The 56,458-nt window shown below is 72.0% G+C and carries 51 protein-coding genes and 2 pseudogenes (2 of these 53 cut by a window edge); 25 read left to right on the top strand and 28 right to left on the bottom strand.

All coding sequences use genetic code 11. The features are described from left to right. Together ACWBNA_RS11450 and ACWBNA_RS11445 are read right to left on the bottom strand one after the other, a co-directional pair. Window positions 1–1,132: the 5' portion of a glycoside hydrolase family 35 protein gene (locus tag ACWBNA_RS11450; RefSeq protein ID WP_482704173.1), read on the bottom strand. It extends 629 nt beyond the left edge of the window; 1,132 of the gene's 1,761 nt are visible here — the first part of the coding sequence; it begins with the start codon at window positions 1,130–1,132; its stop codon lies off the left edge, out of view. A gap of 62 nt (window positions 1,133–1,194) precedes the next feature. After that, window positions 1,195–2,313, bottom strand: a complete 1,119-nt coding sequence (locus ACWBNA_RS11445; RefSeq protein WP_482704191.1) for an MFS transporter — start codon at window positions 2,311–2,313, stop codon at window positions 1,195–1,197. A gap of 232 nt (window positions 2,314–2,545) precedes the next feature. Between ACWBNA_RS11445 and ACWBNA_RS11440 the strand changes: the two genes are divergently transcribed. The 3 genes from ACWBNA_RS11440 (at window position 2,546) to ACWBNA_RS11430 (ending at window position 4,778) form a co-directional block, all read left to right on the top strand. Further along, complete coding sequence (locus ACWBNA_RS11440) at window positions 2,546–3,259, top strand: helix-turn-helix transcriptional regulator (RefSeq protein ID WP_482704172.1); 714 nt, start codon at window positions 2,546–2,548, stop codon at window positions 3,257–3,259. Further along, window positions 3,256–4,233, top strand: a complete 978-nt coding sequence (locus ACWBNA_RS11435) for a threo-3-hydroxy-L-aspartate ammonia-lyase (protein ID WP_482704171.1) — start codon at window positions 3,256–3,258, stop codon at window positions 4,231–4,233. Before ACWBNA_RS11440 ends, ACWBNA_RS11435 begins: the two co-directional genes overlap by 4 nt. A 185-nt stretch (window positions 4,234–4,418) precedes the next feature. Then, window positions 4,419–4,778, top strand: a complete 360-nt coding sequence (locus ACWBNA_RS11430) for a cupin domain-containing protein (protein ID WP_482704170.1) — start codon at window positions 4,419–4,421, stop codon at window positions 4,776–4,778. 21 nt (window positions 4,779–4,799) lie between these two features. Here ACWBNA_RS11430 and ACWBNA_RS11425 read toward each other — a convergent pair whose 3' ends face one another. The 5 genes from ACWBNA_RS11425 to ACWBNA_RS11405 form a co-directional block, all read right to left on the bottom strand. Then, a complete protein-coding gene (locus ACWBNA_RS11425) occupies window positions 4,800–5,774 on the bottom strand; it encodes an NAD(P)-dependent alcohol dehydrogenase (protein ID WP_482704169.1) in 975 nt (324 codons plus the stop codon). 131 nt (window positions 5,775–5,905) lie between these two features. After that, window positions 5,906–7,267, bottom strand: a complete 1,362-nt coding sequence (locus ACWBNA_RS11420; RefSeq protein WP_482704168.1) for a vWA domain-containing protein — start codon at window positions 7,265–7,267, stop codon at window positions 5,906–5,908. Then, window positions 7,264–8,121 carry an AAA family ATPase gene (locus tag ACWBNA_RS11415; protein ID WP_482704167.1) on the bottom strand — a complete coding sequence of 286 codons (858 nt, stop codon included), beginning with the start codon at window positions 8,119–8,121 and terminating at the stop codon, window positions 7,264–7,266. Before ACWBNA_RS11415 ends, ACWBNA_RS11420 begins: the two co-directional genes overlap by 4 nt. A gap of 175 nt (window positions 8,122–8,296) precedes the next feature. Continuing rightward, window positions 8,297–9,607, bottom strand: a complete 1,311-nt coding sequence (locus tag ACWBNA_RS11410) for an FtsX-like permease family protein (protein ID WP_482704166.1) — start codon at window positions 9,605–9,607, stop codon at window positions 8,297–8,299. A 3-nt stretch (window positions 9,608–9,610) separates the two neighbouring features. Next, window positions 9,611–10,396: an ABC transporter ATP-binding protein gene (locus tag ACWBNA_RS11405; protein WP_482704190.1), complete on the bottom strand. Its 786-nt coding sequence runs from the start codon at window positions 10,394–10,396 to the stop codon at window positions 9,611–9,613. Between the two features lie 141 nt (window positions 10,397–10,537). Between ACWBNA_RS11405 and ACWBNA_RS11400 the strand changes: the two genes are divergently transcribed. Beyond that, window positions 10,538–11,173 carry a hypothetical protein gene (locus ACWBNA_RS11400; protein WP_482704165.1) on the top strand — a complete coding sequence of 212 codons (636 nt, stop codon included), beginning with the start codon at window positions 10,538–10,540 and terminating at the stop codon, window positions 11,171–11,173. Between the two features lie 79 nt (window positions 11,174–11,252). On the opposite strand, the gene ACWBNA_RS11395 is transcribed toward ACWBNA_RS11400, so the two are convergent. The 6 genes from ACWBNA_RS11395 to rhaI all read right to left on the bottom strand — a co-directional run bounded on the left by ACWBNA_RS11395 (window position 11,253) and on the right by rhaI (window position 19,012). Further along, complete coding sequence (locus ACWBNA_RS11395; RefSeq protein WP_482704164.1) at window positions 11,253–11,897, bottom strand: LutC/YkgG family protein; 645 nt, start codon at window positions 11,895–11,897, stop codon at window positions 11,253–11,255. Then, entirely contained in the window at window positions 11,894–13,381 is a 1,488-nt protein-coding gene (locus ACWBNA_RS11390) for a LutB/LldF family L-lactate oxidation iron-sulfur protein (RefSeq protein WP_482704163.1), read from the bottom strand. Before ACWBNA_RS11390 ends, ACWBNA_RS11395 begins: the two co-directional genes overlap by 4 nt. Then, on the bottom strand, window positions 13,378–14,133 hold the full coding sequence (locus tag ACWBNA_RS11385) for a (Fe-S)-binding protein (RefSeq protein WP_482704162.1): 756 nt from the start codon (window positions 14,131–14,133) through the stop codon (window positions 13,378–13,380). Before ACWBNA_RS11385 ends, ACWBNA_RS11390 begins: the two co-directional genes overlap by 4 nt. Window positions 14,134–14,206: 73 nt before the next feature. Beyond that, window positions 14,207–15,655 (bottom strand): rhamnulokinase, encoded by a 1,449-nt coding sequence (locus ACWBNA_RS11380; RefSeq protein ID WP_482704161.1) that lies wholly within the window; start codon window positions 15,653–15,655, stop codon window positions 14,207–14,209. Beyond that, window positions 15,652–17,691 (bottom strand): bifunctional aldolase/short-chain dehydrogenase, encoded by a 2,040-nt coding sequence (locus tag ACWBNA_RS11375; RefSeq protein WP_482704160.1) that lies wholly within the window; start codon window positions 17,689–17,691, stop codon window positions 15,652–15,654. Before ACWBNA_RS11375 ends, ACWBNA_RS11380 begins: the two co-directional genes overlap by 4 nt. A 151-nt stretch (window positions 17,692–17,842) precedes the next feature. After that, window positions 17,843–19,012: an L-rhamnose isomerase gene (gene rhaI / locus ACWBNA_RS11370; protein WP_482704159.1), complete on the bottom strand. Its 1,170-nt coding sequence runs from the start codon at window positions 19,010–19,012 to the stop codon at window positions 17,843–17,845. 249 nt (window positions 19,013–19,261) lie between these two features. Between rhaI and ACWBNA_RS11365 the strand changes: the two genes are divergently transcribed. The 10 genes from ACWBNA_RS11365 (at window position 19,262) to sigJ (ending at window position 30,015) form a co-directional block, all read left to right on the top strand. Then, on the top strand, window positions 19,262–20,779 hold the full coding sequence (locus tag ACWBNA_RS11365; protein ID WP_482704158.1) for a sugar ABC transporter ATP-binding protein: 1,518 nt from the start codon (window positions 19,262–19,264) through the stop codon (window positions 20,777–20,779). A 40-nt stretch (window positions 20,780–20,819) separates the two neighbouring features. Next, the gene (locus ACWBNA_RS11360) at window positions 20,820–21,902 is read left to right on the top strand and encodes an ABC transporter permease (RefSeq protein WP_482704157.1); all 1,083 of its coding nucleotides are present in this window, start codon (window positions 20,820–20,822) and stop codon (window positions 21,900–21,902) included. Beyond that, window positions 21,895–22,902 (top strand): ABC transporter permease, encoded by a 1,008-nt coding sequence (locus ACWBNA_RS11355; RefSeq protein ID WP_482704156.1) that lies wholly within the window; start codon window positions 21,895–21,897, stop codon window positions 22,900–22,902. Before ACWBNA_RS11360 ends, ACWBNA_RS11355 begins: the two co-directional genes overlap by 8 nt. 13 nt (window positions 22,903–22,915) lie before the next feature. After that, on the top strand, window positions 22,916–24,001 hold the full coding sequence (rhaS, locus tag ACWBNA_RS11350; protein WP_482704155.1) for a rhamnose ABC transporter substrate-binding protein: 1,086 nt from the start codon (window positions 22,916–22,918) through the stop codon (window positions 23,999–24,001). A 17-nt stretch (window positions 24,002–24,018) separates the two neighbouring features. After that, entirely contained in the window at window positions 24,019–24,339 is a 321-nt protein-coding gene (locus ACWBNA_RS11345) for an L-rhamnose mutarotase (RefSeq protein WP_482704154.1), read from the top strand. Window positions 24,340–24,400: 61 nt separating this feature from the next. Continuing rightward, window positions 24,401–25,825 carry a BNR repeat-containing protein gene (locus ACWBNA_RS11340; RefSeq protein ID WP_482704153.1) on the top strand — a complete coding sequence of 475 codons (1,425 nt, stop codon included), beginning with the start codon at window positions 24,401–24,403 and terminating at the stop codon, window positions 25,823–25,825. Between the two features lie 87 nt (window positions 25,826–25,912). Beyond that, window positions 25,913–26,938 (top strand): LacI family DNA-binding transcriptional regulator, encoded by a 1,026-nt coding sequence (locus tag ACWBNA_RS11335; protein ID WP_482704152.1) that lies wholly within the window; start codon window positions 25,913–25,915, stop codon window positions 26,936–26,938. Window positions 26,939–27,039: 101 nt separating this feature from the next. After that, entirely contained in the window at window positions 27,040–28,341 is a 1,302-nt protein-coding gene (locus ACWBNA_RS11330; protein ID WP_482704151.1) for an alpha/beta fold hydrolase, read from the top strand. Between the two features lie 80 nt (window positions 28,342–28,421). Beyond that, complete coding sequence (locus ACWBNA_RS11325) at window positions 28,422–29,039, top strand: FxLYD domain-containing protein (RefSeq protein ID WP_482704150.1); 618 nt, start codon at window positions 28,422–28,424, stop codon at window positions 29,037–29,039. Window positions 29,040–29,121: 82 nt separating this feature from the next. Beyond that, entirely contained in the window at window positions 29,122–30,015 is an 894-nt protein-coding gene (gene sigJ, locus ACWBNA_RS11320; protein WP_482704149.1) for an RNA polymerase sigma factor SigJ, read from the top strand. A gap of 1 nt (window position 30,016) precedes the next feature. Here sigJ and ACWBNA_RS11315 read toward each other — a convergent pair whose 3' ends face one another. Beyond that, window positions 30,017–30,217: a DUF5999 family protein gene (locus ACWBNA_RS11315; protein WP_482704148.1), complete on the bottom strand. Its 201-nt coding sequence runs from the start codon at window positions 30,215–30,217 to the stop codon at window positions 30,017–30,019. Window positions 30,218–30,417: 200 nt separating this feature from the next. Here ACWBNA_RS11315 and ACWBNA_RS11310 point away from each other — a divergent pair, with 200 nt between their 5' ends. Then, window positions 30,418–31,248: a pentapeptide repeat-containing protein gene (locus tag ACWBNA_RS11310; RefSeq protein WP_482704147.1), complete on the top strand. Its 831-nt coding sequence runs from the start codon at window positions 30,418–30,420 to the stop codon at window positions 31,246–31,248. Here the strand turns inward: ACWBNA_RS11310 and ACWBNA_RS11305 are convergent. Next, complete coding sequence (locus ACWBNA_RS11305; protein ID WP_482704146.1) at window positions 31,210–32,730, bottom strand: cytochrome P450; 1,521 nt, start codon at window positions 32,728–32,730, stop codon at window positions 31,210–31,212. The two genes, ACWBNA_RS11310 and ACWBNA_RS11305, sit on opposite strands and share 39 nt — an antisense overlap. Window positions 32,731–32,838: 108 nt before the next feature. On the opposite strand from ACWBNA_RS11305, the gene ACWBNA_RS11300 reads away from it, so the two are divergent. Further along, window positions 32,839–33,441, top strand: a complete 603-nt coding sequence (locus tag ACWBNA_RS11300; protein ID WP_482704145.1) for a TetR/AcrR family transcriptional regulator — start codon at window positions 32,839–32,841, stop codon at window positions 33,439–33,441. 112 nt (window positions 33,442–33,553) lie between these two features. Beyond that, window positions 33,554–34,279, top strand: a complete 726-nt coding sequence (locus tag ACWBNA_RS11295) for a DUF2470 domain-containing protein (protein ID WP_482704144.1) — start codon at window positions 33,554–33,556, stop codon at window positions 34,277–34,279. Here ACWBNA_RS11295 and ACWBNA_RS11290 read toward each other — a convergent pair. The 4 genes from ACWBNA_RS11290 to ACWBNA_RS11275 all read right to left on the bottom strand — a co-directional run bounded on the left by ACWBNA_RS11290 (window position 34,247) and on the right by ACWBNA_RS11275 (window position 38,624). After that, window positions 34,247–35,455, bottom strand: coding sequence for a lactonase family protein (locus tag ACWBNA_RS11290; RefSeq protein WP_482704143.1), 1,209 nt, complete (start codon window positions 35,453–35,455; stop codon window positions 34,247–34,249). The two genes, ACWBNA_RS11295 and ACWBNA_RS11290, sit on opposite strands and share 33 nt — an antisense overlap. 180 nt (window positions 35,456–35,635) lie before the next feature. After that, entirely contained in the window at window positions 35,636–36,676 is a 1,041-nt protein-coding gene (locus tag ACWBNA_RS11285; protein ID WP_482704142.1) for a hypothetical protein, read from the bottom strand. Window positions 36,677–36,730: 54 nt separating this feature from the next. Next, the gene (locus tag ACWBNA_RS11280) at window positions 36,731–37,993 is read right to left on the bottom strand and encodes an FUSC family protein (protein WP_482704141.1); all 1,263 of its coding nucleotides are present in this window, start codon (window positions 37,991–37,993) and stop codon (window positions 36,731–36,733) included. A gap of 136 nt (window positions 37,994–38,129) precedes the next feature. Then, entirely contained in the window at window positions 38,130–38,624 is a 495-nt protein-coding gene (locus tag ACWBNA_RS11275) for an FBP domain-containing protein (RefSeq protein WP_482704140.1), read from the bottom strand. 136 nt (window positions 38,625–38,760) lie between these two features. Between ACWBNA_RS11275 and ACWBNA_RS11270 the strand changes: the two genes are divergently transcribed. Beyond that, window positions 38,761–39,690: a DUF3626 domain-containing protein gene (locus tag ACWBNA_RS11270; RefSeq protein WP_482704189.1), complete on the top strand. Its 930-nt coding sequence runs from the start codon at window positions 38,761–38,763 to the stop codon at window positions 39,688–39,690. Here the strand turns inward: ACWBNA_RS11270 and ACWBNA_RS11265 are convergent. Continuing rightward, complete coding sequence (locus ACWBNA_RS11265) at window positions 39,606–40,274, bottom strand: PAS domain S-box protein (protein WP_482704139.1); 669 nt, start codon at window positions 40,272–40,274, stop codon at window positions 39,606–39,608. The two genes, ACWBNA_RS11270 and ACWBNA_RS11265, sit on opposite strands and share 85 nt — an antisense overlap. A 150-nt stretch (window positions 40,275–40,424) precedes the next feature. On the opposite strand from ACWBNA_RS11265, the pseudogene ACWBNA_RS11260 reads away from it, so the two are divergent. From ACWBNA_RS11260 to ACWBNA_RS11245, 4 genes and pseudogenes are all read left to right on the top strand, one after another. Beyond that, window positions 40,425–43,616, top strand: a pseudogene (locus ACWBNA_RS11260) (cytochrome P450). A 35-nt stretch (window positions 43,617–43,651) separates the two neighbouring features. Next, complete coding sequence (locus tag ACWBNA_RS11255; protein ID WP_482704138.1) at window positions 43,652–44,632, top strand: phosphotransferase family protein; 981 nt, start codon at window positions 43,652–43,654, stop codon at window positions 44,630–44,632. Window positions 44,633–44,735: 103 nt separating this feature from the next. Then, entirely contained in the window at window positions 44,736–46,025 is a 1,290-nt protein-coding gene (locus ACWBNA_RS11250; protein ID WP_482704137.1) for an ROK family protein, read from the top strand. A 62-nt stretch (window positions 46,026–46,087) separates the two neighbouring features. Then, window positions 46,088–46,384, top strand: coding sequence for a hypothetical protein (locus tag ACWBNA_RS11245; RefSeq protein ID WP_482704136.1), 297 nt, complete (start codon window positions 46,088–46,090; stop codon window positions 46,382–46,384). Between the two features lie 121 nt (window positions 46,385–46,505). Here the strand turns inward: ACWBNA_RS11245 and ACWBNA_RS11240 are convergent, their stop codons facing one another. Further along, window positions 46,506–47,534 carry an SDR family oxidoreductase gene (locus tag ACWBNA_RS11240; protein WP_482704135.1) on the bottom strand — a complete coding sequence of 343 codons (1,029 nt, stop codon included), beginning with the start codon at window positions 47,532–47,534 and terminating at the stop codon, window positions 46,506–46,508. A gap of 106 nt (window positions 47,535–47,640) precedes the next feature. On the opposite strand from ACWBNA_RS11240, the pseudogene ACWBNA_RS11235 reads away from it, so the two are divergent. Next, window positions 47,641–47,790 (top strand): annotated as a pseudogene (locus tag ACWBNA_RS11235) (M15 family metallopeptidase); the annotation flags it as partial. Window positions 47,791–47,980: 190 nt separating this feature from the next. On the opposite strand, the gene ACWBNA_RS11230 reads toward ACWBNA_RS11235, so the two are convergent. From ACWBNA_RS11230 to ACWBNA_RS11220, 3 genes are read right to left on the bottom strand one after another with little or no spacing between them, the layout of a single operon-like run. Continuing rightward, window positions 47,981–49,204, bottom strand: a complete 1,224-nt coding sequence (locus tag ACWBNA_RS11230; protein WP_482704134.1) for an FUSC family protein — start codon at window positions 49,202–49,204, stop codon at window positions 47,981–47,983. 57 nt (window positions 49,205–49,261) lie between these two features. Continuing rightward, on the bottom strand, window positions 49,262–49,918 hold the full coding sequence (locus tag ACWBNA_RS11225) for an HAD family hydrolase (RefSeq protein WP_482704133.1): 657 nt from the start codon (window positions 49,916–49,918) through the stop codon (window positions 49,262–49,264). A gap of 43 nt (window positions 49,919–49,961) precedes the next feature. Beyond that, window positions 49,962–50,999, bottom strand: coding sequence for a PHP domain-containing protein (locus ACWBNA_RS11220; protein WP_482704132.1), 1,038 nt, complete (start codon window positions 50,997–50,999; stop codon window positions 49,962–49,964). A 147-nt stretch (window positions 51,000–51,146) separates the two neighbouring features. On the opposite strand from ACWBNA_RS11220, the gene ACWBNA_RS11215 reads away from it, so the two are divergent. Together ACWBNA_RS11215 and ACWBNA_RS11210 are read left to right on the top strand one after the other, a co-directional pair. Then, a complete protein-coding gene (locus ACWBNA_RS11215) occupies window positions 51,147–51,956 on the top strand; it encodes an SDR family oxidoreductase (RefSeq protein ID WP_482704131.1) in 810 nt (269 codons plus the stop codon). Between the two features lie 137 nt (window positions 51,957–52,093). After that, window positions 52,094–52,330, top strand: a complete 237-nt coding sequence (locus tag ACWBNA_RS11210) for a hypothetical protein (protein WP_482704130.1) — start codon at window positions 52,094–52,096, stop codon at window positions 52,328–52,330. Between the two features lie 9 nt (window positions 52,331–52,339). Here the strand turns inward: ACWBNA_RS11210 and ACWBNA_RS11205 are convergent, their stop codons facing one another. The 4 genes from ACWBNA_RS11205 to otr(A) all read right to left on the bottom strand — a co-directional run. Beyond that, on the bottom strand, window positions 52,340–53,578 hold the full coding sequence (locus ACWBNA_RS11205) for a ricin-type beta-trefoil lectin domain protein (RefSeq protein WP_482704129.1): 1,239 nt from the start codon (window positions 53,576–53,578) through the stop codon (window positions 52,340–52,342). Window positions 53,579–53,775: 197 nt separating this feature from the next. Next, window positions 53,776–54,408, bottom strand: a complete 633-nt coding sequence (locus tag ACWBNA_RS11200) for a VanZ family protein (protein WP_482704128.1) — start codon at window positions 54,406–54,408, stop codon at window positions 53,776–53,778. Window positions 54,409–54,740: 332 nt separating this feature from the next. Beyond that, complete coding sequence (locus ACWBNA_RS11195) at window positions 54,741–55,403, bottom strand: DUF4230 domain-containing protein (protein WP_482704127.1); 663 nt, start codon at window positions 55,401–55,403, stop codon at window positions 54,741–54,743. A gap of 221 nt (window positions 55,404–55,624) precedes the next feature. After that, on the bottom strand, window positions 55,625–56,458 hold the end of the coding sequence (gene otr(A), locus ACWBNA_RS11190; protein WP_482704126.1) for a tetracycline resistance ribosomal protection protein Otr(A). 1,029 nt of this gene lie beyond the right edge of the window; 834 of the gene's 1,863 nt are visible here — the last part of the coding sequence; its start codon lies beyond the right edge, outside the window — the gene reads right to left on this strand; it ends in the stop codon at window positions 55,625–55,627.

Genomic DNA, 56,458 nt, shown 5'->3' with positions numbered 1-56,458 from the left:
CCACCCCGAGGTCGTTCGCCGTCACCGGGTCCTCGCCGCGCACGACGCCGTCCAGTGTGCGCAGATACGGCAGCAGCGGGGCCCGGCGGTGCAACTCGACGGTCGTCGCCGGGAGTTTGGGGCCCGGTGCGGGGACCGGCTCGTCGGGGACGGCCGCGTGCCGGGCGATGACCTCGCGGAAGGCGTGGTACTTGGGGCCCGGGTCACCGCTCTCGGTGAGCGGGGCGTCGTAGTCGTACGACGTGACGGTGGGCTCGTAGGCGTGCTTGTGGTTGGCGCCGTTGGTGAAGCCGAAGTTGGTGCCGCCGTGGAACATGTAGATGTTGACGGAGGCGCCGGCGGACAGCAGCCGGTCCAGGTCCGCCGCCGCGTCGGCCGCCGGCCGGGTGTGGTGCGGCCCGCCCCAGTGGTCGAACCAGCCGATCCAGAACTCGGCGCACATCAGGGGGCCTTCGGGCTGGTGGGTGCGCAATGCGCCCAGATTCTCCTCGACCCGGCTGCCAAAGGTCGCCGTGGCGAGCAGGCCGGGCAGGCTCCCGGCGGCCAGGTGCTCGGCGCCCGCCTGGTCGCAGGTGAACAGCAGCTCGTCGACGCCCCGGGACCGCAGGGCCTGCTCGACGTGCTTGAGGTAGGCGGTGTCGTCGCCGTACGCCCCGTACTCGTTCTCCACCTGTACGGCGATCACCGGGCCGCCGTTCGCGGCGAGGTGCGGCAGCAGTGGGGGCAGCAGCTGGTCGAGGTAGCGGTCGAAGGCGGCCGTGAAGCGGGGGTCGCTGGTGCGCAGCCGGATGTCGGGGTCCGATATCAGCCAGGCGGGCAGCCCGCCGTCGTCCCACTCGGCGCAGATGTACGGCCCGGGGCGCAGCAGCACGTGCAGGCCCTCCGCCTGCGCGAGCCGCAGGAACCGGGGCAGGTCGAGCAGGCCGTCGAGGACGAGGGTGCCGGGTGCGGGCTCGTGGAGGTTCCACGGCAGGTACGTCTCGACGGTGTTGAGGCCCATCAGACGTGCCTTGCGCAGCCGGTCGGTCCACTGGTCGGGATGGACGCGGAAGTAGTGCAGCGCCCCGGAGATGATCCGGAACGGTTCGTCGTGCAGGAGGAAACCGTCGGTCGAGGTCGTCAGAGCAGGCATGCGGGAGCTTCCCTTCGGTTCGCTTCGGTCCGAACTCGGCAGCATCGGTGCCGGTGCCGGGTTCACTGGGCTCGGGTGCTGCGGACAAGCCAGAGCGTGGCGGCCAGGCACAGCGCCGAGACACCGCCGAGCAGGAGCGGCACCGCCCGGACGCTGGACGCCTCGATCGCCTTGCCGAGTGCCGGTCCCGCCGCGACCCCGCCGGCCATGGAGGCGGCGATGACCAGGGCGCCGGCCCGCCGGGCCCGGGGCGCGGCCCGGTGCAGCCAGGGCAGGCCGGTGGGGAAGATCGGGGCGATGAACAGGCCGACACCGGCGTAGGCGTACGGCGCGAGCGCCGGGACCGACGCCAGCAGCAGACAGGCCGTCATGCCCGCGCAGGAGACGGTGATGATGGTCTGGGCGGAGAAGCGCAGTGCGATCGGCGCGACCAGGAACCGGCCGACGGTCATCATCAGCCAGTACACCGAGGTCGCGGTCGCGGCGGCCCCGGCGCCGTATCCCACGGTCTCCAGGTGGGTCGGCTCCCAGCCGCCGACGCCCGCCTCGATGCCCACGTGCAGCACGTAGAGCGCGACGAACACGGCGAGTACCGAGCCGAGACTCCGGCCGAGGGCCCGTCCGTCGTCGGCCTCGGCGCTGTCGGCCGGCCCGGGCGCCTGGTCGCGTACGCCCTTCAGGCACAGCAGCAACGGCAGGTTGGCGAGCGCGAAACCGAGGAAGACCGCCGGGTAGTGCGCGGAGCCGATGACGCCGACGAGCGCCGGGCCGAGGATCGCGCCGATCCCGAAGTGCGCGTTGAGGATGTTCAGCATCGTGGTGGAACGGCGACCGAATCCGACCGCGAACAGCTGGTTGAGGCCGTAGTCGATGCCGCCGAAGCCGAGCCCCGCCAGCAGCGCCGCGGCCAGTGCGGTCGGCCAGTTCGGCGCCAGTGCGAAGCCCGCCGCGCCGACCGCCATGAGCAGGTACGAGGCGCCGAGGATGTGCCGGTTGCCGAGCCGTCCGTAGAGCCGGTCGAACAGCAGCACCCCGGCCACCCCGCCGACGAAATGGGCGCTCAGCCCCAGGCCCGCGGCGGAGGGGGACAGCCTGAACTCCTCGCGGAACGCCGGAATGGCCGGTCCGTACAGCGCCTGGAGCACGCCGATGAGGACGAAGCCCCCGCACGAGGCGACCACGGCGGCGGGGCTGAAGACCGGGGTGTCCGGTCGTCCGTGGGCGGGTGGCCGCGTGCTGCTGTCGACTGCTTGTTCTTCCCCCGGCACAGCGCACCTCTCGTTCGCTCCGACCGCAGTGATGTTACCGGTAACATCACGGCCGTCAAGATTCCGGACACAGATGGGTGCGGAGGGGCGGAGGGATGCATTGGACTGTTGGTCCAATCACTGGACGTGTAGTCTAGGAGTCCTGGTGGCGAAAGGACGTGTGCCGGTGGGCGGGGCCAGTGTGGAAGCGGAGCGGGACGCGGTCATCGGCGCGCTGGTCCCGGTGATCGAGGGGATCGCGGCGACGTTCGGTCCGGTGTGCGAGGTGGTGCTGCACGACTACCGGCGGCCGGAGGAGTCGGTGGTCGCCATCGCCGGCTCGGTGACGGGGCGCGCGGTGGGCGGCGCGATGAGCGAGATCGGCATGCGGATCGTCGCCCGGGGCGAGGAAGCGGCCGACGAGCTGAACTACGTCACCCGGACCAGCACCGGACAGACCGTCAAGTCGTCCACGATGCTGCTGCGGGACTCCACAGGCGCGGTGTTCGGCGCGGTGTGCGTGAACCTCGACGTCACCGCGCTCACCGACGCCCACACCCTGCTCGCAGCGCTGGCCGGCGACGGCCGGCCGGCCACCGCACTCCCGGTCACCACCTTCGGCAACGACATCGACTCCGTCGTCGAGGTCATCCTCGACGACCACCACCTCACACAGGACCGGGCATGGGCGGGTCTCGACCGGGCGGCACGCCTGGAGCTGTTCCGCAGCCTCGACGAGCGCGGCGTGTTCGCGGTGCGCCGCTCGGTCGAGCAGGTGGCCGCCCGGCTCGGCATCTCCCGCGCCTCCGCGTACAGCTACCTCTCCCAGGCCCGGGCCGCGACGCCCGACGCCGCCGATCCCACTGGAGGACACGCGTGACCACCACCACCCCGCCGGTCACCCTCGACGACGTCCGGGAAGCGGCCGCCCGGCTCAAGGGCGTCGCCCACCGCACGCCCGTGCTGCGCTCGCGCACCCTCGACGCGCTCGTCGGCGCCGAGGTCTTCCTCAAGTGCGAGAACCTCCAGCGCGTCGGCGCCTTCAAGTTCCGTGGCGCCTACAACGCGGCCTCGCGGCTGAGCCCGGAGCAGCTCGCCCGGGGCATCGCCACCTACTCCTCCGGGAACCACGCCCAGGCCGTCGCCCTCGCCGCCCGCGAACTCGACACCACCGCGGTGATCGTCATGCCGCACGACGCCCCGGCCTCGAAGCGGGCCGCCACCGCCGGTTACGGCGCCGAGATCGTGACGTACGACCGCTACACCGGCGACCGCGTCGCCATCGCCGAGGCCCTGGCAGTCGAGCGCGGCCTCACGGTCATCCCGCCCTACGAACACCCGCACGTCATCGCCGGGCAGGGCACGGCGGCGCTGGAACTCCTCGAAGAGGTCGGGGAGTTGGACGCGCTGATGACTCCGGTCGGCGGCGGCGGACTGATCGCCGGGAGTGCCACGGCGGCCAAGGGGCAGTACGCGGACCTGCGGATGATCGGCGTCGAGCCGGAGGCCGGGGACGACACCAAGCGGTCCCTGGAGGCGGGCCGGCGCATCGAGATCCCCGTGCCGCACACCATCGCCGACGGGCAGGCCCTGCACACCCCCGGCGAACTGACCTTCTCCATCAACCGGCTGCTCGTCGACGCGATCGCCCTGGTGTCCGACGAGGAGATCCGGGAGGCTATGCGCTTCGCGTTCGAGCGCCTGAAGATCGTCGTCGAGCCGAGCGGCGCGACCCCGCTGGCCGCCCTGCTCTCCGGCCGGGCGGGCCGGCTGCCGCACCGGGTCGGGGTGATCATCTCCGGGGGGAACGTCGACGCGCAGCGGTTCGCCGAGCTGTGCGGGGGCACCGCCTGACGGGTGGGCTCCGCTGCCGCACCAGGCGGGGTCAGGCCGGCGCCGCGCTCACCCGAATGGCGTTCCCGGGTGGACGGGCGGACGATGGGGTGGTGGGGCACGGCCCTCGCCGGTGCCGCTCGCGGTGGGCGGGAGACGGGGACCGGCCCCGGCCGTGCAGAGCCCGGCCGGAAGGGAGAGCCGTCATGATCGAGGTGAAGACGCTCGACAAGCCGGACGAGCGCCGAGATTTCCCCCGGGGCCACCTCGAAGCCGTCCACATGAGTGGACTCGACTTCGCCGTGGCCACCTTCGAACCGGGCTGGCGCTGGTCCGAGTCCGTGGCCCCGATCGCGGGCACGGAGAGCTGCCAGATCCACCACAACGGCTACGTCGTCCAGGGACGCATGCGCATCCGCATGGACGACGGCGCCGAGAGCGAAGTGGGCCCCCACGACACCTTCGTGTGCCCGCCCGGACACGACGCCTGGGTCGTGGGCGACGAACAGGTCGTGTTGTACGACTTCGCCGGCGGCATGGCCACGGACTACGCGAAGGCCGACTGACCCCGGTCGAGGGCGCGCGCCTCACACGGTGACGACCACCTTGGCGCGCGCGTGCTCGACCTCCAGATATCGCATCGCCTCGGGCACCTCGCCCAGCGGATACGTGCGGTCGATCACCGGGGTGATCTTCCCGGAGTCGACGAACTCCCGCAGGGTCGCGAGGTTCGCCCTGCTCGGTCTGGCGGGGAGTTCGAGCAGGCGCTGACGGACGAAGGGCGACACCAGGCGCCGCTTGACGAGGAGCCCCATCGGGCCGACCAGGCTGCCGCCCTCGAACACGCCCCCGCCGGACAGGACGAGCGTCCCGGTGGGGGTCAGCGCGCGCCGGAACGCGCCCAGGGAGTGGTTGCCCACCAGGTCGAGGACGACCTCGTACCGCTGTCCGCCGCGGGTGAAGTCCTGGCGCCTGTAGTCGATGACGTGGTCCGCGCCGAGCGACCGTACGAGGTCGACGTTGCGGGTGCTGCACACACCGGTCACCTCCGCGCCGTACGCCTTGGCGAGCTGTACCGCGAACGTGCCGACCCCGCCCGACGCCCCGTTCACCAGTACCGTGCGGCCGGCCCCGACCCCGGCCAGGTCGCGCAGCCCGATGAGGGCGGTGTTCGCGGCCAGGGGCATGGCTGCCGCCTGCTCGAAACCGAGGCCGGCCGGCTTCGGGCCCACCGCGTCGCCGGCGGCGCACACGAACTCCGCGAAGGCGCCGTCGGCCTCGCCGTACACCTCGTCGCCGGGGCGCAGTCCCTCGACCCCGGCACCCACGGCCTCCACCCGCCCGGCGAAGTCCCGGCCCCGGATCCTCGCCTTCGGCGCGCGCAGCCCGAACACCAGCCGGGCGATCTTCGGGTCGCCGCGCATGAGATGCCAGTCGTAGGCGTTCAGCGCGGCCGCGTGCACCCGCACCAGCACCTCGCCGGCGGCGGGCACGGGTGGGTCGACCTCCCTGACCTCCAGGGTGTCCGCCGAGCCGTACCTGTCCTGCACCACTGCCCTCATGGATTCCCCCTCCGTCGCTCCGTTGCTCCGGAGCGTAAGGGCGGCAAGGCAGTCCGGACATCGGGGACAAGCCCTACATCTGCGGGATGATCCTCTGGCGCACCAGGGCCGACCGCGGCCGGCCCCGCGCGTCAGACCGGCAGCAGACGCCCCACCAGGGCGCTGAGCTGGCGGGCGTTGCGGCACTCGTGCATCTCGACGACATCGGCGTAGTCGGGGGCGGCGGAGTCGCCCGTGCCCCACTGGGAGCGTGCCTCGGGGTTCAACCAGTAGACGCGGCGGGCCCGTTCGGTGATCTGCCGTACGGCGGGCAGGTTCGGGTCGCTCATGTTCGTACGGGCGTCACCGAGGACGAACACGGTGGTGCGCGGGCCGACCGCGTCGCCGTACCGTTCCGCGAACTCGCCCAGCGCCACGCCGTAGTCGCTGCTGCCGTGCCACCCCGTGAGGGTCGCCTCGGCGCGGATCCGGGCGCCCAGGCCCTCCGGGTCGGCGGCGCCGTGCACGAGCAGCCCGGTCACCTCGTCGATCCGGTTGACGAAGGCGAACACCCGCACCTTGCTGAACTGGTCGTGCAACGCCTGCACCAGCAGCATCGTGAAGTCCGAGAACCCGGACACCGAGCCCGACACATCGCACAGCAGCACCAGTTCCGGCCGGGCGGGACGCCGCCGGCGCAGCACGGGCCGCATCGGCACCCCGCCCGTCGACAGCGAGCCGCGCAGGGTGCGCCGCAGGTCGATGCTGCCGCGCGCGGCACGCCGCCGACGCGCGGCGAGCCGGGTGGCGAGCTTGCGGGCCAGCGGCTGCACCGTCCTGCGCAGCTCGGCCAGCCGGTCCTTCCCGGCGAACAGGAAGTCGACCCGGTCGGCGGTCGGCGCCACCGCCCGCCGCGCGATCTCGTCCCGGCCCCGCCGCTCGGCGACCCGCCGCCGCGCCTCCGCGCCCACCAGAGCGCGGAACGCCTCGATGCGCCGCCGGATCTCGTCCTCCAGCAGCCGGTCCGTGAACCCCGGACCGCCGCCGCCCCGCGCCCGTACGTCGTCCCGCACCCGGGCCAGCAGCGTCTGCGGGCGCAGCCGGTCCAGCGCCTGGTACGACGACCAGCCGTCCGACGCCGGCGAGGAACCGTAGCCGCCGAAGCCGTCGACCGCCTCGGCCGCCAGCCGCCCCATCAGCGCCCGGTCGTTCGCGGCCAGCGCGGCCGCGAGCCGGTCGCGCAGGTCGTCCCGGTCCGCGGCCTGCGTCTTGGGCGCCCCCAGACTCCGCGGAAAGTACAGATCGAACACCGGGTCGAACACCGGCCGTTGGGCCGTGCCGTGCAGCAGCGTCGCGGCCAGCCCCTCCCGCAGCAGCTCACGGTCCGCGAGCCCGAGGGCCGCCACCGCCTGCGCCGCGTCCACGGTCTCCCCGGTGCCGATGCGGATGCCGTGCGCGCGCAGCGCCCCGACCAGGGACGTCAGCCGGTCCGCGACTCCGGCCGGCGTGCTCACAGAGCTCCCAGATCCAGCTTGGCACCGGCCTTCAGGACGTCGTCCTGGTGCTTGAGCAGCACGCCCAGGGTGTCGCGTACGAGGGTCTCGTCGAGCGTGTCCGCGCCCAGCGCGAGGAGCGTGTGCGCCCAGTCGATGGTCTCGGCGACCGACGGCACCTTCCGCAGGTCCATGGCCCTGAGCGCGCCGACCACCCGGACCACCGACTCGGCCAGCGCCTCGTCGAGACCGGGCACCTTCAGCCGTACGATCCGCCGCTCCAGCTCCTCCTCGGGGAACCCGATGTGCAGGAACAGACAGCGGCGGCGCAGCGCCTCGGACAGCTCACGACTGGCGTTCGAGGTGAGGACGACGAACGGGCGGCGGGTCGCGGTGATCGTGCCCAGTTCGGGCACGGTGACCTGGAAGTCGCTGAGCACCTCCAGGAGCAGGCCCTCGACCTCGACGTCCGCCTTGTCGGTCTCGTCGATCAGCAGCACCTTCGGCTCGTCGCCGCGGATCGCGGTCAGCAGCGGACGGGCCAGCAGGAACTCCTCGCTGAAGATGTCCGTACGCGCCTCGTCCCACGTCTCGTCCCGGCCCGCGCTGATGCGCAGCAACTGCTTGGCGTGGTTCCACTCGTACAGCGCCCGGGACTCGTCGACGCCCTCGTAGCACTGCAGCCGCACCAGCCGCGCCTCGGCGACCTGGGCCACGGCCTTCGCCAGTTCGGTCTTGCCGACGCCCGCGGGGCCCTCCACGAGCAGCGGCTTGCCGAGGCGGTCGGCGAGGAAGACGGTCGTGGCGACGGCCGGCGAGGCGAGATAGCCGGTTTCGGCGAGACGTGCGGAGACGTCGTCGACGGAAGTGAACAACGGGGGCCTCCAGCTCGGCGGCGTTACCTGGACGGTTACCTATCTAAGCGCTTGTTCAGCGCCTGTGCCACCAGTAATCCGGTGATCAGAAAACAGCGGGCGGCCGTCGAAACGGCCGCCCGCTGACGAACCCCCGCTCACGCCGCGCCCGCCTCCCGCAGCCGCCGCGCAGTCCTCACGCGGCCACCGCGACCGCCCCCACGGCCGGAGTGCGCAGCACCCTGCGGGCCGTCGCCAGGATCGTCCCCAGCGTGGCCGCCGTCGCGACCGCGACGACCGCGAGCCAGATGCCGAGGCCCTGGTCCGGGAGCATCGAGTCGGTGCGGACGACGGTGAACGGAATGATCCCGGCGAGCGCGGCCACCGTGCCGAAGAACAGCCCCGTGACCGTCAGGATCAGCCCCTCCGTGCCCACCGTGCCCAGCACCTGCCCCGCAGTCGCTCCCGCCAGGCGCTGCTGCCCGAACTCCCGGCCGCGGTAAGTCGTCGCCGCGTACAGGGAGTTGACCAGCATCACGCAGACGAACACCACGATGATGCCGACGACGGTGAAGTTCAGCGTCTCCAGGTTCTTGGCGTCGACCGACTTGGTCAGGCCCGAGGCCTCGGCCGCGTCGCTCTCCACCGCCTGCAGGTACAGCGTGGCCGTGGCGACCGCCGTGAACAGGATCAGCGACATCAGGACGCCGGCCAGGTGGTCCGCCCGGCGGCGCAGGTTGCGCACCGCCAGCCAGCCGCTCGCGCCGGTCAGCGGCAGCCGGTCCAGGACGCCCTTCAGAAGCCGCGGCGACAGCAGGGCGAAGCCCACGGACAGCAGGATCGCCCCGTACGCGGGTGCCGCCATCAGCGCCGCGTCCGTCGCCGGGATCGCGAAGGTGGAGCACACCGCCGCGGCGCCGGCGAGGAGGGCGGCGTACCCGGACAACGTCCGCCCCCGCCCCCGCCGTTGGTGACCGCGCGTCGCCCGCCGTACGGCGAGGAACGCGGCGCCCGCCGCGGCGAGCAGGGTGACGCCGACCCCCGAGGTCAGCGCGAGGGGTCCGAAGGAGTGCTCGACGGACCGCGCGACCTGACCGCTGTCCTGGAACACCTCCAGCAGCGCCCGCCCGCCGAGCATCGCCGGACCGATCGCCAGCGCCGCGCCCACCAGGGCCACGGTTACCGCCTCACCCACCACCATCCGCCTGATCTGCGCCGGAGTCGCCCCCGAGCAACGCAGCAGCTCCAACTCGGACGCTCGCTGGCGGACGTTGACCGTGAGAGTCGAGGCGACGGCGAAGAACACCAGGAGGGTGCCGTAGCCGCCGACCACGCTCGCGGCGGTGGTCAGGGTCTGCGCACTCACCGAGTCGACACCGCTCCGCGCCGCCGTGTCGTGCATCGAGTTGAACGTCATGATGATCGCCGCGCCCAGGAAGGCGGACAGCAGCGTCGCGAGGAACCGCCCGGGCCGCTGCCTGATCGACCGCATCGCCAGCATGAACATCGCTCACACCCCCAGCGTCATGTCGTCGCCCAGGTGCGCCAGCCGCTCGGCGACCGCGTCCGCCGTGGGGGCGTCCATCCGCCCGGCCAGCCGGCCGTCGGCGAGGAACAGCACGGAGTCGGCGTAGGAGGCGGCGACCGGGTCGTGCGTCACCATCACCACGGTCCGCCCGTGCACCCGTACCGCCTGCTGGAGCAGCCGCAGCACGTCCCGCGCGCTGCGCGTGTCCAGGGCGCCCGTCGGCTCGTCCGCGAAGATCACCCGGGGCTCGGTGACCAGCGCGCGGGCGATCGCCACCCGCTGCCGCTGCCCTCCGGACAACTGGTCCGGGCGGTGGCCGAGGCGGTCGCCCATACCGACGGACGTCAGCACCTCGCGGGCCCGCTCGCGGTCCACGCGCCGCCCGGCGAGCTTCAGCGGCAGCACCGTGTTCTGGGCGACGGTCAGCGTGTCCAGCAGGTTGTACTGCTGGAACACGAACCCGATCCGGCCGCGCCGGAACCTCGTCAGCTCGGCCTCGCCGCCCCCGGTCAGCTCCGTGCCGTCCACCCGGACGATGCCGCTGTCCGGCACGTCGAGGCCGGCCGCGCACTGCAGCAGAGTCGACTTGCCGGAACCCGACGGACCCATCACCGCGGTGAAGGTTCCGCGGCCGAGGGTGAGGGTGACCCCGTCAAGGGCGGTCACGGCGCTGTCGTGTGTCCCGTAGGTCTTGCTGACCTTGACCAGCCGCAGTGCCTCGGCGGCGGGTCCCGTGTCCTGCGTACGTCGCGAGCCTGCGCGAAACATCGTCATCACACTCCGTCCGGCACGCCGTGTGCCTCGCTCAAGAAGCTACGGAGAGGGCGGGCGGAGCACATGGGGCGCAGAACCCGTATCCGAGGGTGTACTCAGTGACACCCAACGGCCCGATGCGCCAAGGTGATCTCCATGACTGACGGAATAGCCTGGCTCGCCGAGCCCCGGTCCATCGCGTGGGGCGGCTACGGCATCGTGATCGCCCGCGACCTCGCCTCGGAGACCCTCGCCTCGCGCGTCGCCGACACCGTGCACCGGCCCCGGGAGAAGCGGTCCATCGGGCAACTCACCGGCCGACAGGTGCAGGACGTGCTGGAAGGCCTCTTCGGCGACGCCTACAACGGCATCGCCCTGCGCCACGGAGAGATCGGCGAATGGGCGTACGTGGTCAAGTACGGCGGCTGGTGGGCCGAGTTCGGCGGCACGCCCCCGGTCTCGCGCGGTGGTGCGGAGGTCTTCCTGCTGGAGTTCGAGGAGGAGAACGGCAAGCCCGTACCGCCTACCTTCGCGTACCTCCACGACGAGCGCCTGATGTGCGAGTTCAACCTGCACCTGGACGGGTCCTGGGGATACGACGGCGTTCAGGGGGACCCCGAGGTGGCGTCCGCCGTGCAGGATCGCCTGACCGCCGCCGGACTGCCCGACGACGAGCTGGAGCGGCGCGTCGTCCACCGGACCTCGCTGGAGGTCATCGAGCGGCACTTCGGCCTCACCCTGCCCCGGCGGAGCATCCTGGACGAGACGCTCCCCACGATGCTCCTGCGGTAGTCGTGAGGCGGTAGCCGTGAGGAGCGGCAGCCGTGCAGACCACGCCGTGACGCCGTCGGCCGGGAAGCCGGCAGGCGGCTCAGGCCGTCACCAGTACCACCTCCAGAGTGCGCGGCCCGTGCACCCCCTCCACGCGGTCGAGTTCGATGTCGCTGGTGGCGGACGGCCCGGAGATCCACGTCAGCGGGCGGGTCGGGTCGAGCCGGTCGAGGGCCTGCGGCACCGACGACACGACCTGATCGGGAACCCGTACGACACAGACGTGGTGGTCGGGGACGAGCGTGATGCGGCGGCGGCCCTGGTCCGGGCTCCCGTCCAGGACGATCGTGCCGGTCTCGGCGACGGCCACCGCGCACGCGGTCACCACGCTGTCGACCCGGTCGAGTTCGTGCGGGGTGCTCTCCGCCCGGTCGGGGACCTGCTCGGCCCGGGCCGCGGACAGCCACTGGGGGTCCAGGCCCGCCGGTACCAGCACGGTCTTCGCGCCCCGCGCGGCCAGCATCCCGGCGAGTGTCGCCGCCAGGTCGGCGGCGGTGCAGCGGTGCACGATCGCCCGGTAGTCGGCCAGGTTCTCGGCCAGCAGCTCCACCGTCTGCTCGACGCTCCGGGCGCCGTGCTCGCGCACATAGTCCCGGGAGAACGCCTGCTCGTACGGCGCGTCGTCCTCAGGGACGTCCGTCAGTGCGCGTCGCACCCGACCCAGGATCCGCTCCCTGCTGCTCACTTCGCGGCCCCCTTGTCGCCGTTCCCGCCCTGCGTCCGCTGCCACCAGTCGCGGAACGGCTCCGCCGGCACCGGTGGCAGATCCCGTGTCCCGCTCCACGCGCTGCCGGGGCCCGGCAGGGTCCGCGGATGGAAGCGACGGGTCCGGGAGGCGAGCCGCTGGCCGGCGCGCAGTGCCCCCGGACGCCCGAACGCCCAGCGCGCCGCGCGCATCGCCGCCCGCTCCGCTGCATGCCCCTTCGCGGGTTTGAGGACCACCTTGTTGCCCTCCCGCGTCACCGGGCCGCCCTCGACGATCCGCTCCCGCAGATGCACCAGCACCTCGGGGATGTCGATGGCGACCGGGCACACCTCGTAGCAGGCACCGCACAGCGACGAGGCGTACGGCAGGGAGGCGTCGATCTCGCTCGCCGTGCCCCGGAGCTGCGGGCTGAGGATGGCGCCGATCGGCCCCGGGTAGACCGAGCCGTACGCGTGCCCGCCGGCCCGCTCGTACACCGGGCAGACGTTCAGGCACGCCGAGCAGCGGATGCAGCGCAGGGCCTGGCGGCCGACCTCGTCGGCGAGGGTGTCGGTGCGGCCGTTGTCGAGGAGGACCAGGTGGAAGTTCCGCGGCCCGTCCTCATCCGTCGTACCGGTCCACATCGACGTGTACGGGTTCATGCGCTCGGCCGTCGAGGAGCGCGGCAGGGTCTGGAGGAAGACCTCCAGGTCCCGCCAGGTCGGCACGATCTTCTCGATGCCGACGACCGAGATGAGGGTCTCGGGCAGGGTCAGGCACATCCGCCCGTTGCCCTCGGACTCCACGACCACCAGCGTGCCCGTCTCGGCGACCATGAAGTTGGCGCCGGAGATCCCGACCTTGGCGCGCAGGAACTTCTCCCGCAGGTGCAGCCGGGCCGCGTCGGCGAGTTCGGCGGGCGTGTCGGTGAGACCTTCGGGGGCCGGGCGGCCCCACTCGCCCATCTCGCGCGCGAAGATGTCCCGGATCTCGCCCCGGTTGCGGTGGATGGCGGGGACGAGGATGTGCGAGGGCCGGTCCTTGCCCAACTGCACGATCAGCTCGGCGAGGTCGGTCTCGTAGGCGTGGATGCCCTCGGCTTCGAGTGCCTCGTTGAGTCCGATCTCCTGCGTGGCCATCGACTTGACCTTGACGACCTCCGACTCGCCCGTCTCCTTGACCAGTTCGGCGACGATCCGGTTGGCCTCGTCGGCGTCGGCCGCCCAGTGGACGATGCCGCCCGCCGCCGTGACCGACTCCTCCACCTGGACGAGGTACCGGTCGAGGTGACGCAGGGTGTGGTCCTTGATCTGTTTGCCGGCCTCCCGCAGTTCGGCCCAGTCGGACACCTCCGCCACGGCGTTGGCCCGCTTGGTGCGGATGGTGTGTGTGGCGTGGCGCAGATTCCCCCGGAGGGTCGTGTTCCGCACCGCCTCGTGCGCGGCCTCGGGGAAGGCCGGCATCCCTACGAACGTCCCGCTCATACCGCCGGCTCCTCCTCCGTGCTCGCCAGGATCTCCGCGATGTGCACCGGACGCATGCCCGTGCGGAGCCGGGTCATGGTCCCGCCGATGTGCATCAGACAGGAGTTGTCCGCCGCGCACAGCACCTCGGCGCCCGTCGACTCGGCGTTGCGCACCTTGTCGGCGCCCATGGCCGCCGAGACGTCGGCGTTCTTCAGCGCGAAGGTGCCGCCGAAGCCGCAGCACTCGTCGGCGCCCGGCAGTTCGACCAGTTCCAGCCCCTTCACGGCCTGGAGCAGCCGCTGGGGCCGCTCGCCCAGTCCGAGGCTGCGCAGCCCGTGACAGGTCGGGTGATAGGTCACCGTGTGCGGGTAGTACGCCCCGACGTCCGTCACCCCCAGCACGTCCACCAGGAACTCGGTGAGCTCGTACGTCTTCGGGACGACCGGCGCCAGGGTGGCCGCGAGGGTGTCCCCCCGCCCCTCGGCCCGGGCCCGCTCACCCATCCGCGGATACAGCTCCCGCACCATCGCCCCGCAGGACCCGGAAGGCGTCACGATCGCCTCGTAGTCCCGGAAGACATCGGAGAAATGCCGGGCCAGCGGTTCCGCCTCATGCCGGTACCCGGTGTTGTAGTGCGCCTGCCCGCAGCAGGTCTGCGCCATCGGGAAGTCGACCTCGACGCCCAGCCTGGTCAGCAGTTTCACCACGGCGCGCCCGGTGTCCGGATAGAGCGTGTCGTTGACACAGGTCAGGAACAGGGCGACGCGCATCGCGGCTCCTTGTGGTGGTCGGTCATCGGATGGGTGAAGCGTAGTCCGGGCCCGCAGCCCGGGGGAGTCCCCGTCACCCCACGGTGAGCCGTGCCTGCGCCTCGCGCCACCGTGCGGTGTCGCCCCGTGGTTCGTACCGGGTCAGAGGCTGCGTACGGACGAGCAGCCCGCGCATTCCCGCCAGGTCGCCGACGAGCCCGTGGGCCCGCGCCTGCACCAGGACGTTCCCGAGGGCCGCCGCCTCTGTCGGGCCGGACACCACCGGCAGCCCGCAGGCGTCGGCGGTCAGCTGGCACAGCAGGGCGTTGCGGGTGCCGCCGCCGACGACGTACACGACGTCGACCGGATGGCCGGCCAGCCGCTGCGCGTCCTCGACGGCCCGGCGATGGGCCAGGGCGAGGGAGTCGAGGATGCAGCGCGTGATCTCGGCGGGGGAGGCGGGCACCGGCTGTCCGGAGAGCCGGCACGCCTCGGCGATCCGCTCCGGCATCCGGCCCGGCGCCAGGAACGCCGCGTCACCCGCGTCCACCACCGACCGCAGCGCCGGGACCTTGGCCGCGTCCAGGAGCAGCGCTCCGAGGTCGGGGTCGCCCCAGGCGCGTACGCACTCCTGGAGCAGCCACAGGCCCATGATGTTGCGCAGATAGCGGACCGTGCCGTCCAGCCCCAGCTCGTTGGTGAAGTTGGCGGCGCGGCTCTCCTCCGTCAGCACCGGCGCGTCCAGCTCCAGGCCCGCCAGGGACCAGGTGCCGGTGCAGATGTAGGCGAACCGCTCGCCCCCGGCCGGCACGGCCGCCACCGCGGACGCCGTGTCGTGCGACCCGACCGCCGTCACCGGCACCGGCCCGCTCAGCCCGGTCTCCTCCAGCACCTGTGGCCGCAGCGCACCCGCCGCGTCCCCGGGCTGCCGCAGCGGCGCGAACAGGGAGAGGTCGATGCCGAGCCGGGAGGCGATGTCGTACGACCACTCGCGGGTGCGGGGATCGATCAGCTGGGTCGTCGACGCGTTGGTCAGCTCGGTGCCCTGCTCGCCGGTCAGCCAGTAGGTGAGCAGATCGGGGACGAGCAACAGCCGTCTGGCGTGGGCAAGTTGGGCGGAGGATCGGGCCGCGGTCAACTGGTAGAGGGTGTTGAAGGGGGCGTACTGCAAGCCGGTCGCCGCGTACAGCTCCTCGGCGGGCACCGTCGCCCACACCTTCTCCGCGACGCCCTCGGTCCGCGGGTCCCGGTAGTGCACGGGGTTGCCGAGCAGTGCCCCGTCGGCGTCGAGGAGGCCGTAGTCCACGGCCCAGCTGTCGATGCCGACGGAGTCGACCTGTCCGGCTGCCCTCAGCCCGTCGAGGACACCCCCGTACAGGCCGAGGATGTCCCAGCGCAGTCCTTCGGGAACCCGGACCGGCCGGTTGGGGAAGCGGTGCGCCTCGGTCAGCTCCAGGCTGTCGGGCCCGACGCGGCCGACCATCACGCGTCCGCTGGACGCGCCGAGGTCGACCGCGGCGTACGCCTTCTCGTTCGCGCTCATCGCAGGAAGGCGGCCGCGACGCCGGCGTCGACCGGGATGTGCAGCCCGGTGGTGTGGGTCAGCTCCCCGCCGGTCAGCGCGAAGACCGCGTTCGCCACGTGGTCGGGCAGCACCTCGCGCTTGAGGATGGTCCGCTGGGCGTAGAACTCGCCGAGCTTCTCCTCCGGCACGCCGTACACGGCCGCCCGCTTCGCGCCCCAGCCGCCCGCGAAGATCCCGGAGCCGCGCACCACCCCGTCGGGGTTGATCCCGTTGACGCGGATGCCGTGCTCACCCAGCTCGGCGGCCAGCAGCCGCACCTGGTGGGCCTGGTCTGCCTTGGTCGCGGAGTAGGCGATGTTGTTGGGTCCGGCGAACACGGCGTTCTTCGAGGCGATGTAGACGATGTCGCCGCCCAGCTCCTGCGCGATCATCACCCGGGCCGCCTCGCGCGAGACGAGGAAGGAGCCGCGGGCCATGATGTCGTGCTGGAGGTCCCAGTCCTTCGCCGAGGTCTCCAGCAGCGGCTTGGAGATGGAGATCCCGGCGTTGTTGACCACCAGGTCGACCCCGCCGAAGGCCAGCGCCGCCGCCTTGAAGGCCGCGGCGATCTGCTCCTCGGACGTCACGTCCACCGTCACGGCGACGGCCTTGTCCGGACCGCCCAGCTCCTCGGCGACCTCGGAGGCGTTCTCGGCGTTGAGGTCCGCGATCACGACACAGGCGCCCTCGGCGACCAGCCGCTCGGCGATCGCCTTCCCGATCCCGCTGCCGGCCCCCGTGACGAGCGCGACGCGCGTCGCGAGCGGCTTGGGCTTCGGCATCCGCTGGAGCTTGGCCTCCTCAAGCGCCCAGTACTCGATGCGGAACTTCTCCGACTCCTCGATCGGCGCGTACGTCGAGACCGCCTCGGCCCCGCGCATCACGTTGATCGCGTTGACGTAGAACTCGCCGGCCACCCGCGCGGTCTGCTTGTCCTTGCCGAAGGAGAACATGCCCACGCCCGGGACCAGCACGATCGCCGGGTCGGCGCCGCGCATCGCGGGGGAGTCGGGCTCGGCGTGCCGCTGGTAGTAGGCGGCGTACTCCTCGCGGTACTCGGCGTGCAGTTCCTTCAGCCGGGCGATCGCCTCGTCGAGGGGAGCCGTCGGCGGCAGGTCCAGGACCAGCGGCCGGACCTTGGTCCGCAGGAAGTGGTCGGGGCAGGAGGTGCCGAGCGCGGCGAGCCGCGGGTGCTCGGCCGCGGCGAGGAAGTCGAGGACGACGTCGGCGTCGGCGAAGTGTCCGACCTGCGGCCTGTCCTGGGAGGCGACGGCACGGACGTACGGTGCCAGGGCCGCGGCCCGCTCCCGCCGCTCGTCCTCGGGCAGGGCCCCGTACCCGTCGAGCGCCGGACCGAACGGCTCGGGCCTGCCACGCTCGGCGAGGAACGCCTCCGCGGTCCGGATGATGTGCAGCGAGTTGCGCTCGCACTCCTCGGACGTGTCACCCCAGGCCGTGATCCCGTGCCCGCCGAGGACGCAGCCGATCGCCTGCGGGTTGGCCTCCTTCACCGCCGCGATGTCCAGCCCGAGCTGGAAACCGGGCCGCCGCCACGGCACCCACACCACGGTGTCGCCGAAACACTCGGCCGTCAGCTTCTCCCCGTCCGCCGCACAGGCCAGCGCGATCCCGGAGTCCGGGTGCAGATGGTCCACGTGCGCGGCCTCGACGAGCCCGTGCATGGCGGTGTCGATCGAGGGGGCGGCGCCCCCCTTGCCGTGCAGGCAGTAGTCGAACGCGGCGACCATCTCGTCCTCGCGCTCGACGCCCGGATAGACACCGGTGAGCGCGCGCAGCCGGTCCAGCCGCAGCACGGCCAGCCCGCCCTCGGTCAGCGTGCCGAGGTCACCACCGGACCCCTTCACCCACATCAGCTCGACATCGCCGCCGGTCACGGGATCGGTGTCGGTGCCCTTGGCGGACGTGTTGCCGCCGGCGTAGTTGGTGTTGCGGGGATCGGCGCCGAGTCGGTGCGAACGAGCGAGGAGAGCGGCAGCTTCGGAGTGCGGTGCCATGAACTTCCAGTCCTTACGTCAAAAGAGGGTGAGTACGTTTCCCCAGGGGCGCGGGGCTTTGCCGATATGCGGCTCCGCCGCGTGGGCGCGACCGGCCACATGCGGCCCGCAGCCTGCGACCGGTATTACCCGGCAGACGCAATGCAGCCGTTCACGCCCCCCAACCCGCCTGCTGCCCACCGACCCGCTCTTCAGCGATCTTCGCGGCCCACCCGGACCGCCGGTACGCGGCCATCGGGTCGGGGTCGAGCCCCATCTCCTCGCGCATCTCGCGAAGCAACGGCCGCACGTCCGTGTTGTACGCGTCCATGATCACCGCGTTCGCCTCCAGCACGTCCCCCGACCGCTGCGCCACGTCCAGCGCCTCCCGGTCCACGAGCAGCGCCTTCGCCGTGGCCTCCTGCACGTTCATCACCGACCGGATGATCGCGGGGATCTTGGCCTCGATGTTGTGGCACTGGTCGAGCATGAACGCGACCTCGGGAGTGAACCCGCCCCCGCGGATCACCTCGTACATGATCCGGAACAGCTGGAATGGGTCCGCGGACCCCACCATCAGGTCGTCGTCCGCGTAGAACCGCGAGTTGAAGTCGAACGCGCCGAGCTTGCCCTCCCGCAGCAGCGTGGCGACGATGAACTCGATGTTGGTCCCCGGGGCGTGGTGCCCGGTGTCGACGACGACCTGGGCCTTCTCACCGAGCTTGAGGCAGTGGGCGTAGGCCGTACCCCAGTCCGGTACGTCGGTGTGGTAGAAGGCCGGCTCGAAGAACTTGTACTCCAGCAGCATCCGCTGGTCGTCGCCCAGCCGCCGGTACACCTCCGCCAGACCTTCCGCGAGCCGGTCCTGCCGCTCCCGGATGTCGTCCTGACCGGGGTAGTTCGTGCCGTCCGCGAACCACAGCTTCAGGTCCCGGGAACCGGTGGCGTCCATGATGTCGACGCACTCCAGCAGGTGATCGAGCGCCTTGCGCCGCACCGTCGCGTCCGCGTGACAGATGCTGCCCAGCTTGTAGGCGTCGTCCTGGAAGGTGTTCGAGTTGATGGCGCCCAGCTTCACGCCGCGCTCCTCGGCGAACTTCGCCAGTTCCGCGTAGGTGCCGGAGCCCTCGACCTTGTCCCAGGGGATGTGCAGGGCGACCGTCGGTGCCACGCCCGTGAACTCGTGCACCTTCGCGGCGTCGGCGAGCTTCTCCCATGGATCACGGGGGACACCCGGTTGCGCGAACACCTTGAAACGCGTCCCCGAGTTCCCGTACGCCCACGACGGCGTCTCCACTGCCTGGGTCTTGAGAGCGGCCTTCACCGCAGCGAGGTCGGTCACTTGGGGCTCCTCAGTCAGCCGTGCGGTTATGAATCGATTCAAGCGGCGAAACTATGGGTCGTCCGTAGGGGTGTCAAGAGTTGCGGCAAACCCTGTCTACCGTGCCTTGACCGTGACCTTTGGCTATCGAAAGTTTTTCGACCGAGACCCATTGACGTGACGAGGCTGGCGCGCCTAACGTCCCGGCAACCAAGTTGAAACCTTTCACGACGCCGAGACGGAGTCCGCCGGCGTCGTCGAGGAGCCCTCATGACCCACCCGTCCAAAGCGGGTCCGGCCCCCGTGCTGTCGCTCAGGGACGTGTCAAAGTCCTTCGGAGCGGTGCGTGCCCTGCGGGACGTGTCCCTGGAGCTGTTTCCCGGCGAGGTGCACGCGCTCGCCGGTGAGAACGGCGCGGGCAAGTCGACCCTCATCAAGACCCTTGCAGGGGTGCACCGACCGGACGCCGGTCAGGTGCTCCTCGACGGTGAGCCCGTCCTCTTCCACGGACCCGGCGACGCCCGCGACGCCGGTATCGCCGTGATCTACCAGGAACCCACGCTCTTCCCCGACCTGTCGATCGCCGAGAACATCTTCATGGGCCGCCAGCCGCGGCGCGCTGTCGGCCGGATCGACCACAAGGCCACGCACGCGGCGACCCTGGCCCTGATGCAGCGGCTGGGCGTCGAGCTCGACCCCGACCGTCCCGCCCGCGGCCTGTCGATCGCCGACCAGCAGATCGTGGAGATCGCCAAGGCCCTCTCCTTCGACGCCCGCGTCCTGATCATGGACGAGCCGACGGCGGCCCTCACCGGCAGCGAGGTGGCCCGGCTCTTCGGCGTCGTCCGCACCCTGCGCGACCAGGGCGCCGCCGTTCTCTTCATCTCGCACCGCCTGGAGGAGATCTTCCGGATCTGCCAACGGGTGACCACCCTGCGCGACGGCGCCTGGATCTCCAGCGAGCCGATCGACGGCATGACCGAGGACGACCTCGTACGCCGCATGGTCGGACGCGACCTCGACGAGCTCTACCCCAAGCAGGACGTCCAGCCGGGTGAAGTCGCCCTGAGCGTCCGTCGGCTGACCCGGGAGGGCGTCTTCACCGACGTCTCCTTCGACGTACGGCACGGCGAGATCGTCGGTCTCGCCGGACTCGTCGGCGCCGGCCGCACGGAGGTGGCGCGGGCCGTCTTCGGTATCGACCGCTGGGACGCGGGCGAGGTCGAGGTCCAGGGACGCGGCCTCACCAACGGCGCACCCTCCACCGCCATGGCCGCCGGACTCGCCCTCGTGCCCGAGGACCGGCGCGCCCAGGGCCTTGTGATGGACATGTCTATCGAGCGCAACATCGGGCTCACCGGTCTGCGGACGAGCGTGAAGGCCGGCCTGGTGGACCGCGCCGCCGAACGCAGCCGCTCCCTCGACTGGGCCGTCAAGCTCCAGGTGAAGTACGCCCGGATCGCCGACACCGTCAACACCCTGTCCGGCGGCAACCAGCAGAAGGTCGTCCTGGCCAAGTGGCTCGCCACCGGGCCCCGGGTCCTGATCGTCGACGAGCCGACCCGTGGCATCGACGTCGGCACAAAGGCCGAGGTGCACCGGCTGCTCAGCGAGCTGGCCGCCGACGGCGTCGCCGTCCTCATGATCTCCTCCGACCTGCCCGAGATCCTCGGCATGGCCGACCGTGTGCTGGTGATGCATGAGGGCCGGCTCACGGCCGAGATCCCGCGCTCCGAGGCCACCGAGGAGTCCGTGATGGCCGCAGCCACCGGGAGGGCCGCCGCATGACAGGCCGTACGACCGCGAATCCCCTCCGGAGGGCCGCCGCATGACGGTGACCGCACCCAATCCCGCCCCCGCCACCGAGGTGCCCAAGTCCAGCGGTACCCGGCTGGTCGACCGCGTCTTCAAGATGCGCGAACTCGCCATCCTGGCCGTCTTCCTGGTGATGATCGCCATCACCCAGGCGGGCAACAGCCAGTTCCTGTCCGAGCAGGGCATCAAGGACCTGCTGCTGAACGCGACCATCCTGGTGCTGGTCGCCACCGGTCAGTCGATGGTCGTCATCACCCGCAACGTCGACCTGTCCGTCGGCTCCACCCTCGGCATCAGCGCCTTCGCCACCGGCCTCTATCTCCAGGGCGGCGGCAACCCGGTCGTCGCCGTGGCCTTGGCGGTCCTGCTCGGCATCGGCTTCGGCCTGCTGAACGGCCTCCTCGTCAGCCTCGGCCAGGTGCCCGCCCTCGTCGTCACCCTCGGCACCCTCTACATCATCCGGGGCATCGACTCCATCTGGGTCGGCTCCCGCCAGATCACCGCGGCCGACCTGCCCGGCGGCTTCGTCGACTTCGGCTCCGGCGGCCTGTCGGCCGTGCCGTGGCTGGCGATGATCGCCCTCGTCGTCCTGGTGGCGACCGCGTACTACCTCAAGCACTACGGCAGCGGTCGCGAGATGTACGCCCTCGGCTCCAACCCCGAGGCCGCCCGACTCGCCGGCATCCCCGTCCGCAAGAGGATTCTGGCCGCGTACACCTTCTGCGGAGGCCTCGCCGGCCTCGCCGGCGCCATGTACCTGGCCCGGTTCGGCAACGTCGACTCCGGCACCGGCAACGGCTATGAACTCACCGTCGTCAGCGCCGTCGTGGTCGGCGGCGTGGTCTTCACCGGCGGCTCCGGCAGCGTCTACGGCGCCGCACTCGGCGCCCTGCTCCTCACCTCCATCAACAGCGTGCTGCCCGCCCTCGGCGTCAGCTCCGTGTGGGTGCTCGCCATCAACGGCGTCCTGCTCATCCTCGCCATCGCGGTCGACCGGATCGTCGCCCTGCGGGTGGCCTCGGCCCTGAAGAAGAAGTCGGCCGCGGCCAGGACCACCGCTGCCCCCGTGAAGAAGGGAGACGCCGGCCATGCCTGAGTCCCTCACCCGCGCCATCCGCTGGGACACCGTGGTCGGCGCCTTGCTGATCGTCCTGCTCCTGCTGTCCTTCGCCACCGTGGACGGCTTCGGCAACGCCCTCAACCTGTCGTTCCTGATCGGCAACACCCTGCCCATCGCGCTGATCGCCCTGCCGATGACGCTCCTCGTGGTCTCCGGCGAGATCGACCTGTCGGTCGCCTCCACGGCCGGCCTGTCCGGCGCGGTGATGGGCGCCCTGTGGAACCAGGGCCTGACGATCGAGGTGATCATCCCGATCTGTCTGCTGCTCGGTGTCGTCTGCGGACTGATCAACGGCCTGCTCGTCACCCGGCTCGGACTGCCGTCCCTCGCCGTCACCATCGGCACCCTCGCCGCCTACCGGGGCATCGCGCAGATCGTCCTCGGCTCGGATGCCGTGACCGACTTCCCCACCCAGTACCTGGACTTCGCGGCCGGACGCGTCGGGGACACCTTCGTCCCGCAGGCCTTCCTGCCCTTCCTCGTCCTGCTCGCGATCGCCGTGGTCGCCCTGCACGCCACCCCGTTCGGACGGTCGCTGTTCGCGATCGGCGCCAACGAGGAGGCCGCGCGCTTCGCCGGCATCCGGGTCAGGCGGCAGAAGCTGATCCTGTTCACGGTGACCGGCCTGATGGCCTCCCTCACCGGCATCTTCTGGGCGCTGCACTACGCCAGCGCCCGCTACGACAACGCCACCGGCCTCGAACTCTCGGTCGTGGCGGCCGTGTTGCTCGGCGGAATCGACTTCGACGGCGGCAAAGGCACGCTCGGCGGCGCGATCGCGGGAGTCTTCCTGCTCGGCGCGCTGCAGAACGTGATGAGCCTCCAGGACGTCTCCGCCCAGTCGCAGATCGTCGTCACCGGCGTTCTGCTCGTCCTCTCCGTGCTCGGCCCCCGGGTCGCACGGCAGATAGCCGTGGCGAGGGCGGGCCGCAGAGCCGCCTCGACCCCGCCCTCGTCCCTCAGTTCACCCTCGTAAAGGAACCCTCGCCATGCGCAAGTCGACCCTCCGCCGTACCTGTGTGGCCTTGGCCGCCGTCACCTCCCTCGCCCTGGCCGCCACCGCCTGTGGCGGCACCACCAAGGAGGACGTGAAGAGCGAGAGCACCGGCTCCGCCGCCTCCGCCGGCAAGGCCGACCCGAACGCCGCCCTCAAGAAGGGCCTCACCGTCGGCTTCCTGCCCAAGCAGGTCAACAACCCGTACTTCACCTCCGCCGACAAGGGCGGCGAGAAGGCCGTCAAGGAGCTGGGCTCCACCTACAAGGAGGTCGGCCCCTCGAGCGCCACCGACACCTCCGGCCAGGTCTCCTACGTCAACACGCTCACCCAGCAGCAGGTCGACGCGATGGCCGTGTCCGCGCAGGACCCGGGCGCCCTGTGCACCGCGCTCAAGCAGGCCATGAGCAACGACATCAAGGTCGTCACCTACGACTCGGACACCAACCCCGAGTGCCGCAACGCGTTCGTCTCTCAGGCCAGCGCCGAGGACCTCGGCCGCACCGAGGTGCAACTGCTCGCCGAACAGATCGGCTACAAGGGCGAGATCGCGATCCTGTCGGCCGCGCAGACCGCGACCAACCAGAACACCTGGATCGAGTTCATGAAGGACGAACTCAAGGACCCGAAGTACAAGGACATCAAGCTCGTCAAGACCGCGTACGGCAACGACGACGCCCAGCAGTCCTTCCAGCAGACCCAGGGCCTGCTCCAGGAGTACCCGAACCTGAAGGGGATCATCTCCCCGACCACCGTCGGCATCAAGGCCGCCGCCCAGTACCTGTCGGGCTCCAAGTACAAGGGCAAGGTCAAGCTGACCGGCCTCGGCACCCCGAACGACATGCGCAAGTACGTCAAGAACGGCACCGTCGAGGGCTTCGAGCTGTGGGACCCGGCGAAGCTCGGCGAGCTGGCCGCCCGCACCGCCGTCGCCCTGGTCTCCGGCCAGATCACCGGCAAGGAGGGCGAGACCTTCAAGGCCGGCGCCATGGGTGAGTACACCATCGGCAAGGACGGCGTGATCAGCCTCGGCAAGCCGACCGTGTTCGACGCCAAGAACATCGACCAGTTCAACTTCTGATCCGGGAGCGGTACTTCATGCAGCGCGTCTGTTTCCTGCTCAAGGTCCGTCAGGACCGGCTCGCCGAGTACCGCGAACGCCACGCCGCCGTGTGGCCGGAGATGCTCCAGGCACTCTCGGCCACCGGCTGGCACAACTACTCGCTCTTCCTGCGCGACGACGGACTGCTCGTCGGCTACCTGGAGACCGAGGACTTCGAGGCCGCCAAGGCAGGCATGGAGGCCACCGAGGTCAACGCCCGCTGGCAGGCCGAGATGGGTGCCTTCTTCGAATCGCTCGACGGCACCCGGCCCGACGAGGCCATGAAACCGCTCACCGAAGTGTTCCACCTCGCCTGATCCTCCCCGCTCATCCCTGCCTTCCCCCTCGCTCACCTCGCCGACAATGGAGTCCCCCGAGATGAACAGACGTACGCTGTTGGGCGCCGCCCTCGCCGGAGCCGTGATGACCCCCGTATTCGCCGCCGGAACCGCACGGGCCGCAGACCCCGGCCCCTCGGTCACCCAGACCGGCAACACCACGCTCGACAGCCAGGCCCTCTTCTTCGTGTCGTACGACGGCCTGGTCAACAACAACTCCTTCCAGAAGAACGGGCTGCTGACCTACAAGGGCTACCAGTACGCCGTCTGGTACACCGCCGACCGCAACGCCGTCGTCGGCCGCCGCGTCCTCGGTGGCACCACCTGGTCCACCGTCAAGGTCGGCCACACCCTCAAGGCGGACGACTCCCACAACGTCATCTCCATGGGCGTCTCCAAGGTCGACGGCCGCCTCCACCTCAACATGGACTCCCACAGCAACGGCTTCACCTACGTCAAGTCGGTGGCCGGCCTCATGGACAACCCGGCGGGGCTGAGCTGGACCGCGAGCCGCTTCGGCGCACCCCAGTCCACACTGGACGGGCTGGCGCTCACCTCGCAGTTCACGTACCCCCAGTTCGTCTCCACCTCCGACGGCAAGCTCCAGCTCAGCTACCGGGTCGGCATCTCCGGCAACGGTCGCAACGCCCTCGCCGAGTACGACGGTTCGACGTGGACGAACCTCGGCGAGTGGTCCAGCTCCACCGGCACCTACACCAGCGAGCACGGCTCCAGCACGGCCCGCAACATGTACCTGCACGGCATCGACTACGACCGCAACGGGCGCCTGCACTCCTTCTTCACCTGGCGTGAGCAGAACGGCGCCGTGATGTGCAACAGCGGCGGCATCACCAACCACGACACCGGCTACGTCTACTCCGACGACCGCGGCCGCACCTGGCGCAACAACGCGGGCACCCTGGTCGGCACCACCGGCGGCTCCGACAAGGTGGCGGTCACCGACAGCGGCCTGGTCGTCGACCCGCTCAACCCGGACCACTCCCTGATGAACCAGGAGAGCCAGTTCACCGACTCGGCGGGCCGGCCGCACGCCGTCATCAGCTACGTGCCGGGCCGCTTCGGCCAGTGCACCACGAACTACGTCGCCAACCGCACCGCCAACGGCCGGGCCTTCCACGTCCGCAAGAACGCCTCCGGCACTTGGCAGAAGACCGAGATACCGGTGCCGCTGAACTCCAGCCAGCGCACCAAGCTGGTTCTCGACAAGTACGACAACGCGTACGCGATCTTCCCGTTCGGCCGGATCGCCGGAGCGTCGGCGGCCTCCGGGTACACCGACTGGGCGGTGCTCTTCGACGGCAGTGGTCTCAACGCCTTCGGCGAGGTCGTCATCGACGAGACGCGCATCGCGCAGGACAACGTCCTGTCGGTTCTGTACCAGGAGAAGTCGAGCGGTACGACCCCGTCGGCGCTGCATGTCGTCGACTTCCGACTGCCCGCCTGACCCGGTCTGAAGTGCGGCGGAATGACGTAATGTGAAGCCCTTCCCGCCGCCCCCGCTCCCTTTCGTTCCCCTGGAGGTCTCTGCCCGATGTCCCAGTCGGTGGGTATCAAGGACGTCGCCCGTGCCGCCGGAGTCTCCGTCGGCACCGTCTCGAACGTCATCAACCGTCCGGACACGGTGGCCACCGAGACCCGGGCGCGGGTGCTGTCCGCGATAGACCGGCTCGGCTACGTCCGCAGCGAGTCCGCGCGCCAGCTGCGCGCGGGCCGCAGCCGGATCATGGGCCTGCTCGTCCTCGACATGGGCAACCCTTTCTTCGTCGACGTCGCGCGCGGTGCCGAACGGGCCGCGCGCGAGGCCGGCCTCGGCGTGATGGTCTGCAACAGCGCCCAGAACCCGGGCGAGGAGGCGGACTATCTCTCGCTCTTCGCCGAGCAGCGGGTGCGGGGGGTCCTACTGACCCCGGCCGACGCGACCGGCCGCAACATCGAGTCGTTCCGGCGTCACGGCATCCCCTTCGTCCTCGTCGACCGGGTCGCCGAGGGCACCACCGAGTGCTCGGTGTCCGTCGACGACGTGGCGGGCGGCGCGCTCGCCGTACGTCACCTCGTCGACGCCGGACACCGCTCCCTCGCGTACGTCAGTGGTCCGCCCGGCCTCAACCAGGTCCGCGACCGCCGTACCGGCGCCCTGAACGCACTGGCCGAAGCCGGGCTCGGCCCGGAGGCCATGCGTGAACTGCCCACCGAGCGGCTCGACGTGGCCGCCGGCCGGGACGCCGGCGCCCGCCTGCTCGGCCTCGCCGACCGTCCGACCGCCGTGTTCTGCGCCAACGACCTGCTCGCCCTGGGGGTGCTGCAGGCCATGTACGCGGCCGGTGTCGGCGTCCCCGACGACCTGGCGATCGTCGGCTACGACGACATCGAGTTCGCCGCCGCCGCGGCCGTGCCGCTCACCTCCGTCCGCCAGCCCGCCGTCACCATGGGCGCCCTGGCCGCCGAGCTCCTGCTGGAGGAGACGGAGGAGGAGACCTCGCCGCGGGGCCACGAGCACCGGCGGGTCGTGCTCCAGCCGGAACTCGTGGTGCGCCGCTCCAGCCTCTCGGCGCGCTGACCACACGTTCAGTACGATTTCATGATCCCGGGGGCGGATCGCCGGACGAACATGTGCTGAACTGGGACGCGGCCCGCAATCCGTCCGTCCCGGGAGCCCCGTTGACCCTCACCTACCGTCAGCCCGGCGTTGTCCTCACCGACCGCCACTTCACCGTGCCCCTCGACCACGACGACCCGGCGGGGGAGAGCATCGAGCTCTACGCCCGCGAGGTCGTCGCGAGCGACAAGACGGACCAGGACCTGCCGTGGCTGGTCTACCTCCAGGGCGGCCCCGGTTTCGGGGCGAACCGCTTCGTCGGCAAGCCGGCCTGGCTCGGACGCGCCCTGAAGGAGTTCCGCGTCCTGCTCCTGGACCAGCGGGGCACCGGCCACTCCACCCCCGCCAACCGCCAGACGCTCCCGCTGCGCGGCGGCCCCGCCGAACAGGCCGACCACCTCGCCCGCTTCCGCGCCGACTCGATCGTCCGGGACTGCGAGGCGATCCGCCCCTCCGTCACCGGCGGTGCCCCCTGGACCGTCCTCGGCCAGAGCTTCGGCGGCTTCTGCGCGGTCACCTATCTCTCCACCGCCCCCGAAGGGCTGCGCGCCGCCGTCATCACCGGCGGCCTGCCCTCGCTCGACGCCCACGCCGACGACGTCTATCGGGCCGCCTATCCGCGCATCGAACGCAAGGTCGCCGCGCACTACGAGCGCTACCCGCAGGACGTCGAGCGCGCCCGTCGGATCGCCGAGTACGTCCTGCGGCACGAGCCGGTCCTGCCGGGCGGCTACCGGCTCACCGCGGAGGCCTTCCAGTCCCTCGGCATCCTCCTCGGCGGCGGCGAGGGCAGTCACCGTCTGCACTTCCTCCTGGAAGGCGCCTTCGTCCGCACCCCGCAGGGGCCCGCCCTGTCCGACGCGTTCCAGGAAGAGGTCCAGTCCCTCCTGTCGTATGCGAGCCACCCCCTGTACGCCCTCGTCCACGAGGCGATCTACGGCCAGGACCACCGCCCCACCGCCTGGTCGGCCGAACGCGTCCGCGCCGAGTTCCCGCAGTTCGACGCCGCCAAGACCCTCGCCGGCGACGGACCGCTGCTCTTCACCGGCGAGTCGATCCACCCGTGGATGTTCGACTGCGACCCGGCACTGCGTCCTCTGCGCGAGACCGCCGAACTCCTCGCCGCCCGCACCGACTGGACCCCGCTGTACGACCGGGCCCGCCTCGCCGCCAACGAGGTGCCGGTCGCGGCGGCCGTCTACCACGACGACATGTACGTCGACGCGACCCACTCCCTGGAGACGGCCCGCGCCATCCGCGGACTGCGCACCTGGGTCACCGACGAGTTCGAGCACGACGGCGTACGGGTGGGCGGCCCGCGCGTGCTGGACCGGCTGCTGGCACTCACCCGCGACGAGGTCTGAGGTCGCGCCGAGCCGACATGCCGGGCCGAAAATTCCGGCATAAGGTGCGTTTCGTCGGCTCGGCGGCTCAGGAGGCTCGGATGCCAGAACCCATCGTCCCTCTCGTCCGGTCCCGGTCGGCCGCTGTCGCGGTGGCGGTGGCCGCCGCGCTCGCCCTGGTGTCGTGCGGCACGGACGGCGACAGTGCCGACGAGCCGTCCACCGCACGGCCGACCGCCCCCGACACGGCCGCCTTCTCGGGCACACCGCCGACCCCGCTGAAATCGAGGGCCGCGTCGGCCGTGGAATCGGCGCGTGCCGCGGCCTCCGCGGCGGCGTCCTCCGCCTCGGCCGCCGCGTCCTCCTTCGAGGCCTCGGTGTCGGCCGAGGTGGAGCGCGCCAACCGGGCCGCCGAGACCGAGCTTGAGGACGTCGACGGGCAGGGCAACGCCATGTCCGACGTCTCCATGACCGGCAAACCGCGCTCGGAGACCGGCGGGCTGCTCGCGGTCGTCGTCACGATCACCAACAAGAGCGGCCAGAAGGCGTCGTACGCCGCCCAGGTCGACTTCCTCGACGACACGGGCAAGGTGGTCGAGACCCGGTACGTCGGAGCCGAGGACCTGGAGCCCGGCGAGAAGGCCCAGCCGCTCGCCGTCAGCCGCAAGCCGGCCCAACCGGTGCTGACGCCGAAGCTGGCGAAGGCGCAGCGGTACTGACGAAAAGACGTTCACGGCCCTGCGCGGGTGTGATGGGATCATTCACGCCTTCGCACGGCACCGGACGTCTTGGGGGGACGGCATGAACGACACGGAACTTCTCGCGGAGCGCTTCGAGGAACACCGCGGGCATCTGCGGGCGGTGGCCTACCGCATGCTCGGCTCGCTGGCCGAGGCGGAGGACGCCGTCCAGGAGACCTGGCTCAAGCTGGGCCGCACCGACGCGAGCGACATCCACAACCTCGGCGGCTGGCTGACCACCGTCGTCGGCCGCGTCTGCCTCGACCTGCTGCGCTCGCGCACCGTGCGCCGCGAGGACCCCCTCGACGACACCTTCGTTCCCGACCCGGTGATCCGGCCCCTGACGCGGACCGACCCGGAACAGGAGGTGCTCCAGGCCGACTCGGTCGGTCTCGCCCTCCTCGTGGTCCTGGAGACCCTGGAACCCGCGGAACGGCTCGCGTTCGTACTGCACGACATGTTCGCGGTGCCGTTCGACGACATCGCCTCGATCCTGGAGCGCAGTCCGGCCGCCACCCGCCAGCTGGCCAGCCGGGCCCGACGCCGGGTGCAGGGAGCCACGCCCTCCGCCGAACCCGACCTCGGCAGGCAACGCCAGGTCGTCGACGCCTTCCTGGCCGCCAGCCGGGCCGGGGACTTCGAGGCCCTGGTCGCCGTCCTCCACCCCGACATCGTGCTGCGGGTCGACTCCGGCGCGCTGGTCGGCGGAGCGGCCGCCTCGAAGCTGGTGCGCGGCGCGAAGGCGGTGGCCGAACAGGCCCTGATGTTCCGGCAGTTCGCCCCGTTCGCCCAACTGGCTCTCGTCAACGGCGAGATCGGCCTGGTCCACGCCCACGACGGACAGCTGCAGTCGGTCATGGGCGTCACCGTCGTGGACGGCCGCATCGTCGCGATGCGGATCCTGGCCGACCCCGAGCGCCTCGCCGGCCTCGACGTGCCGGACGCGACCGGCTGAGTCAGGCGGCCAGGGCCGGCGTGCCCGACGTGCGGTGCGGGCCCACCACCCGTCCGTCGGGCAGGAGTTCACCGGTGTCGTCGAAGACGATGGCGCCGTTGCACAGCAGGCTCCAGCCCTGTTCGGGGTGGGCCGACACGATCACGGCGGACTGGTGGTCGGGACTGTCGGCGGAAGGGCACGGGGGCTGGTGGCTGCACATGACGTCTCTCCTCGATCCGGGTACGGCTCCTGCCTGGTTCGGCTCGTATCTCTGTGGTAGCGGAGCTTGTTTTCCGTTGGATGAGGGGACCCCCACAAGGCCGGAATCCCCTCGGTGAGTTTTCCGGCCCCCGACCGCGTCCGCCGGCGCCGGACGGACGCGGACGGGGTATGACCTGCGGGGAAAGTAGGCTGGAGGTCATGTCAGACCATATGACCGACCGGGCCGGGCTGCGGGGCGACTGCGGGCAGTGCTTCGGCCTGTGCTGCGTCGCCCTGCCCTTCGCCGCCTCGGCCGACTTCGCCATCGACAAGGAGGCCGGGAAACCCTGCCCGAACCTCCGGGGCGACCACCGCTGCGGCATCCACGCCAGGCTGCGCACCGAGGGCTTCACCGGCTGCACGGTCTACGACTGCTTCGGCGCCGGGCAGAAGGTCTCGCAGGTCACCTTCGGCGGCCGGGACTGGCGTACCGGCCCGCGCGAGGACGCCCGGCACATGGCCGACGTCTTCCCGGTCGTCCGCCAGCTCCACGAACTGCTCTGGTACCTCACCGAGGCACTCGACCTGCCGGCCGCCCGCCCGATCCACGCCGACCTCGGCCGGGCGCTCGAGCAGACCGAGGCGCTCACCCGCCAAACCCCCGCGGAACTCCGCGCGTTGGACGTCGGCGCACACCGGCAGGAGGTCAATGTGCTCCTGCTCAGGACCAGCGAGCTGGTCCGGGCGGGTGTACCCGGCAAGAAGAAGAACCGCCGTGGCGCGGACCTGATGGGCGCCCGCCTCAAGGGCGCCGACCTGCGGGGCGCCAACCTGCGCGGCACCTACCTCATCGCAGCCGACCTCACCGGCGCCGACCTGCGCCGCGCGGACCTGATCGGCGCCGACCTGCGCGACGCCGACCTCACGGACGCGGACCTGACCGACGCCTTCTTCCTCACCCAGCCGCAGCTGAACGCGGCCAAGGGCAGCGCGGGCACCCGGCTGCCGCAGTCAGTCACCCGCCCCGCGCACTGGGCAGCGCGGCTCTGAGGAAGCCGCGTCGACGGCACCTGTGGCCGACGGGTCCGCGGTGGTGGCGGTCCGCCGCTCCAGGTGCAGCCGCAGCCCCCGCGGCATCAGCGTGAGCCGCTCGGTCACCCGCAGCCGGTAGTCCGGATCGGGCCGCAGCTCGTAGCGGCGCAGCAGCAGGCCGAGCACCAGCGTGGCCTCGTGCAGCGCGAACTGCCGCCCGATGCAGGCCCGCGCCCCCGTCCCGAACGGTTTGAAGGTGTGCGGGGGACGCGACCGTACGGCCTTCGCCTCGAAGCGGTCCGGGTCGAACTCCTCGGCGTCGGCTCCCCAGACCGCCCGGTCGCGGTGCAGCATCGGCGTGATCACCAGCGTCCACGCGCCGCGCCGCATCGGATGCGACCCGGCCAGCATCGTGTCCTGCCGGGCCTCCCGGGCGAAGGCGGGCGCCGTCGGCCACAGCCGCAGGGTCTCGTCCAGTACCCGGCGCACGTACCGCAGCTTCGCCACCTGGTCGTAGCCGGGCAGTGCCGTGTCGCCCCAGACCCGGTCGACCTCGGCGCGGGCCCGGGCGGCGACGTCCGGGTGCCGGGCGAGGTAGTGCAGGGCGAAGGAGAGCGCGCCCGAGGTGGTCTCGTGGCCCGCGACCAGGAACGTGATGACCTGACGCCGGACGTTCGTCGCCGACAGCCGCTCCCCGGTCTCCGGGTGGGCCGTGTCCAGCATCCGGTCCAGCAGGTCCGAGCCGCCGTCCCCGCCCGCCGTGCGCCGGGCGCGGACCAGGTCGTCGACCGTGCGGTTGAGGTAGGCGATGTCGGCCTCGTTGCGCCGCGCGGCCCGGTGCAGCAACTGCGGGAAGGGCACGCTGTTCAGCAGCTGCGCGTAGGTGAGCGTGCCGATCATCGCGGTCACGAAGGGATGTGGGCGGGCGCGTTCGAAGGAGCCGAAGTCGTGCCCGAAGCCGGTCCGCGCGATCGTCTCCAGGGTCAGCTTGGTCATGTCGCCGGGCACGTCCACCGCCCGGCCCGCCACCAGCTCGCGGTCCCAGTGGTCGGTGAGCCGGCCGGCCACCGCCAGCATCATCGCGTGGTAGCCCTCCATGGCGTCCCGGCTGAATCCCGGGGCCAGGACGTCGTGCGCCAACTGCCAGTTGGGCTCGTGGTTGTACGCCGTGAACAGTCCGTCCCCGGCGACCGGCCGCAGGTTGGCGACCCCGAGACCCACATGCTTGGCGAACCGGGACTCGTCCGCCAGGTCGGCCACGAGGTCGGCGCCCCAGGTGAACACGAACTCCCGCCCGAACGCCTTGCGCCGGAAGATCGGCCCCAACTGCCGGGCGTACCGGAGGGTGTCCTGGAGGGGGGTGCGCCTGTCGACGCCGATCACGTCACCGAGCAGCGGGATGCGGCGCGGCGGGTGAGGGATGCGGTGCAGCTCCGGCCAGCCCTGCTCCGCGCCACGGAATCCGGCGGGCAGCCCGGCCTCGGTCTCGGTGTCCGCCATGGCCCCATCTCCCTTGATGCAGCGGCAGGTTGCGCCTGTTGTACGTCGGTTCAACAACGCGTTCCAGTCTGGTCCCGCTGTTGAACCGACGTCAAGTAAAGTGCGGGCATGGCCGCGAACCAGGGCGCACGCGCACGCCGCCGGCTCAGCACCGAGGAGCGCCGGGAGCAGCTGCTGTCGGTGGGGGAGCGGTTGTTCTCGGAGAGCCCGTACGACGAGGTGCGGATCGAGCAGGTCGCCGAGATCGCCGGTGTCTCGCGCGGACTGCTCTACCACTACTTCCCGACCAAGCGGGACTTCTTCGCGGCTGTCGTGGAGCGCGAGAGCGGGCGGATGCTGCGGATGTCGGCGGCCGTGCCGGGGGTGCCGGTGCGTGAGCAGCTCACCGCCGGCCTCGACGCGTATCTGGAGTACGTCCGGGACCACGCGCACGGCTACCGCGCCTTCCATCGCGCCGACGCCTCGGGCGACCAGTCCGTGCGCAGGGTCTACCGGCGGGCGCTGGCCGCGCAGGAGCGGCAGATCCTCGCGACTCTGGCCGCCGATCCCGAGTTCGGCCCGCTCGCGCAGACGCGGCCCGAACTCCAGCTGGCCGTCCGGGGCTGGCTGGGGTTCATCACCGCCGTGAGTCTGGAGTGGCTGCGCGGCTCGGACCTCTCCCGGGAACAGGTGCGGGACCTGTGCGCCCGGGCGCTGCTGGGCGTCATCTGATCAGGACGGCCCGGCCGTTCGGCCCGTCCCGGGGGCATTCGTCGCCGCCCGTGGTTGGCTTCAGCCCCGATCTTCGATAGGTTAGGCAAGGCTTACCTAAGGAGGTTTTGGGATGGGTGACAGCCAAACCTGGACGGCCGCGCCTTCCGCGGCGGAACGGGCCCGGTCGGTGCTCGCCGCCGCGTGGTCCTGCGCGCTGACCGCGGAGGGCGGACGCGAGGAGTTCGTCGGCGCGCACACCGTGACCGAGGACGGGCGGGTGCTCCTGCACGTGCCCGAGGACAGCACCCTGCTCACGGCCGCGATCTGCGCGCCCCGCGGGGAGCCTTCCGCCGTCCTGGAGTTCGCCGACGTCGCGCCCGTCCCCGTGGGCAACCGGATCCGCGCCCGGCTGTGGATGGCGGGATGGTTCGCCCCCGACGACGGCCACCTGGCCTTCCAGGCCACCCGCGTGGTGCTGCGCCTCGCGTCCGGCGCGGTCGTCGTCGCCCTCGACGAGTTCGCCGCCGCCGCGCCCGACCCGCTGGCCACGGCCGAGGCACGGCTGCTCACGCACCTCGCCGACTGCCACGCCGACGCCGTCGAGCGGCTCACCCGCCTCGTCGACTCCGACAGCCTGCACGGCGCGGTCCGCGTCCAGCCCCTGGCGGTCGACCGGCACGGGCTGACGCTGCGCATCGAGCGCGCCCGGGCCCACGGCGACGTACGCCTGTCCTTCCACCGGCCCGCCGACGACGTCTCCCAGCTCACCGAGCGGATGCACGTCCTGCTCACCCAGGCCGGCACCGCCACCTGCCCGCGGGCGCTACAGCGGCAGCGCACAGACGGCGACGGGTGACGCGAACGGCTCGCCCGCGAGCCGCAGGTCACCGCTCTCCTCGTCCACGTGGAAGACGCTCACCGTGCCGGACTTCTGGTTCGCCGCGAACAGCAGCGTCCCGTCGGGCGAGAAGGCGATCTGCCGCGGGAAGTCACCGGAGACCGCAACCGTGTCGAGCAGCCGGAGCCGGGCGCCGTCCGCCTCCACCGCGTACCGCGTGAGGCTGTTGTGGCCCCGGTTGGCGAGATAGGCGTACGCGCCGTTCGACGTCACCAGGATCTGCGCCGGGTAGTTGGTGCCCGAGCCCGAGCCCGTCGACTGCGCCTCGCCGACGGTCAGCCGGCCGCTGTCCGGGTCGTACGCGCAGACCGCGACCGTGTTGTCGACCTCGTTGGCCAGGTACGCGTACCGCCCCCCGGGGTGGAAGGTGAGATGGCGCGGCCCGGCGCCCGGCCGGGTGTGCGCCTGCGCGACCTCACCGAGCCGGCCGGACTTCTCGTCCAGGCGGTAGGTGTACACGGTGTCCGTGCCCAGGTCGACGGCGAGCACATGGCCGCCGTCGGGACTGGTCACGACCTGGTGGGCATGCGGACCCTGCTGGCCCGGTCCGGGCGCCGGACTGGAGTGCGTGACCAGCTCGGCGCGTTCACCGAGCGCGCCCGAGCCGTCGATCGGATGGACGGCCACACTGCCGGACGTGTAGTTGGCGCTGAGCAGCCAGCGCCCGCCCGGATGCACGGACAGATGACAGGGCCCCCCGCCGCCGGTGCCGCGGCTCCCCAGCACCCTGCGGTCGGAGAGCCGCACAGCGGTCACCGCGCCCGCCTCGCGCTCGTTCACCGCGTACAGCGTGCGCCCGTTCGGATGCACCGCGAGGTACGACGGGTCGCCGACGCCGGTGACCGTGCCGGTTCCGCTGACACGGCCGCTCGTGGCGTCGTAGGTGGCGAGACCGATGCCGGTGCCGCCGCCCTCCACCGAGGTGTAGGTGCCGAGGTAGAGCGGGCGGGGGCCGGAGGGCGTGCGGCTCCGGGCCGGAGCGCTCGGACTCGCCTCGGCGGCTCCCGTCCCCGTCCCGGCGGCCGTCGGGTCGGTGGGCGGCGGCGCGTCGTCGCACCCGGGCAGTACGGCCGCGGCACCCGCCCCTGCCAGGGCGCCGACGAATCGGCGCCTGCTCCAGCCCTCACTGCCCATGCGCACACCTCAGGTCGTCGCTCGTCGAGTCGCGACAGCCACCTTGACGCGGATCACCGGTCAGGTGCAACAACGGCATCGTGCGTTGCGCAAGGCGCAACAGTGGCAGGCACACCAGTGGCAGGCACACCAGTGGCGGGAGGCCCGGCGGTCCCGCTGCCCCGGGTCACCCGCCCGGGGTCACCAGTCGCCGTCCTCGACCGGCTTCCCCGGCGCGTCCTTCAGCGGCTGCACCTGCTGCGGCGAAGGCTCCTGCCAGGGCTCGTGGTCGTCCCCCAGCCAGTCGCCGACCGGCTTGACGTCCTGGAGGGTGTCCGTGGCCGTGAGGTCCTCGGCGTCCTGGTCGTAGTAGTCGAACCAGGGCAGTCCGGCACGGGTGTACGCGGCACGGTCCACGGGCGAGGGCGGGGGAGCCTCGCCGGTGATGCGACGCCACTCGGGAGGCGTCACCAGGTGCACGAACACCCGCCCCGCGGGCCGCTCCGCCCAGTCCGTGAGCGGCCGCTCGTCCCGGTAGACCTCCTGGCGCATCGAACCGCCCACGCCGAGACCCATGGCGGCCGCGGCCCGCGGCGGGCCCGCGGTCGCGGCGGGAGCCGCCGGCGCCATCGCCATCGGCATGGCCGCCCCGTAGCTCATGCCGGGCGTCGGCATCGCCCGGGCCCGCTCGGCCCGCAGCCGTTCCTCCTCGCGCCACCGGGCCAGCGGCCCGTCGTTCAGCGGGAACGACTGCAGCTGGACGCCGCCCCAGACCTCCTCGCCGGTGACCTGGCCCTCGACGGTCGCCCCCAGACCCAGCGGCACCGCCACGAACTGGCGGACCGTGCCCTTCCCGGAGTTGATGCCGTCCAGCCACGGCTGACGCGGCAGCACGACGTAGTTCTGCGGATCACGCGCGAGCCGGTCACTCCAGGGCCTGCCCGAGACGGCGCACACCTTGCCCGCTCCGACCTGCAACGCGGCCGGCTCCCTCGTGCCCGAGAAGCTCAGCCACATCGCCTCGCGCAGGTACACCGGCAGCATCACCCCGCCGCGCGCCCGCCACTGCTGCGGGACGGTGTCCGGGTAGTCGGAAACCCGCCGGACGGGGAACTCGCCGAGCCCCGGCGGCAGCGGATGCGTGCCCGTCTCAGGCAGCCGCAGCGTGCGCACGAACCGCACCGCCGCACCGCCCGGCAGCCGCAGTGTGTTCCCGTCGATCCGCACGGTGGTGTCGGTCATCGATCCGCCCCCTTTGTCCCGGCCCCGGAGGCACGCCGCCTCAAGGTGACTTCTTCACCTTGAACGCCGCTCGGCGTCCGTGCGGTTCCGGCGCAGCTGCTCGGGCACGCGCAGGCCCTCCCGCAGCCGGGTGAGCCGCGGCATACGTTCGCGCTGCTCGCGGGAGACGCGGTCCAGTTCCTCCAGGAGGCGGCGCGAGCGGTGCTCGGTGTCGAGTTCGTCGAGGATCCGGTTCACCTCGGTGAGGACGGCACCGAGCAGTTGCCACTGGCGGGCGTCGCGCTGGACCTCTTCCAGCAGCAGCTGGGCCAGCTTGTCGCGGGTGGCCGCGGCCTGTCGCAACTCGGCGGTCAGCCGGGACTCCGCCGCATCGGCGTTCAGGCTCACCGGGGTGGTGACCAGGACCGAGAAGCTGACCACGGCGTTCGCGATCTCCGACAGCAGCCGCTCCACGGCGGCGCCCGTCTCCGGCGCGAAGGAGCGTGGACGGGGCTCGGAGTCGCGCTCCTTCGCGAGGTCGGTGAAGGTGCGCGCGAGCACCCGCAGCACGACCGTGCAGATCTCCAGCGTGTCCAGGCCGGTGCGCAGCACCACGCGGTGCAGCAGGCCCTCCTTCACGCGCGGATTGAGCCGCAGGCTGTCCTCGGCCTGCCTGAGGGCCGCGTCCACCTCGACGATGTCGTGGTCGAGCCGGCGCGCCTCGTGCAGTCGGGCCGTCGCATGCTCGACGGGCGTCCGGCCCGCCGCTTCCTCGCCCATGCTCAGCATCAACTGCCGCACCCGGCGGGCCAGCCCCTCGATCGACTCCCCGGCCTCGCCCACCCACACCGGAGGGGCGAACAGCAGATTGCAGCCGAGGCCGACGACCGCGCCGATCAGCGTCTCCAGCACCCGAGCCCACGCCGTGTCCCCGACGGTCGTGACCCCGAGCACCAGCATCGCGCTGATCGCCACCTCGGGCACGAACTCGTCGACCCGCACCAGATGCCCGACGGCCAGCGCGGCCATGATCAGCAGCCCGAGGCTCCACCAGGTCAGACCCACCAGCAGACTGAAGGCGATGGCGACGAGGACCCCCGCCACCACCGAGTTCACCCGGCGGATACCGGTGGTGAGCGTGGAGTAGAGGGTGACCTGGACGACCAGCAGCGCGGTCAGCGGTGCGGTGAGCGGAGCCGCCTCGGGGCTGAGGCGCAGCGCGATGACATACGCGATCGTCGCCGCGGCCGACGACCGCAGCGCCTGTACGACGACGGGGTCCCGGTGTCGCTTCACCAAGCGCACCAGGGACGTCGTCCACTCCCGTACGTCTCGCATCCTCGGGCTGTCCCCTTCCACGGATGTACCGAAGGTACTCATTGGGGACGGAAACTGTCCGCAAGGAAACGTAGTTTGTCATTCCGCTCCGGCGCCGGGTGCGTCAGGTGCGCGGGGCTGCCGTACGGCTGCCGAGTCAGGCGTGCAGTTTGTCCAGGAAGGCGATCAGATGGGCCCTCGTCCGCACGATCTGCTCCTCCATGGTCAGGCTCTCCTCGAAGCGGGACCCGGATTCCAGGGCCTTCTTGCCGCGCAGGTAGAGGGAGCACGCCAGGTCGGTGCACATGTACAGGCCCACCGAGTTGCCCTCGCGGCCCGCCGGGCCGGCCTTGCGGGCGGTCATCAAAGAGACGCCGCCGCCCGGGTGGGTGGTCAGGCACAGCGAGCACATGCTGCGGTGCAGGAAGCCGCGCTTGGAGGAGGGGAAACGCAGGGTGACGCCGACCGCTCGGCCCTCCCGCTCGGTGACCAGATAACTGCGGTCGGGCGCTCCGGGATCCCGCCAGCCCAGGAAGTCCAGATCGTCCCACGGGCGTTGGTCGAGGTCCCGGGGGAGGGGCAGGCGTTTGGCCTCTCCCTTCGAGCAGTTGACGAACGAGGTGCGGATGTCGTGCTCGGTGAGTGATCTCATGGGAGTGGCTCCTGGGTGCTCGTGACGGAAACCTAGGGGTATTAGGTTGACGGTCAGGGTAGGCACGCGTGAGGGGGAGGGGCCAGTGGATTTCCCGGAGGCCGAGGCGCCACGGGCGCGGGCCGCGCTGTCGCACGTGGCGGCGGGTTCACAGGGACCGCCTGTGGCCTCTGACCTGCGGATCACGTTGAACTTCCATCCGGACCGGGCCGTGGGCGGACTGACCGTCCTGCGGGCGCTGGCCCGGGACGGCACGTATCACTCGCAGTTCGTCACGGGCATCAGCAACGGCGGCCTCACCGCGCGTCCCGGCGGCGACCGGTGGCGCTGGGAGAGCCGGATCTTCGGTGGGGCCTACGACGACGCGGGCGCCCACGACCGGCCGGTGTACGGTGCGTTGGACTTCCGCCGTCAGATCGCCGGCGCGGCCCCGAGGTTCGGCTCGTCCCACTTCCGTCTCACCGGTGCCGCGCTCGCCCGCGCCACCTTCTGCTACCCCGACAGCGCGGCCGAGCCGGCCGACTTCGGCGTCGCGGCGGGCATGTCCCTGATCGCGCTGGCCGAGGCGGACGAGCGGGACGCCCTCAACGACTACATCGAGGCCCAGGTCCACGGGGGCGTCGTGCTCGCGCGGGACGTGGAGGCGCTCGTCCTCGACGCGAGCTATCGCGGCACGCCCGTCGAGACGGCGGCCCGCCTGCTGCCCTGCCCCGTCGAATGGCACCCCGGCTACCGGCTCACCGTGGCCGGACTGCGCCGCCACGCCGACTACCGGGGGCCGGAGTACGCCGAGCTGGGCGCGCACATCGCCCAGGACGGCCGGATCGACCCCCGGATCATCGGTGACGCGGCCCGCACGGGACGGTACGCGCCGCAGGACCTGAAGATGGTGTGGCACACGCTGGCCCGCTTCGGGGCGCCGGAAGGGGCGGGGACGGCCTGTTGCGGCGACGCGGCTCGTACCGGAGGGGCCGACGCGGCTCATTCCGCCGACGCGGCCTGTTCCCCTGACGCGTCGGCGGACGTCGGCGGCCACACGCCGGCGGCCAGCACGCCGAGCGCGTAGGCCCGGGCGACCAGTTCCGTACGGTTCGCCGCGCCCCAGCGCGCGGACAGGCGCCGCAGGTGATAGGTGACGCCGTCCGCGGTGAGGCCGGTCTCGCGGGCGGCCCGGGCCGTGGTCGCGCCGCTCGCGAGCATCGCCAGGACGCGGGCCTCGACCGGTGTGACCGGTGCCGGCGCCTCCTCGGGCGCGGGCGACTCGCGCTCCCCCCGTACGTGCAGCATCACCAGCAGGGCCGGTGTCAGCTCGATGCTGTCGCTCACCGGGTCCGCCGTCAGTTCTCCGTACCGCCGCACTCCGCCGGGCACCTCCCAGCGCACCGACACCTGGTAGCGCGACCGGTGCCGCAGCCGCAGCGCCTGCGCGATCCGCTCCACCTGCGTCGCCTCCTGCGGCCGGAACAGCTCCAGCATGTCCCGGCCGCGCAGCCGCCCCGGGGTCGTCCCGCACTCCGCCGCCATCGCGGGATTGGCGAGCAGGACGGCGCCGTACACATCGCACACCGCGACCGGCACCGACACCCGGTCGAAAAGCGTCAGGGCGCGGTTGCGCCACAGCACGGCCTCCCGCCGATCCTCCCCTGCCACCCGCACCTCCTGCCACGGTGGGCCGCCCGGCGCAAGGCCCACGCGTCTACATGTACTACACAATCATGTAGTCGGGCGGCGCGGACCCGCGGGGCCGGTGGATCAACCTGGAAGCAGTAGTTCCGTACAGCGAAAGGCAGTTGTCGCGCCATGCCGCCCACCGCGCAGGCCACCCCCTCCCTCCCCGCTCTCGCCGAAATCCCCCTCGTCGACATCTCCGCCACCGGCCCCGGCCGCACACCCCTCCAGCAGATCATGGGGCTGATGCGCGAGCACGGCCCGCTGCTGGTGCGGCGGCTGTACGGGCGGGACGTCACCTTCGTCGCCGATCTCGACCTGGTCACCGAACTCGCCGACGAGAGCCGGTTCGCCAAGGCCGTCGGACCCGCACTGGAGAACGTGCGGGAGTTCGCCGCCGACGGACTGTTCACCGCGTACAACGACGAGCCCAACTGGGCCAAGGCCCACGACATCCTGATGCCCGCCTTCGCGCTGGGCTCGATGCGCACCTACCACCCGGTGATGCTGGACGTCGCCCGACGGCTCCTCGGCTCCTGGGACCGCGCCGCCCGCGCCGGGCAGCCGGTGAACATCCCCGACGACATGACCCGGATGACGCTCGACACCATCGGCCTCACCGGGTTCGGCTACGACTTCGGCTCCTTCGACCGCGACGAGCCGCATCCCTTCGTCTAGTCGATGGTGCGCTGCCTGGAATGGGCGATGACCCGCCTGGCCCGCACCCCGGACGGCGACTACACGGCCGCGGACGAGGCCTTCCGCGCGGACGCCGGACATCTCGCGCAGGTCGTGGACGACGTGATCAGCGCCCGCGTGGCCGCCGGCGACACGGGCTCCGGCGGCGCAGGCTCCGACGACCTCCTCGGTCTCATGCTCTCCGCCAGGCACCCGGCCGACGGCACCCCCCTGGACACCACCAACATCCGCAACCAGGTGATCACCTTCCTGATCGCCGGGCACGAGACCACCTCCGGCGCGATGTCCTTCGCGATGTACCACCTGGCCAAGGACCCGGCCGTGCTGCAGCTCGTGCAGCGCGAGGTGGACGCCCTGTGGGGCGACACGGCCGACCCCGACCCGACCTTCGACGAGGTCGGACGGCTCACCTACACCCGCCAGGTCGTCAACGAGGCACTGCGGCTGTGGCCGACGGCCGCCGCCTTCAGCCGTCAGGCCCGCGAGGACACCCTGCTCGGCGGCCGGATCCCGCTGCGCGCCGGGCAGACCCTCACTGTGGTCTCCCCGATGCTGCACCGCCAGCCGGTCTGGGGCGACAATCCCGAGCTGTTCGACCCCTCCCGCTTCACACCCGAGGCGGAGGCCGCCCGCTCACCGCACGCCTTCAAGCCCTTCGGCACCGGTGAACGCGCCTGCATCGGACGGCAGTTCGCCCTCCACGAGGCGACCATGCTGCTCGCGCTGCTGGTCCACCGCTACCGCCTCCACGACCACGCCGACTACCGGCTCACCATCAAGGAGGCGCTCACCCTCAAGCCGGACGGCTTCACCCTCACCCTGACCCCGCGCACCACGGCGGACCGCGCCCACGCGCCCCTGCCGGGCGCGGCCCCCGTCCGCGGGGCCGCCACGGCCGCCGAGACCGCGCTCCCGGCCCGCGTCCGCCCCGCCACCCGTGCCCTCTTCCTGCACGGCAGCAACTACGGCACCTGCCGCGACTTCGCCGGCCAACTCGCCGACGAGGCCGCCGCCGTGGGCTGCGAGACGGAGGTCGCGCCGCTGGACGCGTACGCCGGCGATCTGCCCACCGACCGCGTGGTCGTGATCACCGCCGCCTCCTACAACGGCCAACCCACGGACGACGCCGGTCAGTTCACTGCCTGGCTGGACGGTGCCACGGACGCGACCGGCGTCACCTACGCCGTCCTCGGCGTCGGCGACCGCAACTGGGCCGACACCTACCAGCACGTCCCCACCCGCATCGACGAACGCCTCGCCGACCTCGGCGGCACCCGCCTCCTGGAACGCGCCGCCGGCGACGCCTCCGGCGACCTCACCGGCACGGTCCGCGCCTTCACCGCCACCCTGCGCGCCGCCCTCCTCCAGACCTACGGCGACCCGGACGCCGTCGCCGCCACCGAGGCGGAGCCGACCGCCGCGTACGAGGTCCGGACGCTGACCGGGGGGCCGCTGGACGTCCTGGCCGAGCGGCACGAGCTGCTCCCGATGACCGTGACCGAGTCCCACGACCTCACCGCCCCCGGCCACCCCCGTCTCAAGCGGTTCGTACGGCTCGCCCTGCCCGCCGGCACCACCTACCGCACCGGCGACCACGTCAGTGTCCTCCCGGCCAACGGCAAGGCCCTCGTGGAGCGGGCCGCCGCCGCGCTCGGCGTCGACCTGGACGCCGTACTGGACATTCGTTCCACCCGCCCGCGCCGCGACGGCCTCGCCCTGGACCATCCCGTGACGGTACGTCAACTGTTCGCGCACCACGTCGAGTTGCAACAGAGGCCGACCGCCGACCAGCTGTCCGCGCTGGCCGCCGCCAACCCCTGCCCGCCGGAACGCGCCCAGCTGGAGGCACTCACCGACGACCCGCGCACGCTCCTGGAGATCTTCGAGTCGTATCCCGCGCTGCGCGGCGCCCTCGACTGGCCCGCCCTGCTCGACCTCCTCCCGCCCCTGCGCCCGCGTCACTACTCGGTGTCCTCGTCCCCGGCGGCCGACCCGGACCACCTCGACCTGATGGTCTCCCTGCTGGAGGCGCCGGCGTACTCGGGCGACGGCATCCACCAGGGCGTGGGCTCCGCGTACCTCGCCGGCGTACAGCCCGGGGACACCGTCCTGGCCCGCGTCCAGCCCTGCCGGGAGGCGTTCCGCGTCGACCACTCCCGGCCGGTCGTCATGATCTCTGCGGGTACCGGTCTGGCCCCCTTCCGCGGAGCCGTCGCCGACCGCCTCGCCGCGCTGGCCCGCGGCGAACAACTCCCGCCCGCCCTCTGCTACTTCGGCTGCGAGGCCCCGGACGCCGACTTCCTGCACGCCGACGAACTGCGCGCCGCCGAGAGCGCCGGAGCCGTCCGGCTCCGCCCGGCCTTCAGCGCGGCCCCGGAGGACGGCGTGACCTTCGTGCAGCACCGGATCGCCGCCGAGGCCGACGAGGTGGCGCAACTGCTGGACGCGGGCGCCCGGGTCTACGTGTGCGGCGACGGTTCGCGGATGGCGCCGGGCGTGCGGGACGCGTTCCGTACCCTGTACCGGGAGCGCACGCCGGACGCCGACGAGGCGGCCGCCGAACGGTGGCTCAACGATCTGGTGCAGGCCGGGCGTTACGTCGAGGACGTGTACGCGGCGGGCTGACCGCGGGGAGGGGGCGGGTGCGGGTGGGGGACTCGATGCATGCCGGGGAACGGGCCCGACGCGTCCTGGAGGAGGCCGGTCTGCCCGCCGACCGCCTCACCCGCGTCCGACCGCTGACCGGGGGCACCTACAACACCGTCGAGGAACTCCTCCTCGCCGACGGCAGCCGTTACGTGCTGAAGGTCCCCCCCGCGCCGACCGTGCCGGGCCTGCGGCACGAGAGCCGTCTGCTGGTCTCCGAGGCGGAGTTCTACCGGGCGGCCGCCGAGGCCGGTGTGACGGCGCCGCACGTCGTGGCGGTCGGCGGCGACACCGCGGTACCGCATCTGCTGATGACGGCCTGCCCCGGCGAACCGTGGAACGGTTCCCTCGCGGAATCCGAACGCGCTTCGCTGCGAACCGAGTTGGGCCGCCAGGTCGCTCGGCTGCACACGGTGACCGGGCCGGGATTCGGCTATCCGTCGGGCGCCCTGGGGCCGCTCGCCCCCGACTGGCGGACGGCCTTCGGCGCCATGGTCGAGGCGGTGCTGGACGACGCCCGCCGCTACCGGGCCCGCCTGCCCCGGCCCGCCGACGAGGTGGCGCGGACGATGCAGGCCGCCCTCCCCGCGCTCGACGAGATCACCGTTCCCCGCCTGGTCCACTTCGACCTGTGGGAGGGGAACATCCTCCTGGACCGTCCGGCGGGGGAGGAGCCCCGCATCGGCGGGCTCATCGACGGCGAGCGCATGTTCTGGGGCGACCCCCTCGCGGACTTCGTCTCCCTGGCACTGCTCGGCGACATCAGGAAGGACGAGGCGTTCCTCGCCGGCTACCGGCAAGCAGGCGGGCGGGCCGAGTTCGACACCCCGGCCCGGGTCCGCCTCGCTCTCTACCGCGCCTACCTCGACCTGATCATGCTCACCGAGACGGTCCCGAGGGCGGTCGGCGCCGACCGGGAGCGCTGGGTGCAGGAGACGGTCGCCCCGGAACTCGTCGCGGCCCTGGAGGAGATCGAGGAGCTGGCTCCTCGCTAGGCGTCACGCTTAGTTCAGGTCGTGAATTAAGAAGCGATGGAAAGTCGCGTCCGGTGGTTCCGCGGGGTATGTTGCAGGTCGGGCAGGGTTCGGGAGGAGCCACATGGCGGGGCGCAACGGCCGTACGGTACGCGATCTCAGGAGGGCCAACCGCACGGCCGTGCTGCAACGGCTCTACTTCGACGGCCCCCTCAGCCGCTTCGAGCTCGGCCCGGCGACCGGGCTCAGCTCCGGCTCGGTGAGCAACGTGGTCGCCGACCTCGTCGCCGACGGCCTCGTCGAGGAGGCCGGCAGCGTCGACTCCGACGGCGGACGCCCCCGTACCCTGCTGCGCGCGGCGCCCGGCAGCGGCCACATGATCGGCGTCGACGTCGGCGAGACCCGGGTGCGGATCGAGCTGTTCGACCTCACCCTCACCGAACTCGCGCGCACCGAACGCCCGTTGACCGGGCAGCGCTACGACGTCGAGGTCATCGTCGGCCACATCCGCGACGGTGTCGCCGAGGTGCTGGCCGACGCCGGCATCGAGCCCGGGCGACTCCTCGGCATCGGCATCGGCGTCCCCGGCATCGTCGAACACACCCCGGAGCGCGGTGCGGTCGTCCACGGGCAGACCATCGGCTGGGACGCGGTGCCGCTCGAAGAACTGCTGCGCACCGGCATACAACTCCCGGACCCCGTCCGGTACTTCATCGACAACGGTGCCAAGACCCTCGGCCAGGCCGAGATGTGGTTCGGCGGCGGACGCGGGGCCCGCAACGCGATCGTGGTGCTCTTCGGCTCCGGCGTCGGCGCCTGCCTCGTCACACCCGAGGTGGAGCACGGGCGGGCGGTCGAGTGGGGGCACCTGACGGTACGGGTCAGGGGGCGCCGCTGCCGCTGCGGTGCGCTCGGCTGCCTGGAGGCGTACGCGGGCGCCGAGTCACTGCTGGAGCGCTGGCGCGAGGAGGGCGGGAGGCCGCCGCAGGGCACCGACGAGGAGACCGCGCTGACCGCGATGCTCGCCGCCGCCTTTCCGGCCGAGGGGGGTGACGCCGACCCGGTCGCCCTCGCCGTCCTGGAGGAGACCGCCGAGTACCTGGGCGCGGGCCTGTCCGACCTGATCAACCTCTTCCAGCCCGAGCGCATCCTCATCGGCGGCTGGGCCGGGCTCCAGCTGGGCGCGCGGTTCCTGCCCGCCGTACGCCGGCACGCGGTGTCGTACGCCCTGCGCCACCCGGCCGAGAAGGTCACCGTCGAGCTCGGTCGGCTCGGGCCCGACGCGGTCACCGTCGGCGCCGCGATCCTCCCGCTCGCCGACTTCTTCGCGCGCGGCGGCCGGCGCCCCGAGCCGGCCATCGAGGGGCCTGCCCCGGCCTGGCGCACGGCCCTGGAGGAGCGGACGCCGCACTGACGTTTCGCTGGTCATCGCGGAGGTACTCGCGTGGCGCCCGCACCACGCGAAGGGAGGACACCGTGGCCGAGCACCGCGACGAAGGTCCCGGCGAGAACGGGGTGCCCGTGCCCCGGGACCTGCCGGACCAGCAGGCGCACGACGGCGAGGACCCCTGGGAGGTCGGCGCCGGTAGCGCCCGGGGCGACACCCTCGACACCGACGAGGCCGCGGACGCCACGGAGTCCGACGAGCCCACCGCAGACGTTCCCGACGCCGACGTTCCCGACACGGACGAGTCCGGAACGGGCAGGCGGGGCGCCCCGCGGTCGGGCGCCGTCCACCCCGAACACCCGGTACCGGACGAGCCCTCCGCCTGAACGCCGCCCGACCCGCCTGAACGCCGCCCGACGGCTGAGCCCCTCGGCCGATTCGGCCGATTGGGTCGGGTCGATCAGACCATCCGGATCAGAGCATCCCGGATCAGAGCGTCAGAGCCGGTCAGCCCACCTTGTGACCCTGCATGGGCTCCGTCCTCGCGCCCGCCCCCTGTTGCATGCCCAGCAGGAACTCCTCCAGCACCTCCGGAGCCGTGTGGTCCGGGTGCCAGCCGAGTTCCGTGCGGGCGCGGGTGCAGTCCATCAGGGGAAGCCTGAGGACCGCGTCGAAGAGATGCGGGGAGGCGGGCAGCAGGTGCAGGCCCCACGCGGCGGCGATCGCCGAGCGGGCCGCGGGACGCGGCAGCCGTATCGGGCGGGCACCGAGCATCTCGCCCAGCAGCCCCGCGTCGACGGGGGGCTCGCCCGCCAGGTTGAAGGGCCCGTTGACATTGATGCGCAGGGCGAGCCGGTACGCCTTGGCCGCGTCGTCGGTGTGCAGGGCCTGGACGCGCAGACCCGGGATGTCGGGGAGGAAGGGCAGCAGATCCGGCCGGGCCAGCTGGCCGGGCAGGAAGCGCCCGCCGAAGATGCGGCGCTGCTCGCTCGCCGACTCGCGCTTGAAGAGGAAGGCGGGCCGCATCCGCACCACCCGGATGCCGGGGTGGTCGCGCTCGAAGGTGTCCAGGGCCCGCTCCAGATAGGCCTTCTCCCGGCAGTACGCGGCGTCCGGCCAGCCGTGCGTCGGCCAGCTCTCGTCCACCGCGTGATCCTTCGGCCCCGGCGAGTACGCGCCGACGGACGAGGCGTGCACCAGGGTGGGTACGGCGGCCGTCGCCACCGCGTCGAACACCCGGATGGAACCGAGGACGTTGGTGCGCCAGGTCGTCGCCGGGTCGTGCGTCGGCTGGAACGCCCACGCGAGGTGGACCACCGCGTCGGCGCCCTCGAACTCCCTGACCAGATCGGACTGGTCGGAGGCGAGGTCGACCGCCGACCACTGCGTCTTCGGGACCTCCCAGTCGGGGAGCCGGCGGGCCAGCCCCCGCACGGACTCGACCTTCGCGTCTTCGGAGAGGAGGCGCACCAGACTGGTGCCGACATTGCCGGTGGCGCCCGTGACCACGATCCTGCTGCCCGTTGTGCTGCTCACCTTCGGCTCCTCTCGGCCGCGGTTCTGACGGGACCGGCCGAGTACCCGGCCGCAGGCGATGCACGCGGCCCACGGCACCCCTTGTGACCAGGGAGATGATCACGACATGAGTGAGATCATCCTGATGTCCGACCCGCGGGTCGCCGCCGTACCCGTCGAGGAGTGCGGCGAGCGCCTCGTGGACGTGAGCGGGTCCCTTCTGGTCGACGACCGCAGACACGCGGACTCCCGTGGCGCCGAGGTCCACCTGCGAAGAAAGGGGGAAGCCCCGACCGGACGGGGGAATCACGGTCGGGGCTGGCTCAGGTGTGGGCGCGGATGGCGGTCGCCTCTCGGCGAAAGGCTCCACAGGGCTTCAGCCGAACGATCGTCCCTGTGGGCAAAAGGTGAGGCCCGGGGACACTGTCCCATCCACACCCACGGTTTGTTCAACGGGCAACCACCCGTCAGTGTTCCGCGGTCTGACGCCCCGTGGGGTGATCCGTGTCACGGTCACCGGAGTCGTCGGGCAGGGCCTCGTTCCACAGGTTCTCCGCCTGCAGCAGCAGCGTCCCCAGAACGGCCGTCCTGCCCGCGTCCCGAGCGGCGTGCTCCCGCAGCCCGCTCTGCAGTTCCTCGTGCAGCTCCAGCATCCTGGCCTCCGCCTCACCGTCCGGACGGGAGTCCTCGCCGGTACCGAGCAGCCGCCGGTTCTCCGCGTGGCACACGTCCCCGATCAGCTCCAGGAGACGGGCGTACGAGCGCAGCGCGGGGCCGTCGGGCGGGGCGGGCGTGCGGCCGCCGTCGGCCGCCACCGCCAGGGTCCGGGTCAGCGCTCCGACGTGCCCGGTGATACGGCTCCAGCGCTCGTCCTCCTCGACGGGCGGTGCGGTAGGCGGCACCCGGTGCAGGGCCCGCAGCGGGAAGGAGGTGAAACGCAGGCTCTCCCGGCTCCAGCCGCGGGCCGACCTCAGCGCCTCCAGCCGCCGCTCCAGCCGCGACGAGGCGCTCGACCAGCCGGCCGCGGACCGCGCGTCCCACTCGGTGTCCCGCAGATCACAGGCGAGGCCGTGCAGCAGGTCGCCCGTCTCCCCGGCGAGAGCCGCCAGGTTCTCCCGGACGTTCCGCAGATGGATCGGCGGCAGTACGAGCGCGTTGACGGCGACCCCGATGACCGCGCCCAGCGCGGCCTGCCCCACCCGGTGCCCCACCGCCGACACCGTGACCGTGCCGGTGGCGAGGGTGAACACCGCGGTGGTGGCGCCGTAGATGCCCTGGTCACCGAAGCGGTGCCAGTTCGAGAGCAGCATCAGCGCCGGCGCGCACAGCGCCAGCGCGCCCAGCGTGTCGCCGGTGAGCCACTGTGCTCCCGACGCCAGCAGCGCCCCGACGCAGATCGCCGCGAACTGCTGCGCGGCCTGCATGAGCGAGCTGTAGACCGTGGCCTGCACCAGCACCAGCGCCACCCAGGGCGCCATCAGGGCCATCGGGTCGCCCATCCAGTCGCTCGCCACGTACCAGGCGAGCAGCGCCGCCGCCGCGGCCTTCAGCGACTGGACGACCAGATCGCGTTCCCGCCCCGGGCCTCGCCAGACCGCCCGGACCGCCTGCCCCACGACGTGTGCCTCGCGCCGCAGGGCGTCGGCCGGGCGGGCGGGGCGCCTTCGTACCCCATCTGCCACTCGGATCATTCCGGGTGGGTATCCGCGTGGCGCGGCCCCTCACATCCGGGCAGCTCAGCCCGGAACTCAGCCCAGGGGACTCCCGGCCAACGACGCCAGCAGGTCGGCGGGGTCGGCGTAGATGGCGCTCGCGCCCGCCTCCTCCAGGTCCGCGCGGGGAATGCCGCCGCACAGGAGGCCCACGCAGCGCACCCCGGCCCGGGTGCCCGCGCGCATGTCCCAGACCGTGTCGCCGACGAACACGGCCCCTTCGGCGGGCACTTCGGCCAGTTCCAGGGCGTGTTCGACGGGCTCGGGCGCCGGCTTGCCCTCGGCCACGTCGTCGGCGCTCGCGGTGGCGGCGATCGCGTCGTCCGCGCCGATCGCGCGCCGCAGGGCGTCGAGTTCCACGCCGCTCGCGGACGTCGCCAGCACCACCCGCCAGCCCCGGTGGTCCAGCCGCCGCAGCAGCCGCCCGGCGTCCTGGAGCGCGGGCAGCCGGTCGAAGTACTGGCCGTACAGGGCCTTGTGGGCGGCGCTCAGTTCCGCGTCCCGGTCCTTGTCCCGGTCGTCGCCGAGCAGATGCGCGATGAGGTCGGTGGAGCCGAGTCCCACGGCCCGGTGGACGGCGTGCATCGGCACCCGGTGGCCCGCTTGGCGAAAGGCCTCCCACCAGGTCGTGACATGGAGGTGATTGGTGTCGACGAGGGTCCCGTCGACGTCGAACACGGCCGCCCGTTCCATTCGTCCGTCCCTTCCTGTGCTCTGTCGGCGCACGAGTACCACGTCAGCCGATCGCCACTCGGTCCGGCACCCGGCCCTCCCGGCTCCAGGCCAGCAGTTCCTCCATGGACCAGGTGGTGACCACGCGCTCGGCGGGCACCCCGCACTCCTCCGCCCGCGCACATCCGTGGATCTGCCAGTCCAGCTGGCCGGGCGCGTGCGCGTCGGTGTCGACGGAGAACAGCACGCCCGCGGCCACGGCCCGGCTGAGGAGCCGCCGCGGCGGATCGAGCCGCTCGGGCCGGCTGTTGATCTCCACGGCCGTACCGGACTCGGCGCACGCGGCGAACACCTCGTCCGCGTCGAACTGCGACTCGGGCCGCCCCCGTCCCGTCACCAGCCGTCCCGTGCAGTGCCCGAGGACGTCCGCGTGCGGATCGCGTACGGCGGCCACCATGCGGCGGGTCATCGAGCGGGCGTCCATCCGCAGCTTGGAGTGCACGGACACGACCACGACGTCCAGCCGTTCCAGCAGCTCCGGCTCCTGGTCGAGCGAGCCGTCGTCGAGGATGTCGCACTCGATGCCGGTGAGGAGACGGAACGGCGCCCACCTCTCGTTGAGTTCCGCCACCACCTCCAGCTGCCGGCGCAGGCGCTCGGGCGACAGCCCGCGTGCCACGGTCAGCCGCGGCGAGTGGTCGGTCAGCACCGCCCACTCGTGGCCCAGCTCCGCCGCCGCCCGGCCCATCTCCTCGATCGGGCTGCCGCCGTCCGACCAGTCGGAGTGCAGGTGGCAGTCCCCGCGCAGCAACGCCCGCAGCCGCTCCCCGCCCAGGGTCAGCGGGGCCGCGGCCTCGCCTTCCAGCTTCTCGAGGTAGCCGGGCACCCGGCCGTCCAGCGCCTCGCGCACCACCTGTGCCGTCTTGGGGCCGACGCCCTTGAGCGTCTCCAGCGTCCCGGCGTCCGCCCGCTCGCGCACCTCGCCCTCGGGCAGCGCGGCCAGCACCCGGGCCGCCGTCCGGAAGGCGCGCACACGGTAGGTCGGCTCGCGGGACCGCTCCAGCAGGAAGCCGATCCGCTCCAGGGCCTCCACGGGATCCATCGCCACCTCCTCCTCAAGGGTTCCCCAGGCCGGGGCGGGCCGCACGACGAGATCGGCGCCCGCCCGGCCCTCGGGCGGTTTGTCCGGTACCTGGCCGGGTACTGCGATGCCTCGTCACCCGCGCCCGCGTTCACGAGGAGGCCTGTCATGTCCGCCCCCACCGCACCCCGCAGCAAGGTGGCCGTGATCACCGGCGCCGACTCCGGCATCGGCAAGGCCACCGCCGTCCGCCTGGCCGAAGCGGGGATGGACGTCGGCATCACCTGGCACAGCGACCACAAGGGCGCCGAGGAGACCGCCGAGGAGGTCCGTGCCCACGGGCAGCGGGCCGCCGTCGCCCAGATGGACCTGACCCGGCTGCCCACCGCCGCCGACGCCGTCGACGAGCTCCGCGACCGGCTCGGCCGCGTCGACGTCCTGGTCAACAACGCCGGTACGGGCACCATGACGCCGTTCCTCGACCTGAAACTCGACGACGTCCGCGAGGTCATCGACGTCGACCTGATCGGCCCGTTCTTGTGCGGCCAGAAGGCCGCCCGGCACATGATCCAGCAGGGCGACGGCGGCCGGATCGTCAACGTGACGTCCGTCCACGAACACCAGCCGCGGGTCGGCGCCGCCCCCTACTGCGCGGCCAAGGGCGGCCTCGGCCTGCTCACCCAGGTCATGGCCCTGGAGCTCGCCGAGCACGGCATCACCGTCAACGCGGTGGCACCCGGGGAGATCGCCACCCCCATGACCGGCCAGGAGGACACCGACCCGCACACCGAGGACCGCCCCGGCGTCCCGCTCGGCCGCCCCGGCGACGCCCGCGAGGTCGCGGCCGTGATCGCCTTCCTCGCCGGCCCCGACGCCTCGTACGTCACCGGCGCCTCCTGGAGTGTGGACGGAGGCATGCTCCGGATGGGCCCGCAGGCCGGCTCGCACCTGGGCGGAGACGAGTGGCGGCGTCCGTGAAACGCCGCCACTCGTGAAAAGCCGTCGCCCGGGAAAAGCCGCCGTGGGCGGTGCGCGAGGTCGGCCACCACACGGCCACCACCTGGGCGGCTGTCTCGGACCCCGCTCTCACGCGGCTTGCGTTCTACGCTCTATACATGACCGAAAGCGAGAGCCCCTACATCGCTCACCCGCGGATCCTGGTGCTCGGGGTGCAGCCGACCACGCCGCCCTTCCGGATCGTGGAGATCGACGGCCAGATGGTGGGTGAGGCCAGGGCCGTCACCGACGTCCTGGAGGCCGCCGCCGCGTTCGGCATCACCGTCCACGACCTGGACGACCCGGACGTGGTCCGCTGGGTGGGCGGCGACAAGTTCACCTGGACCCGGCACTGACCGACCGGCTCAGCCGACCGTCCACTTCTGGTTGGCGCCGCCCGTGCAGGTCCAGAGCTGCAGCCGGGTGCCGTCGGCCGAACTGTTTCCGGTCACGTCGAGGCACTTGTCGGCCTGCGGACTGACGATGTCGCGGGCCGCGGAGACGGCCCACCGCTGGTTGGCGCCGCCGGTGCAGTCCCACAGCTGGACCGTCGAGCCGTCCGTGGTGCCGTTGCCCGTGACGTCCAGGCACTTGCCGAGCGCGCGGAGCGTGCCGTCCGAGCCGACGGTCCACTGCTGGGCGGCGCTGTCGTTGCAGGCGTAGAGCTGTACGGGGGTGCCGTTGGCGGAGTTGGCCCCGGCCACGTCGACGCACTTGCCGGCCAGCCCTCTGATCGCGCCGGAGGTGCCGCTGCCGCCGGTCGTCACCGACACGTGGTCCACCGCCAGTTGCTGGGGGAAGACGGTGGAGCCGTCGGGGTCGCCGGGCCAGTAGCCGCCGACCGCGAGGTTCAGGATCAGGAAGAAGGGCTTGTCGAAGACCCACTGCCGTCCGCCGAGGTCGGCGGGGGTGCGGCGCTGGTAGACCTGGCCGTCCACGGACCAGGTGATCGAGCCGGGTGCCCAGTCGACGGCGAAGGTGTGGAAGGCGTCGGCGAAGGTCTGGCCGCCCGGGAGGGTGTAGGCCGCTCCGATGCCGCCGGAGCCGGAGTAGCCGGGGCCGTGGATCGTGCCGTGGACGGTGGACGGCTCGTAGCCGACGTTCTCCATGACGTCGATCTCGCCCGAGCCGGGCCAGCCGACCTGCCCGAGGTCGTTGCCGAGCATCCAGAACGCGGGCCACATGCCCTGCCCGCGCGGGACCTTCAACCGGGCCTCGACGTGCCCGTACTGCGCGGTGAACCTTCCGGCGGTGTTCAGCCGGGCCGAGGTGTACTGGCACGCTCCGTACCAGCACTGGTAGTCGGCCGGGTTCTCTTTGCGGGCCGTGATCACCAGATGGCCCTGGCCGTCCAGCGCGGCGTTGCGGTTGCCCGGCGTGTAGTACTGCCGCTCGTGGTTGTTGACGTTGTCGCCGGTCTCGACCTGCCACTTCGAGGAGTCGACCGCGGCGCCGGCGGGCCCGTCGAAGGTGTCGGAGAACGTCACCGCGGCGGCGGTCAGGTCCGGTGGATCCGCCTGCGCCGCACCGGTCGCGGCGGACGCGACGAGCACGGCGGACAGGGCGGCGAGGAGACATCTGCGGAGCAGGCGTGGAGCGGTCACGGCTCTCCCTTCCGTACGGCGTCCCGGCGTACGGGTGCGCCGACCGAGGTGGGGGGTGAAGGTGTCGTCTCTTGATTTAAGGAGTGAAGTAAGTCAGCGTCAATACCTTGGTATGGACCAAGAGTTGGGGAGAGGGGCGAGGGGGAGGGGGAGCGTGGCGAGGCCGACCCGGGCCCCCTCCCCCTCCCCCTTCGGCCTCAGCTGTGCACGGCCCGGCTCAGGCGCCTGCCCAGCAGGAGGTAGCCCAGCAGAGCCCCGGTCGTGTTGAGGATGACGTCGTCGATGTCGAAGGCCCGGCCGGTGATCAACGCGCCCTGGGCGAACTCCACCAGGAGCATGACGGTCGCCGTCAGCAGGAGCACGCGCAGGATCCCGCGGGTTCGCGGGGCGACGACCGGCACCAGCACGCCGAAGGGGACGCCCAGCAGCAGGTTCCCGCCGATCTGCTTGACGGCGTCCCGCAGCGCGGGCTGGTCCAGGTAGGCCCGCAGAGAGCGCCCCGGCCGCACGTTGGTGTGCGTCAGCGCCTCCGAGGCGGGGGAGGGCTCCAGGGTGAGCCGGGCCAGGACGACGGCGAACGCCACCATCACCGCGAAAGCGCACAGCATCGCCAGCAGACGGAGAGGAAAGGGCACGGAATGCCGCTCACGCCGGGCCGAGCGCGATCTCCCCTCGGCCTTGCCGCTCTTGCCACCCCTCTCGGCCTTGCCGCCCTTGCCGCTCTTGCCGCCCTTGGCGGTCTTGGCGGTCTCCTCCGGCTTCGTGGCTTTGCCGGGCCTGAGGGAGCGCAGGCGAAAAGCGGTACGTGGACTTGAGGCTGTACGGGCCATGCGGTCCTCCGGTCTTCAACTTGCCTGCGTCACAGGGCGGTTACCCGCGAACAGACCGAAGATGCGGCCGGGCCGCCCCGGGTCGCCCCGCCCGCTCTTCGGCACGTCCGCCACGGAGGAGGCCGCGGGCGGACCGCTCACCGGGCTGTACCTCGGCCCCGGCCTATCGCATCCGAGGACCGATACGCGTACGAGGCGGCCCGCTCCGGCGAGCGGCCCGAGACCCGGCACCGGCTGTGCCGGATCCCGGACACCATGACGGCCGTGCCCGTCACCCGACCGGAGCTGCTCGCCGTGCCCGGCCGGGCCAAGCCGCTCAGCGGCTCAGGCGATCAGGTGCCGTAGCTGACCTCCACCTTCTTGAAGCCGAGGGAGCCCAGCAGGCCCTTCATCATGTTCGTGGTGTTCGTCTCGGCACGCTTGGTCAGCTCACTGTCCTTCGCCGCCTCGCTGATGTGCCGTACCGCGAGCTTCTGCACGGCCTGTTCGCTGTTGGGGTTGTCGGAGAAGAGGTCGCCGAGGCGGTCGAGGAGACCGCGCTGTTTGGAGACCGCGTAGGAACGGTCGGCGTCGAGGGACGCCTTGCCGAGTTGCGCGTGCGGCAGCCGCAGGGTGGCGGACGTACGGTCGCCGTTGACCGTCACGTCGTTCTTGCCGACCTTGCCGAGGTCGACGTAGGCGTCGACGGTGCCCGCCCCGACGTACAGGGTGCGGGAGCCGCGGATCGCGTCGGGCAGGTACTTGGTGTCCTTCTCCAGGTCGACGACGATCTGGAAGTTGCCGGAGGCGGCGTCGTAACGGCTGATGTCCTGGATGGACTGGAGCAGTGCGGGACCCGAACGGTCGTGCGTCTCCGTGCCGAACAGGTCCTTGAGACCCGGCAGCACGCTCAGCCGGATCCCGGCGAAGAACACGACGAGCACCAGTACCACGGCGCTCACCGCCTTCGCCCAGCCCGGCATACGTGTGGACACGCGCCTGATGGGAGTCGTCATGGCGACGGCCCTCCTTCCTACTGTTCGAATTCCCCTCAAAGGCCTTGGCAGACCGTCTCGTTGGCTGATTGACACCGCTGACGGAGGCAAGGAGGGCGCATTGTGTGCGGAACCCGTCCTATCGGCGCGTTCGGAGGCCCGGATGAGCGCGGACAGCACCTCCCGGACTCTTCGTCCCCCGCACCACATCAGCTTCCCCGAGCCCGGCCCGCCCCACCAGATCACCCTCGTCCGAGCTCACGGTCACCGGACGGCCGCGACCACCACACCCCCTCGCCGTGCGTCAGCCCGGGCAGCCGCAGCTCGACCTCGCGCACCCGCCGGGCCGGCAGCTCACCGGTGATCAGCCACGCCGTGGCGCCGCCCGTCGTCCCCGTGAACTCGGTGCCGGCGGCGGCCAGGTGGGCGGTGACCGGCGCCAGCGCGTCCAGCGGGATTTCCGCCTCGAAGGCGTGGTACGGCTCGTACAGCCTGGTCCCCGCCTGCTCCAGGGCTCCGCGCAGCACGATCGGCGTGAGTCCGCGGAAGTCGGCGGCGGTGCTGAGCGGCGCGCAGAAGCCGGACCGGGTCAGTGTGACCCGGTAGTCCGTGACGGAGGTGCCGTGCAGCCCGGTTTCCATGGTCGCGTGGACCGTCTCCTCGATGGCCTGGTGGAAGGCGCGGGGGAGTGCGCCGAGTTCCGTCTCGTAGGTGAACACCCCGCCGGAGCCGCGCGGTCCCGGCTCCACGCGCAGGCCGACCGTCGCCCAGTAGCGGGTGCGGTCGTGCCACGGCAGCTCGTCCCAGGCCTCGCCGACCCCGGCCGGGCGCTCCAGGAACCGGACCCGGCCCGGCTCGAAGTCGGCCTCGATCCCGAAGTCGTCGGCGAGCGTCGCCGCGAGGACCTCCATCTGGACCTCGCCGTACAGGAGCAGTGCCGTGGCGCCCGAGGCGGCCGGACGGGCGTGCGTCAGCGGGTCCTGGTCGGCGAGGGCGAGCAGGGCGGCGCGCAGGGGTGCCGCCTGTTCCGGGTGGCGGGCCCTGACCAGGGTCTCCAGTGTCGGCGGCGCGAACTG

This window comes from Streptomyces sp. Q2, from assembly GCF_056820935.1.
Note: the sequence above shows the minus strand (reverse complement) of the source record. Positions and strands in the feature narration are given on the sequence as shown.

Coding starts and splice junctions, on each gene's coding strand:
- ACWBNA_RS11305 (WP_482704146.1), bottom strand. CDS start 32,730: ATGGCGGACACCGAGACCGAGGCCGGGCTGCCCGCCGGATTCCGTGGC.
- ACWBNA_RS11295 (WP_482704144.1), top strand. CDS start 33,554: ATGGGTGACAGCCAAACCTGGACGGCCGCGCCTTCCGCGGCGGAACGG.
- ACWBNA_RS11290 (WP_482704143.1), bottom strand. CDS start 35,455: ATGGGCAGTGAGGGCTGGAGCAGGCGCCGATTCGTCGGCGCCCTGGCA.
- ACWBNA_RS11380 (WP_482704161.1), bottom strand. CDS start 15,655: ATGAGCGCGAACGAGAAGGCGTACGCCGCGGTCGACCTCGGCGCGTCC.
- ACWBNA_RS11425 (WP_482704169.1), bottom strand. CDS start 5,774: ATGAGGGCAGTGGTGCAGGACAGGTACGGCTCGGCGGACACCCTGGAG.
- ACWBNA_RS11355 (WP_482704156.1), top strand. CDS start 21,895: ATGCCTGAGTCCCTCACCCGCGCCATCCGCTGGGACACCGTGGTCGGC.
- ACWBNA_RS11275 (WP_482704140.1), bottom strand. CDS start 38,624: ATGAGATCACTCACCGAGCACGACATCCGCACCTCGTTCGTCAACTGC.
- sigJ (WP_482704149.1), top strand. CDS start 29,122: ATGAACGACACGGAACTTCTCGCGGAGCGCTTCGAGGAACACCGCGGG.
- ACWBNA_RS11285 (WP_482704142.1), bottom strand. CDS start 36,676: ATGACCGACACCACCGTGCGGATCGACGGGAACACACTGCGGCTGCCG.
- ACWBNA_RS11410 (WP_482704166.1), bottom strand. CDS start 9,607: ATGTTCATGCTGGCGATGCGGTCGATCAGGCAGCGGCCCGGGCGGTTC.
- ACWBNA_RS11390 (WP_482704163.1), bottom strand. CDS start 13,381: ATGAGCGGGACGTTCGTAGGGATGCCGGCCTTCCCCGAGGCCGCGCAC.
- ACWBNA_RS11280 (WP_482704141.1), bottom strand. CDS start 37,993: ATGCGAGACGTACGGGAGTGGACGACGTCCCTGGTGCGCTTGGTGAAG.
- ACWBNA_RS11405 (WP_482704190.1), bottom strand. CDS start 10,396: ATGTTTCGCGCAGGCTCGCGACGTACGCAGGACACGGGACCCGCCGCC.
- ACWBNA_RS11375 (WP_482704160.1), bottom strand. CDS start 17,691: ATGGCACCGCACTCCGAAGCTGCCGCTCTCCTCGCTCGTTCGCACCGA.
- ACWBNA_RS11310 (WP_482704147.1), top strand. CDS start 30,418: ATGTCAGACCATATGACCGACCGGGCCGGGCTGCGGGGCGACTGCGGG.
- ACWBNA_RS11360 (WP_482704157.1), top strand. CDS start 20,820: ATGACGGTGACCGCACCCAATCCCGCCCCCGCCACCGAGGTGCCCAAG.
- ACWBNA_RS11225 (WP_482704133.1), bottom strand. CDS start 49,918: ATGGAACGGGCGGCCGTGTTCGACGTCGACGGGACCCTCGTCGACACC.
- ACWBNA_RS11210 (WP_482704130.1), top strand. CDS start 52,094: ATGACCGAAAGCGAGAGCCCCTACATCGCTCACCCGCGGATCCTGGTG.
- ACWBNA_RS11400 (WP_482704165.1), top strand. CDS start 10,538: ATGACTGACGGAATAGCCTGGCTCGCCGAGCCCCGGTCCATCGCGTGG.
- ACWBNA_RS11325 (WP_482704150.1), top strand. CDS start 28,422: ATGCCAGAACCCATCGTCCCTCTCGTCCGGTCCCGGTCGGCCGCTGTC.
- ACWBNA_RS11430 (WP_482704170.1), top strand. CDS start 4,419: ATGATCGAGGTGAAGACGCTCGACAAGCCGGACGAGCGCCGAGATTTC.
- rhaS (WP_482704155.1), top strand. CDS start 22,916: ATGCGCAAGTCGACCCTCCGCCGTACCTGTGTGGCCTTGGCCGCCGTC.
- ACWBNA_RS11250 (WP_482704137.1), top strand. CDS start 44,736: ATGGCGGGGCGCAACGGCCGTACGGTACGCGATCTCAGGAGGGCCAAC.
- ACWBNA_RS11200 (WP_482704128.1), bottom strand. CDS start 54,408: ATGGCCCGTACAGCCTCAAGTCCACGTACCGCTTTTCGCCTGCGCTCC.
- ACWBNA_RS11195 (WP_482704127.1), bottom strand. CDS start 55,403: ATGACGACTCCCATCAGGCGCGTGTCCACACGTATGCCGGGCTGGGCG.
- ACWBNA_RS11365 (WP_482704158.1), top strand. CDS start 19,262: ATGACCCACCCGTCCAAAGCGGGTCCGGCCCCCGTGCTGTCGCTCAGG.
- ACWBNA_RS11345 (WP_482704154.1), top strand. CDS start 24,019: ATGCAGCGCGTCTGTTTCCTGCTCAAGGTCCGTCAGGACCGGCTCGCC.
- ACWBNA_RS11315 (WP_482704148.1), bottom strand. CDS start 30,217: ATGTGCAGCCACCAGCCCCCGTGCCCTTCCGCCGACAGTCCCGACCAC.
- ACWBNA_RS11385 (WP_482704162.1), bottom strand. CDS start 14,133: ATGCGCGTCGCCCTGTTCCTGACCTGTGTCAACGACACGCTCTATCCG.
- ACWBNA_RS11215 (WP_482704131.1), top strand. CDS start 51,147: ATGTCCGCCCCCACCGCACCCCGCAGCAAGGTGGCCGTGATCACCGGC.
- ACWBNA_RS11230 (WP_482704134.1), bottom strand. CDS start 49,204: ATGATCCGAGTGGCAGATGGGGTACGAAGGCGCCCCGCCCGCCCGGCC.
- ACWBNA_RS11220 (WP_482704132.1), bottom strand. CDS start 50,999: ATGGATCCCGTGGAGGCCCTGGAGCGGATCGGCTTCCTGCTGGAGCGG.
- ACWBNA_RS11335 (WP_482704152.1), top strand. CDS start 25,913: ATGTCCCAGTCGGTGGGTATCAAGGACGTCGCCCGTGCCGCCGGAGTC.
- ACWBNA_RS11340 (WP_482704153.1), top strand. CDS start 24,401: ATGAACAGACGTACGCTGTTGGGCGCCGCCCTCGCCGGAGCCGTGATG.
- ACWBNA_RS11300 (WP_482704145.1), top strand. CDS start 32,839: ATGGCCGCGAACCAGGGCGCACGCGCACGCCGCCGGCTCAGCACCGAG.
- ACWBNA_RS11255 (WP_482704138.1), top strand. CDS start 43,652: ATGCATGCCGGGGAACGGGCCCGACGCGTCCTGGAGGAGGCCGGTCTG.